The following is a 53,487-nucleotide window of genomic DNA, read 5'->3' as shown; positions in this document are numbered from 1 at the left end:
GCGGATAGAGGCCTTGATGCGGTCCAACGCGAGGCGCATGGAGAAGCCCTTCTCCCCAAGACTTTCAAGGCTCCGATCGTGACCGACGCCGAACAGACCCCCGCCCAGCTTCCCGAAGGCCAGCCTGTCGGCCGCGTCATCGCCATGCCCGCCGACACCAACCCCGAGGGCGACATCTTCGGCGGCTGGCTGCTGGCCCAGATGGACCTGGCCGGTGCCACCCCGGCCTTCGAGCGCGCCAATGGTCGCTGCGCCACCGTGGCCCTGGACGGCATGGTCTTCCACCAGCCGGTCTCGGTCGGCGACGAGGTCTCGACCTACGCCAAGGTGATCCACACGGGTCGCACCTCGATCCGTGTCCATGTCGAGGCGTGGAAGCGCTCGCGCGGCGAGCCCGAGGCCCGTTCGGTCCGCGTGACCGAAGGCGTCTTCACCTATGTCGCCATCGATTCCGACCGCAAGCCGCGCGCCCTGCCGCCGGTTATGGACAGCCAAGCTTAAACCAATCAATGTTCGCTCGGCGCCTCGGGGGAGGCTTGGGGGCTGAGCGACGTTATGTGGTTTGCGATTTTTGCTGGGCTGTTCCTGATCATGCGGGAGTTGGTCCCTCTGCTCAGAGCGCGTAGCAGCGGCGTCGTTTACACCAAGGGTCATGCGCGGCGGCGGGTGGCGCGGGCTGACGATCCCGAACGGTTCGAGGCCCTGTGCCGCACTCGTTTCAAGGCCATGGGACTCGGCGCCATCGTCATCGCCGTTGGCTTGGGCTGGCTGGTCGTGAATCTGGTGCTGATGGCCGCCGATACGGCCATGCCCGCCGCCTGACGGCCAGGCCAAGACCAAGCGCCGCACTCGGAAATTCTTGACGTTGGGCCGCCCGCACCCTACCTGCGGGGCATGGCTATTCGTCGCATCCTGACCATCGATAACGCCGCCGATCTGGCGATCCTCAAGGCCGTCTCCCCGCCCGTGGAGGGCGGCGTGACCGATGAGCTGCGCGCCCTCATGGACGACATGCTGGAGACGATGTACGCGGCGCCGGGCATCGGCCTGGCCGCCGCCCAGATCGGCGAGCTGAAGCGCGTCGTGGTCATGGATCTGGGCGACAAGGTCGTCGAGGGCCAGCCGGACGAACCGGAAACCGAGGAAGACGCCCTGGCGCGCCGCAACCCGCGCTACTTCGTCAACCCGGAAGTGATCTGGGCCTCGGATGAGATGTTCTCCTACGAGGAGGGCTGCCTGTCGGTGCCGGAATATTTCGACGCCGTCGAACGCCCTGCCCGCGTCCGCGTCCGCTACCTCAACTATACCGGCGAGCAGATCGAGGAAGAGATCGAAGGTCTCTACGCCGTCTGCTTCCAGCACGAACTGGATCACCTGAACGGCGTCCTGTTCATCGACCACCTGTCGCGTCTGCGCCGCGAACGGGCCGTCGCCAAGGTCAAGAAGAACGCAAGGCTCGCCGCCTGATGGCCCGCAAGACCACGATCATCGACCCGCGCGGTCGTCGCCGCCTGACCCGCAATCAGAAGGTCGGCGCCGCCAGCCTGGCCACCATCGTCGCCGTCGCCGCGGTCGGCGTGGTGGCGGGTCTGCTGCTGGACCGCCTGCTTGATTTCGACGACGCGCTCGACGCGGGCGGCGAGTGGGACGAGGGCGGCGGCGTCTATACGCGCTGGATGTAATCCGCCCCACGGTCTAAAGGCGTGGCCATGCGCCTAGCCTTCATGGGAACCCCCGACTTCGCCGTGCCGTCGCTGGCCGAGCTGATCGCCTCGGGACACGAGATCGTCGCCGTCTATTCGCAGCCGCCGCGCCCCAAGGGCCGGGGCCAGAAGCTGACGCCGTCGCCGGTTCACGCCTTCGCCGAGGCCATGGGCCTGCCCGTCTTTACGCCCGAGAGCATGAAGTCGCCGGAGGCCATCGACACTTTCCGTGGCCTGGACCTCGACGCCGCCTGCGTCGTCGCCTACGGTCAGATCCTCAAGCCTGAAGTGCTGGAAGCGCCGCGTCTGGGCTGCTTCAATTTGCACGGCTCGCTGTTGCCGCGCTGGCGCGGCGCCGCCCCGATCCAGCGCGCCATCATGGCCGGCGACCGCCAGACCGGCGCCCAGATCATGCGGATGAGCGAGGGCCTCGACGAAGGCGCCATCATCCTGTCCGAGGTCATGGACATTTATCCCGACGACACGGCCGCCAGCCTGACCGAGCGCATGGCGCATCTGGGCGCCGCCCTGTGGCCCCGCGCCCTGGCCGCCATCGAGCGCGGCGGCTTTACCGAGACCGAACAGACGGGCGAAGCGACCTACGCCAGGAAGATCACCCCCGCCGAGGCCCGCATAGACTGGAGCCGTCCCGCCGCCGAGGTGGACGCCCATATCCGCGGCCTGTCGCCCTTCCCGGGCGCCTGGTTCGAGGTTGAGGCCGACGGGGAGTCGGTGCGAATCAAGGCCCTGATGTCGGCTCTGGCTGACGGGCAGGGCGCGCCCGGTCAGATTCTGGACGACGCCCTGACGGTGGCCTGCGGAACCGGCGCGGTGCGCCTGACCCGCGTGCAGCGCCCCGGCAAGGCGGCGCAGTCGGCCGAGGAGATGCTGCGCGGCTTCGCGGTCCCGGCTGGAACCGTGCTCGGGTAATGCCCCGCTACCGCTTCACGGTCGAATACGACGGCTCGGCCTACAACGGCTTTCAGGCCCAGGCCGGCCAGCCGACGGTGCAGGGCGCCATCGAGACGGCGATGACCGCCTTTTCCGGTCAGACCGTGCGTATCGCCGCTGCGGGCCGCACCGACACCGGGGTCCACGCCACGGGCCAGACTTGCCACGTCGATCTGGACAAGGACTGGCCGGCGCGGACGGTGATGAACGCCCTGAACGCCCACCTGATGCACGAGGCGGTGGCGGTGCTGGACTGCGCGCCCGTCAGCGACGACTGGCACGCCCGCTTCACCGCCAATGGGCGAAAATACCTCTATCGCATCCTCAATCGCCCCGGCCGCCCGGCGCTGGACCGGGGCCGCGTCTGGCACGTCAAGAAGCCGCTGGACGCCGAGGCGATGCACGCGGCGGCGCAAGGCTTGGTCGGCTTGCACGACTTCACCACCTTCCGAGACGCCCAGTGCCAGTCAGCCAGCCCGGTCAAGACCCTGGACGTGGCCCGCGTCGCCCGCGTCGGCGAAGAAGTGCATCTGGTGTTCGAGGCGCGCAGCTTCCTGCACCGCCAGGTGCGCTCGATGGCCGGCAGCCTGGCCGAGGTCGGTCTGGGCCGCTGGGCCGTGTCCGACCTGGCGGATGCCTTGGCGGCGAAGGACCGCGCCCGCTGCGGCCCGGTGGCGCCGTCAGACGGGCTTTATCTGACGGGCGTCACCTATGAGGCCGAGGCCTAGTTTCTAGCGCTTGAAGAGGCCGCCCAGGGCGTCGCCGATGCCGCCCGGCAGGTTGTTCAGCAGGCCGCCCAGCAGGTCATCGGCGCCCTCGGCCGAACCGTTTGGCGTCAGACGGTCGACAGCTTCCGGCAGCAGGCCCGCCAGCGTCTCGCTGGCCTGTTCCGGGGAGACGCCCAGCTTCCTGGCGAAGTCGGCGATGGGGCCCGAGCCGAGCACCGAGGCGATCTGCTCGGCCGAGATTCCGGCGTTGGCGCCCTTGCCGATCCAGGAGGCGGCCACGTCGCCCAGGCCGTTCTGACCGAACTTATCGGCCAGACCGGCGACGCCCCCCTGGCCCTTGAGCAGGTCCGACAGGCCGCCCGCGGCGTCGTCGCCGAGGCCGCCCAACACGTTATCCAGAAGTCCCATGGTCATTCTCCGATGTGAAGCCGGCAGTATGGGGGAACCACGCGAAGCGTGTGTGGCGGGATTGCAAACGATCGCAAACCCCGCCGCCGGGACGTGGCCCTAGTTGCGGGCCGAGTTGGAACTGGAGGTCACGGCCTGACCGGCGGCCGACAGGTCGCGGCCCACGCCGGCCACGGTGTTGCAGGCGGCGGTGGTCAGGGCGGCGGCGATGACGCCGAGGATGATGAGCTTGCGCATGGGAATTCCCCGAAAAAAGACGATTGGCGACTTAACGTGAAGCTTGACCACAAGGTTGCATGGCCAATTCATCCTTCAATCTGCTAACGGCGATCTTATGACGCAAGCTCTCGATACCGCCGCCCGCCGTCTGGTCGACACCCTCGTGATGAACGGGATCGACAAGGTCTTCTGTGTGCCGGGCGAGAGCTATCTGGCCGTGCTCGACGCCCTGGCCGACGTGCGCGATAGCATCGAGGTCATCGTCTGTCGCCATGAAGCCGGCGCCGCCAACATGGCCGAGGCCTATGGCAAGCTGACGGGCAAGCCGGGCGTCTGCATGGTCACGCGCGGACCGGGCGCGACCCATGCCTCGATCGGGGTGCATACGGCGCATCAGGACTCCACGCCGATGATCCTCTTTGTCGGCCAGATCGCCCTGACCGACCGCGGCCGGGGCGCCTTCCAGGAGGTCGACTACCGCGAGGTCTTCGGCGGTTTGGCCAAGTGGGCGACCGAGATCGAGAGCCCCGAGCGCACCGTCGAGGTGGTCGAGCGCGCCTTCGCCACGGCCTTGCAAGGTCGCATGGGTCCGGTGGTTGTGGCCCTGCCCGAGAACATCCTGCATGACCACGGCGGCCCCGCCCCCGTGCGTCCTGTGGTCGCCGCCAGGGCCGCGCTGGACCCGGCCTTCGTCGAACAGGTGAAGGCGCGTCTGGCCAAGGCCGAGCGCCCCATGCTGATTCTCGGCGGCTCCGGCTGGACCGACGCCGCCACTGACGCCATTTCCGGCTGGGCCGGGCGTCTGGGCCTGCCCGTCGCCCTGTCCTTCCGCCGCAAGGATCTGATCCGCAACGATCATCCGGGCTATGCGGGCGATCTGGGTCTCGGCCCGAACCCGAAACTGGTCGCACGCGTCAAGGACGCCGACCTGTTGCTGGTGATCGGGGCCCGCATGGGCGAGAATCCGACCCAGGGCTATACCCTGCTGGACCGCGCCAGGACCGCCGAGACCCTGATCCACATCCATCCGGGCGCGGAAGAACTGGGCCGCGTCTGGGCGCCGAGCCTGTCGGCCGCTTCCGACAACTCCCTCGCCGCCTTGGCTTTGTCGACCATTGATCCGGGCCGAAACTGGAGCGAGCAGGGCGCTGCCGCCCATGCCGATTTCATGACCTTCTCCTCGCCCATCGAGGTCAAGAGCGTGGTCAACATGAGCGAGGTCATCGCCCATCTGGCCGAGGTTCTGCCGGAAGACGCCATCCTGACCAATGGCGCGGGAAACTTCGCCGCCTGGCTGCACCGCTTCCACCGCCATCAGGCTCGCCGCACCCAACTGGCCCCGACCTCGGGCGCCATGGGCTACGGCTATCCGGCGGCTCTGGGGGCCAAGGTGGTCGATCCGTCGCGCGAGGTGGTCTGCATCGCCGGTGACGGCGACTTCATGATGAGCGCCAATGAGATGGCCACGGCGGCCCAGTACGGCCTCGGCGTCATCGTGGTGGTCGTGGACAACGGCACTTTCGGCACCATCCGCATGCACCAGGAGCGGGACTACCCGACCCGCATCATCGCCACCGAGCTGAAGAACCCCGACTTCGTCAAATACGCCGAGGCCTTCGACGCCTTCGCCGTGCGCTGTGAGGCGACAGAGGCCTTCCCGGCGGCCCTGGCTGCAGCGCGGGAAGCGGCGGCGGACGGTCGTCCGGCCCTCATCCACCTGATCACCGACGCCGAGCAGATCGCGCCGGGGCGGACGATCACCGACCTGCGCGGGACCTGAAGTCACCCCCTGCGGCGTCCGGCGGCTTGCGCCCGACGCCGTGAGGGGGAACAGTGCCGCCTCGCAGTTTCGAGGGGGTTTCATGCGTCGTTTTCTGATCTCGTCCGCCGCCGTTCTGGCGCTTTGCGCCGTGGCGCCCGCCGCCATGGCCCAGCCCGCGGCGCGCGCCGCCTCGTCGCAGGCGCAAAGCGAGGACGCCCGCCTCGACGCCTTCTTCGAGCAGGCCTTCCAGGCGCGCATTGCGCTGAGCCCGCAGCAGATGACCTCGCTGGGCCTCAAGACCGACTACGGCAAGCTGGACGACGTGTCCGATGCCGCTGCGGCCCGTTCGCTGGCCCTGCAAGAGGCGCAACTGGCGCAGATGAAGGCCGAGTTCGATCCGTCGAAGCTCAGCCCCCAGAGCAAGATGTCCTGGCGTCTGTTCGAGTATGGGGTGCAGCAGGCGCGCCTGTCGAACCAGTGGCGCGACTGGAACTTCCAGTTCGCGGCCAACGGCAACCCGACCACCAGCCTGCCGGTCTTCCTCATCAACAACCATCGCATCAGCAGCGTCTCGGACGCGGAGGCCTATGTCTCGCGCATCAACGAGGCCGAGCGTTACATGGGGCAGGTGGCGACGACGCTGAAGGCCCGCGCCGCCGAGGGCGTGGTCTCGCCGCGCTTTGTGTTCGAGCCCTCGATCGAGAACACCCGTGCGGTCATCACCGGCGCGCCCTTCGACAACGGCGCGGACAACCCGGTCTGGGCCGATTTCCAGAAGAAGGTCGGGGCGCTCGACGCTGATCAGGCGACGAAGGATCGGCTGCTGGCCTCGGCCCGCGCCGCCCTGACCGGCCCCTACAAGCGCGGCTTCGACAATGTCCTGACGGCCCTGGCCGAGGTCCGGCCGCTGGCCGACAGCGACGCGGGCGTCTGGCGGCTGCCGCAGGGCGAGGCCTACTACAACGCCCGCCTGCAGCTCTCGACCACGACCGATCTGACCGCCGACCAGATCCATCAGATCGGTCTGGACGAGGTCGCCCGCATCCAGGCCGAGATGGAGGTCATCAAGGCCAGGGTCGGCTTTGACGGCTCGCTGCAAGACTTCTTCGTCTTCCTGAAGACCGATCCGCGCTTCCAGTATCCGAACACGCCGGAGGGCAAGGAGCAGTATCTGACCGACGCGCGAGCGTTCATCGCCCAGGTCATGGCGGTGGCGCCGCAGTGGTTCTCGACCCTGCCCAAGGCGGCGCTGGAGGTGCGCGCCGTCGAGCCCTTCCGCGAGGCCACGGCCTCGATCGCCTTCTACAACGCCCCGGCGCCCGACGGGTCGCGACCGGGCATCTACTACGTCAACCTGTCGGACATGACCCAGGTGCTGAAGCCCCAGATCGAGGGTATCAGCTATCACGAAGGCGCGCCGGGCCATCACTTCCAGATCGCCTATGCGCAAGAGATCGAGGGCCTGCCGCGCTTCCGTCGCTTCGGCGGCTACGGCGCCTACGCCGAGGGCTGGGGTCTCTACGCCGAGCAGCTGGGCAAGGAGATGGGCTTCTATCAGGACCCCTATTCGGACTTCGGCCGTCTCTCGACCGAGCTGTGGCGCGCGGTGCGTCTGGTGACGGACACCGGCCTGCACGCCAAGCGCTGGAGCCGCGAACAGGCGATGGACTACTTCCGCCAGAACTCCCTGTTGTCGGAACGCGACATCGGCAAGGAGGTCGAGCGCTACATCACCAACCCCGGCCAGGCGACCAGCTACAAGCTCGGCGAGCTGAAGATCGAGGAGCTGCGCCACAAGGCCGAGACGGCGCTGGGGTCGCGCTTCGACATCAAGGACTTCCATGCCGTGGTCCTCGGCTCCGGCTCGGTGCCGCTGGACGTGCTGGCCGATCAGGTCGACGCTTGGATCGCGGCGGGCGGTGGCAAGCCGAGCGCCTGAGGCTCGCGCCATACTCTCGCATTTGGGTCGTTAGAGCGGTAAAGGGCCGCCATGCCCTTTACCGCCACCGTCCTGACCATGTTCCCCGAGGCCTTTCCCGGGCCGCTCGGCGTGTCGCTGATCGGCACCGCCTGGCGCGAGAAGGGGCTGTGGGATCTGCAGACGCTGGACATTCGCGCGTTTTCCGAAGATAAGCGCGGCTTCCTGGACGACACCCCTGCGGGTGGCGGTCCTGGAGCCGTGTTGAAAGCGGACGTGGTGGCCCGGGCTCTAGACAGTCTCGAAGGCCCGCCCCGGCCGCTTTTGTACATGAGCGCACGCGGTCGACCCCTGACGCAGGCGCGAGTGAAGGAATGGGCCAAGGCCGACGGTATCGTCGTGCTTTGCGGTCGTTTCGAGGGGGTGGACCAGCGGGTGCTCGACGCACGCGGGTTCGAGGAGGTTTCCGTCGGAAACGCGGTCCTCGCCGGTGGCGAGGCGGCGGCCATGGTGGCGATCGAGGCGTGCGTACGACTGGTTCCCGGTGTTCTTGGCGCGGCTGAAAGCCTGTCGTCCGAAAGCTTCGAGGACGGTCTTCTGGAACACCCGCAGTACACGCGACCGCGGACGTTCGAGGGGCACGACATTCCTGAGGTGCTGCTGTCGGGCGATCACAAGAAGATCGCGCAATGGCGGGAAGCGCAGCGGGAATTGACGACGCAGGAACGGCGCCCGGACCTCTGGGCGGCGCATCTTGCAAAGACGGCTGCGGAGCCTGGCTCCGCCAAATCAAAGGTAAAGGGCGCAAAAGCCCGAGGAGAATAGAATGAACATCGTCCAGCAACTCGCTGCCGAAGAAAAAGCCCGCCTGCTCGAAGGCAAGACCATCCCCGACTTCCAACCGGGCGACACCCTGCGCGTCAACGTGCGCATCAAGGAAGGCGAGCGCGAACGCATCCAGGCGTTCGAAGGCGTCTGCATCGCCCGTGACGGCGGCGGCATCAACGAGACCTTCACGGTCCGCAAGATTTCCTTCGGTGAAGGCGTGGAGCGTCGCTTCCCGATCCTGTCGCCGAACGTCGACTCCATCGAAGTGAAGCGTCGCGGCGTCGTCCGTCGCGCCAAGCTGTACTACCTGCGCGACCGTCGCGGTAAGTCGGCCCGTATCGCCGAGCGCCAGACGGTTCGTCCGGCCAAGGGCGCAAGCGTTCCGGTCACCGGTTCGGCTGACAAGGGCGACGAAGCTTGATCCAGGCTTCGGCTCTGCGCTGAAAAGATCGAGGCCCCGGCGGAAACGCCGGGGCCTTTCTTTTTGGGGCGCTATCGTGCGCGACGCGGTCGCACGCTGCTTGAGCGCTACCGCGGGCGCAGGGGGTCGTCTGCGTCGTGCTGGCCTTCCAGGCTACGTCGCAGCAGGTGCATCTGCTCATGGCCGGTTTTAACGGCGGCGTAGGCGCGGCGGATGGTTTCGCGGGTCGTGGCGGACAGGGTCTCGTCCGCCAGGGCGTGCTCGAAGCGCGCCTGAAGGTGTTGTTCGTCATTGTCGACAGCGCTGACGACGGCCTGTTCCTCGCGGATCAGGGCGTGCTTGATGTCCGTGAAGGCGCGCTGGGCCTTGGCCAGGATGGAGCGGTCCTCGCTGATCTCTCCGCCCATGCCGTGCACCGCCGCCTGCAACTCGGCCGCCGTCTGCCGGCGCTCGTTGCTGCGCTCGGCGAAGAGGGCGCGATGGCGGTCGTCATCGGTCTGGGCCGCCGCCTCGGCATAGCCGTCGGCGCTGTCGATCAGGCCTCCGGCCAGATCGTTCAGGACCTTGATGTCATGACTGTTGGGAGAGTTCACCGGACACCTCCGTGGCTGACGCAGGTGAAACCCGCGCCAGCGGCGAAGGTTGCCCTTCGCCCTACAGCTTGGTGCGCAGCGACCAGAGTTCGGGGAAGCAGCGGCGCTTCAGCGTCTCGACCAGATAGCCGACGCCGTCGGTGCCGCCCGTGCCCTGACGACGGCCGATGATGCGCTCGACCGTCACCACGTGCTTGTGCCGCCAGGTCAGCAGGGCGTCGTCCAGATCGACCAGCTTCTCGGCCAGTTGATACAGCGGCCACCAGCGCTCGGTGTCGCGGTAAACCTCCAGCCAGGCGGCCTCGACGCCCTCGGACGGCTCATAGGTCTGGCTGACGTCGCGGTTCAGCACCTCGGCGGGGACGGGCAGGCCGGCCAGCGACAGTTGTCGCAGAGCGTCGTCATAGAGGCTGGGGGCCTCCATGGCTGCGACCAGGGACGCATGGGCCTCGGGCCGTTCGACGTGGAAGCGCAGGAAGCGCGGGTCCTTGAGGCCCAGCATGGTTTCCAGGCGGCGGAACTGGTCGCTCTGGAAGCCCGAGCTGGCGCCCAGATCGCCCCGGAACTTCAGATAGTCCGAGGGGGTCATGGTGGCCAGGATGTCCCAGCTCTGGGTCATGACCGCCTGGATGCGGCTGACACGGGCCAGGCTCTTGTAGGCGGGCACCAGGTCGCCGGCGCGGATCAGGCTCTGGGCCAGGGCCATCTCGTGCAGGATCTGCTTGAGCCACAGTTCCTTGGTCTGGTGGATGATGACGAACAGCATCTCGTCATGCTGGTCCGAGCGCGGGTGCTGGGCGCTCAGCAGGTCGTCGAGCGAAAGATAGCCGGCATAGGTGATGCCGGTCGGCTCGTGCTTGGCCGTTTCGATGGCGTAGCCGCGAATGTCGTTATTTGCGTCGGTCATCCGCCACCTATCGCCGGATCAGGCCCGAAGAGCCAGCCCGGAGGCGACGGAAAATCAGTTGGCGGCGCGGGGCTCGTTGACGGCGGCGGCGGCCATCTGGCGGCCGTTGTCGAAGGCGTCGCGCGCGCCTTTGTAGACAAAGCCGTAGGTCGGATAGACGGTGGTGCCCAGGGCGTTGATCGGGTTGTACCAGACCTTGACCCGGCTCCAGTCGCCGGCCGGCGAGACGTCCACCACGGTGACGTTCTCCTCGACCTTGCCGCGGCTGCCGCCCCAGTTGGCGTGGGTGACGCGGATGACGCGGTCGGTCAGGATGTCGGAAACGACGGCGACGTGGCCCTTGTCCATGCGGCCGGTGGGCTGGAAGACCAGGACCGAGCCGGTTTCCGGGGCGCGGCCGGTGCGGAACTTGTCGACGGCCTGACGCCACCAGGTCCAGGCGTCGCCAAAGATGTTGATGCCCGAGAACATGCGGGCGAAGGTCACGCATTGCCAGTAGGCGTCGTCAGCCTTGGCCGGCGCAGGGCCGATCGCAAAGAAACCAAGGGTCGCCGCAACTGCGGCGGCTGTGAGCCGTTTCATCATCTGGCGTGCTCCCGACCAAAACGCGGACCAAGCCTTAGACTATAGTGTCGGAAGGTTGAAGAACCGTTTCCGACTGTTTCTCCGTGTGATCCACAGGCGCGCGTCGCCGCTCCGCCATTGCGCGCAGCGCCTTGCGGGCCGGGCGTTCGATCAGGTGATAGGTGGCGGAGGCCGCGACGATCAGGCCCAGAATGATCCCCAGCCATACGAGAAGGTGAAGGCGCTTGTCCTCGGCGCCGGTCGCCCGGGCGGCCAGATTGACCGCCAGAATCTGCCACGGCGCGCAGACCATATAGACCGAATAGCTGATCTCGCCGAGGTAGACAGCGGGCCTGGACCCCAGCCAGCCAGCGCGATCCTGTGGGATCGAGGCCAGGGCCAGGATCAGCAAACCAGCGGCCATAACAGTGATGGCGTCCCAGGCCAGAACCGAGGCGCTGGCGACCATGACGACGGCGGCGCTGATCGCCAGCAGCCGGGCGCGGGGCAGGGGCGCGCGGCGATAGACCAGGTAGAGGGCGCAGCCATAGGCGAAGCAGGGAACGATTCTCAGCGCGCCCCAGCGGAAGGTGGCCTCGGTCAGAGGGAAGCCCGCGAAGCGCTCAAACGCCGCGTAAAGCCCCATCAGGAAGACCGCCGCGCCCGCCGTCGCCACCCAGGGGCGCTTGCGCAAAGGCCAGGCGGCCAGGGCAAACAGGGGGAAGGCCAGATAGGCGAACCATTCCGCCGAGATCGACCAGGAGGGGTGGTTCCAACCGGCCTCGCCGGCGAAGCCCCAGGCGTGCAGCATCAGCAGGTGGGCGGGCAGGGTCTGCCAGCTCAGGACGCTGCCGTCGATGCTCATCCCCACGGCCACCGCCGCCAGACCGAGCGCCATCACCCCCAGCAGGGTGAAGACATGCAGCGGATAGACCCGTGCGATCCGCGCCCACAGAAAGCCGCGATAGGAGAAGCGCTTCTCGGCGAAGGCGTGCAGATAGACGTGGCTGAGGATGAAGCCCGACAGGACAAAGAAGAGCTCGACGCCCAGGTAGCCCTTGGCCGCCAGGTTCGGCAGGAAGCTGACGTTCAGATTGGGCCAGAAGGTGTAGAGCACGACCCATAGCGCCGCCATGAAGCGCAGGGCGGTCAACGGGCGAAGATCGACGGGCGTCGGGGTCATGCGGCCACCATGAGATAGCGCCGCTTTGGGAAGCGTTAAGCGGCCTGGGTCTCAACAGCAAGACCGGCGCCAGAAGGGGCCTATTCCACCCGACCGCTTTCACCCGCCTTCTCGATCGCCGCAACGGCGGCGGCGCAGCCGGTCAGGGTCTCGCCGCCGATCTCGACCCTGGCGGTCAGGGGATAGGTTCGGTCGCTCATGCCGTCCGAGCAGTCGGTAGCCGTCAGCGTGACGACCAGCGGGGTCTTGGCCTCGGTCTCGGTGGTCCAGGTCGCCACCGTGCCTTGCAGCGCCGGGCCGGGGTTGGCGGCCTTCTGCGCGGGGCGGTCGACGCCGGAATAGGTCAAACCTGCCGGGCTGATCTCAACGGCCCAGAAGGGTTCGGTTCCCAGCACGCGCAGAGGCTGGTCCAGATCGACGCCGGCCAGGGTGCGGGCTTCGACCGGGGCGGCGGGGGCCTTGTCAGCCGCCGGTTGCGAACAGGCCGTCAAGGTTGTCAGCGCGGCGGCGGTTGCGAAAATGAGGGCGAGGCGCATGGCAGGCTCCGTTTCGGGTCGATGCTCAGGAACCGCAGGCGCGATCCCCGGTCAAGGGCAGGCGCCAAACGCGTCGCGCTGGGTTATGCTGCCGGACATGACGAATCGCGTCGCCGCCCCTTCCGTTCCCCTGACCGCCTGCGAGTTCTTCGCGGGGGGCGGTTTGGCGGGTCTGGGCCTGTCACAGGGGTTGGTCGGGTTCGAAACGATCTTCGCCAACGACATCGATCCGATGAAGGCCCGCGCCTTCCGCGCCAACCACGTCGGGACTTTGCTGGCCGAGGGCGACGTCTGGGGTCTGACCCCCGCCGACATCCCCGGAACCCCGGACCTGTGCTGGGCTTCGTCGCCTTGCCAGGACGTCAGTCTGGCGGGCGCGCGCGGCGGTCTGAAGGCCGTGCGCTCGGGCGCCTTCTGGGGCTTCTGGAAGCTGATGCAGGGGCTGGACCTGGAGGGCCGGGCGCCGCGCATCATTGTCATCGAGAATGTCGCTGGTCTGCTGACCTCGGGCGAGGGGGCTGACTTCGAGGCCGTCTGCGCCGCCATGGTCGAGGCCGGCTATCGCGTCGGCGCCCTGGAGATGGACGCGGCCCTGTGGCTGCCCCAGTCGCGGCCGCGCCTTTTCGTCGTCGCCATGCGCGGGGTCGACGGGCCGACAGCGACTGCGCCGAGCGGGCCTTTCCACACGCCGCGTCTGATCGCCGCTCACGCCCGCCTGTCCGAGGCGGTTCAGGCCCAGTGGGCCTGGTGGGCCCTGACCCCGCCGCCGCGCCGCAACCTCGACCTGTCGGCGGTGCTGGAGGCGAAGGTTCCGGTCTTCACCAAGGCCCAGACCAAGGTGCTGCTGGCCATGCTGTCGCCGCTGCATAGGACGCGGCTGGACGCCGTCCTGGCGTCGGGCGAGCGCCGTGTCGGCGCGGCCTTCCGTCGGGTGCGCACCCTGGACGGGGTCAAGCATCAGCGGCTGGAGCTGCGCTTCGACGGGCTGGCGGGCTGTCTGCGCACGCCGTCCGGCGGCTCGTCGCGTCAGTATGTGCTGATCTGCGACAAGGGCCGGGCGAAGATGCGCCGCCTGACCGGGCGCGAGGCGGCGCGGTTGATGGGGGTGTCGGACGACTATCAGTTGCCCGAGAGCGAGAGCGCGGCCTTGAAGCTGATGGGGGATGCGGTCGCTGTGCCGGTGGTCGAGGCCCTGACGCGGCAGTTGTTCGAGCCCGCGCTAGGCGTCCGGGCGGATGGGGCGGTCGCCGCCTAGTATTGCAGATCGTCGTCTTCGGCTTCGTCGCGGCCGGGGTCCAGATGGTTGTCCACCCGGTCGTCCCAGCCCTCGCGATCCGAGCGGAAGGCCAGGCTCATCAGCAGCCAGGCCAGGCCGACGGTGCAGAGCACGCCCAGGCCCATGGCGATCCAGCCGTGGATGGACATCGGTCCGCCGCCGATCAGTCGCCAGTATCCGGCCAGACCAAACACGGCGACGGCGGCGATCGCGACCGCCAGGCCGAGGGCCAGCAGGAACCGTCCTGCCCGACCTTCGACCCGGGGCGTTTTCATCGCGTCAGATCAGCGCTGGACCCACTGGCCCGCGGCGTTCTTGTACCACTGGCCCGAGCTGATGCGCGGTAGCAGCTGGGTTTCGAACATCCGGGCGCCGGCCACTTCAGCCGTGGTGCCGGCGTCGGCGGCGCTGCGGGCATAGGCCTGGCGGCGACCGGCGTTGGTCGCGCTGACGGCGGCCTGGGTGTCCGGGGTCACCGAGGTGCGCACGCCGAGGTAGCCGTCCGCCTGCTCGCCGACGGAACCGGCGGCCTTGGCCTGGTCGACCAGGGCTTTTTGCGAGGCGGTCTGGGCCACGGCGGCTCCAGCGGCTGCGCCGAGGGCGGCGACGGCGGCGACGGCCACGAAGAGTTTGCGATTGATCATGTTCAGCCCCTTTCTTGAACGGTCAGAACAGGTTGGGATTTTCGCGCAGGAGGTTCTGCAGTTCCTGGTCGAGCTTGATGCGGATGTCGGCGTCCAGCTTGGCGTAGATCTGCAGCGGCTCGCTGAACTTGATGTTCACCGTGGGCGCGCAGGCGGCGACGCTGGCGGCGGCGAGGCCGAGCAGGGCGATTTGACGCTTGCTGATCATGAGGCCGGTCTCCGGAAGGCGGCGGTTGAAGTCATGGCGATCTAACGCCTCGGTGCGTGAACGGGTTCTGAACAAAGCGGCGCCGTATCTCAAGGCGTTTTCGGATCAGGAGCGGACCCGTTCGCGGATTTGCCCCACTCCATCAGGTCGGACACGATCTGGTTGGCGTTCCAGGTGGTGTCCAGCGTCAGATCGATGGGGGTGTCCGACGGCAGGTTCAGCTTCTTGTTCAGGAAGTCGCGGCGGATCAGCTCCATCCAGCTCAGGCGCAGTTGCTCGCGCTCGGGCGGGTCGTGCCGTCCGTTGATGTGGAAGCGAACCCCCAGCCGTCCGGCGTCCAGGCTGTTGACCTCTGCGCTCAGGTCGCTGATCGCCAGGTCCTGCATGGCCTGATAGGCCAGATCCTGCATGGTGTTGGGCGGCAGGGCCGCCGCGGCGTCGCCCCCGCCCGCCGCGAGGTCGTCGAAGACCTCGGGCTGGATCGACAGGCGGCCGGGCCGCACGGCGTTCAGCACCCCGCCAGTGATGCGCCAGCCGGTGTCGGGCGCATAGGTGAAGGGCAGGCGGCCCGAGACCACGGAATCCAGCTCGGCCTTCTCCTGCAGATTGGCGCTCTTCAGCAGTTCGTTCAGCTGGACGCGCTCCACCACGATCACCCCGCCCCAGGCCTCGCCCGGCGTCAGGGGGATGTTGAAAGGCTCGATGCTGATACGGCCGCCCGCCGCCTCGATCTTGCCGCCCGCCAGGTTCAGGGCTTTCTCGTCGAGGGCGAAGCGCAGTTCCAGCGCGGTCAGGGGGGTGACCGTCTCCAGCCGGTCCACTGTCAGCACCTGATCCGGGGCGGTGATCAGAGGGGTCAGGCTGGTGAACTCGACGCGACCCTTCAGGCCCTGCACCTTGCCTGCGGGGCTGGTGAAGTCGAGTTCGGGAATGGTGGCGACGCCGGAGCTGGTCGAGGTGGTCGGCGACCAGTCGATGCGTCCCTCGAACCCGGCCGAGCCTTCAACCGGCGACTTCAGATAGTCGGCGGCCAGGGGGCTGAGGTCGCTGGGTTGCAGGCCGTACTGGCTGAAGGCCAGGTTGGGCGCGCTGATGGTCACGCCGCCCGCCTCGGCCTTGCCGTCGTGGCGCAGATCTATGCGGCCGACGGCGTATTCCAGGCGGCTCAGGTCGAACTCGCCGCTCCAGACGTCATTGGCCAGTCGCGCCTCGCCAACCGCCGTCAGAGGCAGGAAGCGTAGTGGATCGGTGGTGTCGGAGACCTGGGCGCGAGACACGCTGGCCGTCATCGACAGGCCAGCGGGCTTGCCGTCCACGACCAGCCGGCCCTGAGCTTCCGAGAAACGCATGGCCAGGAAGGGGGCGGTAGCCTCGACACCCGTCAGGGCTCCCTGCGCCCGCCAGCTGCCGTTGGCCGCCGTGATCAGCGGGGCGTCGGATGGGCAGAAGCGACCAGCCACGTCCGTCACATCGTTCTCGCCCAACTCGAGCTTTTCAACGCTGAGCGGGATGCAGTCGTTAGTCGTATAGGTCAGCCGTCCGCCGTTCGACCCCAACTCGCCCTTGGTCGACAGGGCGATGTTGCGCGCCGGGCCGAAGTCCAGCGCCGCCTGGCCGTCCAGAGCGGCGCGGAAGCCGCCGGATGTCAGGCTCCACGACGGCACGGCGATCCGGGCCTCGGGCAAGCCGCCGCCGCGTTGCGACGTGATGCTCAGGGCGCCGCCGCCCGGCTGTCCGGCCTCAGCCGCGAACAGGGGCGTCCGAGCGGGCGCCAGCGTCAGCAGACCGCCGTTGGCCGGGCGGGCCGTGATCGGGCGCGTCAGGACCAGCTCGGTGCCGGCGCTGCCGGCGGCCAGTCTGATCCCGGGGGCGTCGAGCGCGAAGGCGCCCAGCGCCCGCTTCAACTCGGCCATCTCGGGCAGGTCGTCCTTCATCGGCACGCCCAGGCCCGGCCAGGCGGCGCGGGCGGCCGAAAGGGCGCCGGTTGCGGTCATGCGGGTCACGCCGTCGCGCACCAGATCCAGGTCCAGTCGGCCGCGCGCCTCTTTCAGGCTGAGGTCGCCGGCATTCAGCTGCCCGGCGTTCAAGGCCAGCGGCCCCTGCACCTCGAAGGCCGCGTCGCGCCCGCCCGCCGTCAGGCTGTCGGACGTCAGGACCGCCCGGGTCAGGCGGCTTTCCGCCGCCGTTCCGCTGTCCAGCCGGATCGCGGCGGGTGAGGCCACGCGCCACTCAAGCCCGCGCTGGCCGCGCTTGACCATGAGGTCGGCGCGGCTGAGGGCCAGATCGGCGCCGCGCGCCGTCATCCCTTCGCCAATCAAGTGTTGGGCGCGCACCCGCGTCTGACCCTTGCCGATGATCTGGAAGGTTTCAATCCAGCCCTCGGTCCGGCCGTCGAAGTCAAGCGCCGCCTCGGTCTTGCGCCCCTCGACGCCGCCCGCCTTCAGGGCGTCGGCGCTCAGGCGGGCGGCGATAACGGCGCGCCCGTCGCCGCGACGCTTCTTCAGGTCGGGGTAGGGCAGGTCGCCGGTCAGGCTCAGATGGGCGGCGGTCCCCTCGGCCTCTTTCGTCGCGAAGCGCTCGGCGGCGGCTTCGACCTTCAGCGCCACGCGGTCGCCGACGGTGGTCAGATCGACGGCGGCGCTCAGGCCGCGCGCCTCGATGTCGGCGCTCTTCAGCGAGGCGGCGGGCAGGCGGGCGTTGAGCCGCATCAACTTGCTGTCGTCGATTCGCGCGTCGGCCAACACCTGAACCGGCCCGTATTCGGTGTTGATGCGGGCGCGGCCGCCCTCGACGATGACCAGGGGCGCGCGCTGGTCGGGGCGCGGCGGTCTGGCCATGAACTCCTCGATCAGTGGGTCCAGCGAGCCGAGCGAGAACTTGCCGGCCTTCCAGCTGGCGCGCGCCAGGGGGCGGACCAGGCGGATGCGGCTGGGGGTGACGCCCAGCCCCGTCTTGGACCAGGGCATGCCCAGGGCGTAGTCGACCTCGACCCGTTCGACCTTGAAGTCGGGGTTGCGCGGATCGCCGATGCTGACTTTGCCGACGAAGCCGTCGATCTCCAGCCGTTCCACTTCGACGTCCGCGTCGATGCCCTTGCGGTCCAGCCAGCCGGTCAGCAGTTCGCGGGCAGCGGCGCGCCGGTTCAGATAGAGGGCGGCGACCAGCACGATCAGCAGCAGAAGGCCGATCAGCAGGATGATCAGCGCTGTCCGGACGGCAGAGCGCGGACGACGGCGGGGGTGCGGCTGGGCCTCAAGCCGGGGCTCGGGCTGGGTAGCGGGCGTTTCGTCGGTCAAAGGGCTCGGCGTTCGTCGGCGGATGGAGGGGCAACAACGCCACAGATTGCTCGCGGACAACAGTTGTGACCGCATGAACACTGAGGCGTGGCGCTTCAGTCACTGTTCAGTCAAGCAAGGCGAGAAAAGGGCGCTTCGTCGCCGATGATTCAGGAAAAACAGTGGAATACTTGGGCGCATCCCGGCCAAGTTAACCAAATGTAACCTACGCGCTTCCCAAGATGGGACGGACGGGCTATATCGCTCGCTTCGCGTTTTCGGGGCTGCCGGGGGCGCGATCCATGATTCGAATGGTTTGGCGCTGCGAGGCGTCGTCGATTGCCGGGGACCGATGGCTCAGTTCGATCCGCGCCGCCAGCCCATGCGGCTTGCGCCGCACCTCCTGACGACAGCTGCGGCTGTGGCTATCGCCCTCGTGGCGGGTCAAGCCTATGAACCGGTCCGCGCCGAGGAAGTTCCCGCGCTGACGTCGGAACAGATCGCCTATCTCGAGACCCAGGCCTACGCCGCCGCTGGCGCGCCCGCTGGTCTGACCGCTCCCGAATCCATTCCCGTACAAATCCGCCGCGGCGAAACCTTCGAGCAGGCCGTGCGCCGCACCGGCATCGGCGCCGACGAAGCCAGCGCCGTCGCCGCCACCATCGCCAGCGCCTTCGATCTCAAGGACATGCGCGCGGGTCTGAAGTTTGAAACCGCCGTCTCCAAGCCGCGCGGCGGCCGGGGCGACGCCCGCCTGATCGGCCTGACCATGCGCACCGGCCCGGCCAGCCAGCTGACCGTGTCACGCAGCTTCGACGGCGCCCTGCGCCTGCGCGCCCTCGATGAAAAGGTGACGCACGAAACCGTCGTCGCCAACGACAAGGTCCAGCGTTCGCTGTCGGCCAGCGCCCGTGAACTGGGCGCCACCTCGGCGGTCGTCCGCCGCGCCAGCCAGTTGTTCGCCCACAAGTTCGACATGCAGCGCGACGTGCGCGCCTCGGATGAGTTCACCCTGGTCTTCGACCGTTCGGTGACCGAGGCGGGACGCACGGTGGAGACCGGCGACCTGCTGTACGCCGAGCTCAAGGGTCACGCCTTCTACCGCTATCAGCGCCCCGGCGCGAAGGCGGCGGAATATTTCGACGCCACCGGCAAGAACACGCGCACCGCCATGATGCGCACTCCGCTGACCAGCTTCCGCCGCGTCAGCTCCAACTTCGGCGTCCGCACCCACCCCATCTCGGGCTATCGCAAGATGCACCAGGGCATGGACTTCGCCGCCACCACCGGCACGCCCGTCGTGGCGCCCGCCGACGGCGTGGTCGTCGAGGCCCGTCGCTGGGGCGGTTACGGCAACTGGCTGCGCATCCGCCACGCCAACGGCCTGGAAAGCGGTTACGGTCACCTGTCGCGCTATGGTTCGGGCATCCGCGCCGGTCAGCGCGTGTCGCAAGGCCAGGTCGTCGCCTATGTCGGCTCGACCGGCGCCTCGACCGGCCCGCACCTGCACTACGAAATCTGGCGCAACGGTCAGCGGATCAATCCGTCCGGCATCAAGACGCAGGAAGGCACCGTCCTGGCAGGCGCCGACCTGGCCGCCTTCCGCGCCGAGAAGAGCCGCATCGACCGCATCATCGCCGCTGGGGGCCAGCGTCGTCCCGTGGTGCAGCAGGCGTCGGCCTCGGGTCTGCGCTCAGTCGAAGGTTAATGGCGGGGGCGTCGCGCCCCCTCCCTTATCCCACCAGCATCGGCGTCCGGCCCTGGGTCGGGCACTGGACGCCGTGCACGCGCACGTCGGCCTCGCCCAGCTTCAGTCCCAGCAGGTCGAGCAGGGGCTGCACCACCCCGTCCAGCACCGGGCCCAAGGGGGTCAGCAGCACGCCCAGCGCCCCCACCAGGTCGCCCAGGCCCAGGCCGCCCAGCGGACCCAGTCCGACCTCTGCCTTCAGATCTCTCAGCAGGCTGACGATCAGGCCGTTGACGAAGCCCCGAGCTCGCACCGACTTGGCGGTCTGGCTTGAGATGTCCGAGGCGTTGAACGCAGCCTCCTGCCAGTTCAGGTCGGCGATCTCCAGATCGGCCTGTGCCGTCAGCGTCACCAGCTTCAGCACCGACAGCACAGTGGCGGGGGAGTTGGTCAGCGGCGCCTTGAAGTTCTTCAGCTTCGCCTCGTCGACGGTTGCGATGCGGGCTCGCGCGACCCCGGGGCGCACGGCCACCGTCACGGCTGACGCGCCGACGCAATTGATCCGGCTCAGTTTCGCCTCGGAAGACGCCGCTTCGATGAGGATCGGCAGCTTGACCTGGGCCAGGCCGGACAGGCTCTGCGCCGTGGTCGCCTTGAGATAGATGCGCGCCTGGGCCGTGCGGATGACGGGGTCGCCCTTGCTGGTGATGGTCAGCCAGGGCGACTTGTTCGGTCGCTCGCCTATGGCCAGCAGGATGTCGAGGTCGGCCAGCCCGGCGCGCGCGCCCAGGTCCAGCGCCACCTGACGGTCGCTGTTGGTCGTCTCCAGCGTGGCCATGATCAGATCCAGGACCGAGACGTCGGCGTTCAGCGCCTCGCGTAGTCCCTGTTTGGCGCCTGCTTCGACCCCGATCAGATCCTTCAGCTTCAGCTTGGCGTCGACCGGCAGGCGGGTCAGCTTGCTCAGGGCGGACGTGGCGTCGGCGCTGGCCACGGCCTCCAGCGCCTTGAGCGCCTCGCCGGTGGTGACCTCGTGCTTCAGCAGGGCGTCGTAGTCTCCTGCCGTCAACTCGAGATCTGTCGCCAGCGCGTCCGAGAACTGCAGCAGATTGACCCTGGCCCCGGCCAGGGCGCGGTAGTCCATGACGGTCAGGGAGACATTGCTGCCCAGCAGGCCTGACAGCAGGGCGTTGGCCACGCCGCCGTCCAGACTGGCCAGGCGCGAGCCGATCGAGAACATGGCCTGAGGCTGGCCGCCGGGGATCGCCGCCGTCGCCGTCCGGCGCACAGTCAGGCTGTCTCGCTGCAGAATCCAACGGCCGAAGAAGAGGGGGGCGGGGGCCGTCACCTCGACCTGAGCCGCGTTCGGGTCGGTCGCGCCCGGACTGAAGCGGTCCTTGGGCTTGAGGCGCGGGTCGGCGACATAGCCGCCCTTGACCACCCTGACGGCCTGAAGATCGCTCAGGTTGGCCGAGGCCGTGGCGCGGGCGGCCGCGTCTGCGCGCGCCAGGTCGTGCGCCGCCGCCATGGCCGACAGATCGGCCGTGCCCTGGATCTGGCGCGCCTTCAGCGTGACGGAGCCGACATCCACCGCCAGCGCCGCCAGCAGACACAGAATCCCTCCGAACAGGGCGGTCATGACGCCGACGCCGCCCCGCTCGTCCTGCAATCCCTGCAGGGCGTTCATCTCAGTAGCCGCCCAGCCGAACCACCGCTGTCCTGCGGATGGTTTTGGGCGGCGAGGGAATGAGCCCTGACAGGGCCATCAGCGGGTGGTCGCTGGCGTCATAGGCGATGTTGACCCGGATGACCGAGGGCGTGCTCTCGACGGCCACCGCCGCCTTGCTCGCGTCCAGTCCCAGGTCGCCAACCTGGGCGCCGACCAGGGCGCGGGCCAACTGCTCACGCTCGGCCGGGTCGAGACCGGCGATGGCCGCCCGCGCGCCTTCGGACGCGATCGCCTGGACGGAATGGGCCATCCAGAACCAGCTGCCGTACATGATCATGCCGAACATCAGCATGATCAGCAGGGGGGCTACGACGGCGAACTCGATCGCCGCCACCCCGCGTCGGTCACGCCTGAACCGGGAAAGAAGTCGCCTCATGGTCGAGCCTCACTCTTTTGCGGTGATCAACGTAATGCAATCACCGTTAAGCGGTAATAAACGCATAGGTTGAATTCGCGAGTGCCGCCGAAGCTTCATTTGCCGCCGCCGGTCCAACGTCCACCTGGCGAGCTTTGCAATAGTTCCGAGCGTTTGATGGACGGGCGTAACCCAAACAACATCTGGTGGTGCGGACAGGAAGACATGCGGTTGATCCGGACCGCATTGCTCGCGACGCAATCGAGCGCCTTGAGCCGAGGCGCGTGACAGGCTAGAGAGAACGCTTGGCGAACGTCAGTGTAGGGCGACCTGTGAACTGGAGCGAGCGCGCTTTGGGTTCAGGTTTATAATGTGCTGGAATCGTTGAGAAATGCGGTCGTAGTTCAGAGGTAGAACGTCAGCTTCCCAAGCTGAATGTCAGGGGTTCGATTCCCCTCGGCCGCTCCAACACTTAGCCGATTTTTGGGTGCCCGTTTTGCACCCGGTTTTGCAGTTTACGTTCTTGGACCGTTCTCGAGTCGGCGGATGGTGTCCCGCAGCAGCTCGTCCTTTTTGACGTAGCGGTCGATCATTCGATCCACTCGGGTTTCTGACCAGCCCACCACCATTGCGATTTCTTGCACGGTCAGGCGTCCGTAAAACCGGGTTGCCGCAGTCCCTCTTAGGTCGTGAAAGTGAAGCTTCAGGCCGGACTTCTTCAGGGCTTTGTTCCAGCTAGACCCGAAGCCTGAGCGCCAAGGAAGTCCGTCAGAGTTGGTCAGGATCGTCGTTGCGCGTTTGGGGATGCTGTCGAGCAACTGTCTCAGTTCCTGATAGATTGGTATGATAACGGTTCGACGGTTCCGGCTCTTGCCAGTCGTAAACTCGATGGAATTCAGACCGACGTGAGACCATGCCATCTTCAGTAGGTCGCCCTGCCGTTGGCCGGTCAGTGCAGCAAGGCGAACAGCCCAGCTAATCTCTGGAGAGGCGACGTTGCAGAGCTTCTGAATGTCTTCCTGAGTCCAGATGATCTCCGAACGATTGGCCCTGTAGAGGCTTGGAATGCCTTTGCAGGGGTTAGCCTGAATATGGCCCTCTCCCACGGCATAGGAGAGCAACCGTGAGAGCACTTGAACGGCGTAGTCGGCGGTGCGTGGTGTCGCGCGCCATTGGTCGCGCCATTTTCGAATGTGCACTCGGATTTGAGGCCGGTCGAACTGCCTAAGAGAGAGAGTTCCGAAGTGCTCTTGGATACGGTCGATCCAAGGCGTCCACTGGCGTCGGGTGCTAGCTGCCAGCGTAGTGTAATCCTCACTTCCCCTAAAGCAGGTGCATAGCCAAGCGACTGTATGCTTGGGAGTTTGCCTACGCGTCGCCAGAGCCTCGTTTAGCTCCGCAATGAATTCCGGGGTTCCGGGCTTGCTGAGAAGGCGGGGGGCTCCTCTACCTCTCCATGCATAGTGATAGGTACGGCCCTTGGCGGTGACTACGTACACGCCTTTGAGGTCGATTTTAGCGATGGCGGTTCTCCCATTCTCGCAGTTCGGCTTCCAATGCGTCGGGGCTCTGCCCTTGGCCATCTAGAACGAGTGTCACATGGCCGTCTGGAGCGAGGATCACCGATGTTGGCGATTGGCCCCGCTCAGACAGCGAACGCAGAATTTTATCGACATTGGCGGCGTTCACCACTGGCCTTTTTTTGCGGGGCTGAGCTTGCTGCATGGTCCTGTAAAAATGAAAAAGGCCCACGACGAAAAGTCGGGGCCAAACGTTTATATTAGTAATTAGTCTGTTTACATTAGTAGTAACGAGAAAGAAATCTCGCTCGATTGCCTCGCCGGACAGGTGTTGCTCCATCCAACTTGTCGGTATATACCCGCCGACACGCCTCAATTCAACATGAATTTTGCGGTGAGAGGCGGATTTTTCTATCTTTATACTATTAGGAACCGATCTTGAGGAAATATTACTCAAATTCTTATTGCAGCAATTGCAACGAGAGTTTCGCCAGCATTACTGTCGTCAATCTGGTTAGGCCTAGCCTTCCTTTCGTGGCAGTCGCCCTCACAATGTCGCGGGGGATTGTGCGTTGAGCGCCAGATTCATCCTCAAAGAGTGCAGTGAGCCTAGCGCCCAGATTTGCGAGTTCGCGAAACAGATCGAGGGGCTGATTGCGCCCCACCAGAACCGCAAGAAAGCTAGAAAGCCCGACGATCAGAAGCGGTACGACGCTACGCTTCTGGCGTTCTCTGCGGCGCTGGCCCAACAAGCCTTGATGCCTATCTGGGCTCAGGAGGGAGTTCCCCTGACATTTCGTCACAAAGCCTACGTGGGCTCACCGCTTAGCGTGACAGCACTGGCAGACATTAGGGATAGCGCCGAAAAGGCGGGACTTATCGCGGTCCAAAAGGGCTTCTTCGACAAGGAGCAGGGAGATGGGCAGGTCACGCGGATACATCCCCGCGTCGGCGCTCAGTCCCTCGCCATGAAGTGCGACCTAACCTCTGCAATGCTGGTTCATGCGCCTGAGATCACCACCGTCCTGAACGATCCAGCCACAGATCAGGTCATGCCCGATGAGGTAGCGTCGGAGGATGCCATTGTGCGTCGGTTCAACGATCAGGTTGCACACGCCGATATCAAGCTGACAGCTTCAGCATTGGAACTGGCGAGGCAGCGCGCCTCTGAAGCCGGGCGGACCGAACTCAACGTAAAGGGCTACGATCCCGGCAAGGTCTATCTAACCCGCATCTTCAAAGGAACGTGGGAGCGTGGAGGTCGCCTGTATGGGGGCGCATGGCAGAACCTCCCTCAAGAGGCGCGGCTTGGCCTGACGATCAACGGAGAGGCTGTGGTGGAACTGGACTACGGAGCCATTCAACCTTCCATGCTCTATGCGCAGAAGGGTCTTTCTCTAGATTTCGATCCCTACATCGTCCCCGGCTTCGATATTCCTCGCGAAGTGGGGAAGGTCCAATTCAACCGGCTGATCAATAATAGTGGGAAGAAACCCGTAAAGGGCGGGCTGAAATTCGACAAAGAGACGCAGAAGTATTTTTCAAATAGGGATCAATTTCACCTATATATATATGCAATGAAGGAGATGCATACAGCCATATCCGATTTCTTCAGTTCCGATGCTAGCCTGAAACTTCAATATCTAGACAGCTCTCTCGCCCTATCGGTGATCAATCGATGCTTGGATGAGGGCATTGTCTGCCTACCCGTGCATGACAGCTTCATCGTTCCCGAGCCACATCACGACCGGCTGAGAGAGATAATGCTCTCCGAGTATGAGGCTACTTTTAATCAACAAATTGTTGTTCATTGCAATTGTTGCAATGTGACTGGCAATATATAATATTCCTTCAGCATTTCTACGCATCATAATATATAGATATTTGCTTCGGTTTACGTTCATTACTGGAAGGCGTAAGTATCAGTCGCAGCGATCTACGTTGTGATATTTGGTGGATGGACGCAAAATCTCATTGAAGGCCGATTTAAGGCTCACCCACAGCAATTTCGGCCTCAGCGAAGGGGTGGATACCAGAGACGTTGCAAGGAGGCTGTACGGCTCGGAAAAGGACCTTCTCGGGCATCCCCGGTCGAGAGGCTCGCCACGCGACCTCACAATTTTTGTCGCTCCTATCCCTTTGTCAGGAAGAGGCCGGGGGGCTGAGATTGCTGAGATTCAATACTCTGAGGGCTTCGGGAGGAAAGGTCCGCTTCCCGGCAAATCGAAAATAGGAGCTTGCGAACCGATGGCGATATCTGGGCGGCCCGTAGGTTGAAATATTGCCGCCAATCTTTCTGTAGACAACAAGCAAGATGCTTTAGTTCAATCGCTAAAAACTATTCTACACCATAGTCGACTGGATACACCGTCCTACGGTATCGACCCAACTTATTCCCAACGCGAGAGTTGATCGACAAGTCGATTGTCACCGGGTTTGCAGTTCCGTGGCCGTAATAGATAAAGGCGAACATAAAGCGGAACGGCTCACCCCCTTCGACCGGGATCATCGTCACAGTCCGAGGCAAGTCCGAATCTTCCTCCTCGAAACCATGCTCCCGGATTTCGCCCGTAAATCGGTTCTCGGTCCCCGGTAGGAACATGACGATACGCGCCCCGTCTGGCCGCACTTTATGAAGCGTCGCTATCAGGCCCTGATGACCGTGATCCGCTTGGAAGAAGGCTTCCACTGCGACCTGCCCCAGACCCACCGTGCCTACACGAAGCTCCAATCGGTTCCGCTGCCGCTGGATGCGTCCATAGGCGAGTTGGATAAGTGGCGTGGCTATAGACACCACAATCGCGAGTATTGAAGTCAGCAACGCTGCGAAGGCAATCTTGTCTGACGTCTGCATGTGTTCCCGACCTACGATGCCATTCAGCAAGCTTAGCAGCACTAGCACCGACATCCACCCTAGCGAACGTTCAGAATGCCCGCTTCTAGTGCGCTAGGATGCAATGGCCCGATAGACACTGGCCCTTCCGACTTTCAGACGGCGAGCGATCTCAGCGGGGCCGATACCCTCGGCGTGTAGAGCCTTTACCTGATCAACAGGCACAGACGGTTTGCGTCCCTTGTACCGCCCCTCAGCCTTGGCCTTATCGATACCTTCCCGCTGCCGTTCTCGCCTTAGGTCCAGTTCGAACTCTGCGAAGCTGGCAAGCATGTTCAGCATCAGACGTCCTGACGACGTCGTTGTGTCTATAGCTCCCTGTTGAAGGGCTTTGAACTCGACCTTCTTCGCTGTGAGGCGATCCACCACCTCCCTCAGGTCGATCATTGAGCGAGCAAGGCGGTCTAGACGGGTGACAATCAGCACGTCTCCCTCGCGCACATAGTCGAGAGCTAGGGCTAGCTGCTCGCGCCCCTCCTGACTGCTCCCGCTCCGCTTCTCTTCGAAGACCTTCTCGCAACCAGCGGCTACAAGCTGCTCTCGCTGGATTTCTAGCGACTGGCCTGTGGAGCTAACCCGCGCATAACCGACAATAGCCATAGCCGACGTCCCAATAGGTTCTAGACCATGCAAACTTATGGTGTCCGAAATTGCGGGTCAACCCTAGTGGGACACTAAAGCTGTCTCACGACACGCTCTCAGATGGGTATACGCTAGTGATGCGGCCCTATCACCCGACGAATAATCTCCTGCTAAGCTAGACTCGAGTCCGATTCGATAGGCCAATTTCGACCACTTTTGGAGTAGACCTCACCGTGGAAAAACCCACAAATAGCTGGCCAGATACAGTCAAGGCTCGCAACTTGCTGTTTGTCGGTCAGGCGATCAAACAACTTGCATCCATAGATGCATTCGAGAGCTTCAGAATGATGACGCTAGACACAGTGTCTCGAATTTCTGAGGCAAAAATACTAGTAAGCGATATTCAGAAAGGTCTATCAAAGCACACATTCGCGCCAGTTGCGAAGGAGTTGTGCTGGTCCATAAAATCTGATCCTGTAGTTGATCATAAAAATCACGATCAGATTGCGCATGCGCTGAAATACTTTGAAAGCTTGTCGATCAATGACAACACAGACATGTCTAGAGTTTATTCAAAATTAGACGTTTTGAGCGCAAAAATATCACATGACTACAAGTCAAAATTAGAGACTTTTATTCTCGCGAATTACAACATCGCGTCAAATAGATCGCTCACAATATCCGCCATTTGCCATTACCTCGCATTTCTTGTTAACAACAAGTACAGTAGGCAATACATATACGACACCGCTGACGAAATATTTTTTTTGGAGGATGTAGGTAGAGCTACAAACGTCAAGATTAGAGAATTCTTTAATAAATTTGACCTAAAAGACTACAAATATGAAGTCTATTTTCAAGTTGACGCTCTAGCAGAACCATATCTAAAAGATGTGTATAATTTAACTGTAGTTTCAGCATCTGACGTTCCGGTTGCCGTCATCGCTTCATACGTCATGGGTGGATTAAAAATACACGCGGTAAACAAATTCGCTCGGGTTGATAAAAAAGCGAAAGATATGTTTACTGCCGCTCGACAAACATATGACGAAATGACGTCAATATCGTCTGTCTCGGTTATATCTGCTTGGGATTTCTCGCTACCATTACCAAAAGAGTTTTGCTCTTATTACAAGCGCAATCAAACTGCTAGGGCATACTCAATAAATGTAATTGATGGCGGAAGTTCTGTTAAGATCGCCCGTAGCCACGCGAGAGGTGTTAGGGAATCGAAATCAGATACGAATAATATTCGTAATAATTTTGATTCTAGATCAATAGAACGACTTCATAACTCGATTTCCACTGTCTCTAGTGCACTGGAAACCAACAGTTATGATAGCAGGCTCATATCCATATGGTCCTCATTTGAGTCCCTCCTTAGCCCCCCACCAAGTAAATCTGTCAGAATATTGCACTACATTGATATTGTTTCGCCATGCATTTTAGCAAAATATCCTGAACGCAGCCTAAATTCCCTATACAATGCTCTAATCATATCAAACAGGAGCGTTTTTGTTAAGTTACTTGACGATATATCTAAAGATGTCGGAGCTAACAATAGCTTACAACTTACATCACTTCTGTTTGATGAAAAATACAAAGAAAAATTGGAAGCATTAAAGAAGTCTCTAGCATCGTATCCATTGCTGCTACACAGACTTGAAGTTATTCATGATAAATTTTCCACACCTGAACGGTATGTCGAATCTCTATCCAGCCACAAAGAGCGAGTTGATTGGCAATTGAATAGAATATATAGAGCGCGCAACCAATTGGTGCATGCTGGTAGAGCCCCCGCATACTTAGAGGCCCTAACGGTAAACTCTTTTGAATACTACAGAAACGCCGTCAGGCATATAATTGGGCACGGAACAAGGCTTGGCGGAATTAATGACGTAGATACGGTAGTAGAGTCCGTTGGGTTAAACTACGCTGGACAACTGTCATATGTAACTAATCTTAAATCAGCTAAGAAATTCACCACCATTACACTTCAGAAGGTGTTCTTTGCCTAAGAAGCTTTCAGAGGTTATTGAAAAGAGTGGTGACTTTCGGGTTTATTCTGAACAAAGTAGCTTAATAGCTCGGATGGAGTCCTCCCAAGAGCTTCTGCAAATTCAATAAACTCGACCACGTCTAGCCTTCGTTCGCCTCTCTCTGCCTTTGAAATGTAGGATTGAGGCTTGCCCAAGCGGGAGGCCAACTCTGATTGGGTCAATCCTGCCTCTTTGCGAGCCTGCACTAGGACGGCGAGGAACAGCCCGTAGCGTTCCGAGAATACCGATTTGGTCATATGCGCCGCTCCAACGAACGACGCTTCCCCTAGAACCCATCTTGGAATATCCCAGATCGGGTTATTCATCTGGGGAGCGGCATGACCATCTACGGCGTCGTCAGCACAATCGTTGTCATTGCAGTCATTGCAGCGGGTTTGGGGGTTCTGTTCCCCATGCCTCTGTTTGGTAGGAGGCGGCTCGTCGCCTTGGGGGTGGGCCTAGCCCTTCTGTTCTTTGCTGTGCCATTTGCGCAGGGCCTGAGGACACCTGAGGAGGTCGCCAAAGAAAGTGGGCAGGAACAGGCAAGGGCTGAAGCCAAACATGACACCTACGATCATGTGGAGGCCAAGCCTGAGACCTACATCACCATGCGGGCGGAACCTGACGTTCAGTTCGGTTTGGGGCGTATCAGCGGTCAGCTAACGAATAGCTCCAGCTTCCCTATTGGGAACCTCAAGCTCAAGTGTCAGGTCCAAGCTGAGACAGGGAAGGTGATCAAGCGATATGACGCGGCCATCCTCAAACGCGTGCCGGCTAAATCGACCATTCCGTTCGGACCTGTGGAGGTCGGCTATGTGGACCCTCAGGCGTCTAGCCTAGGCTGTCGGATCGTAGATGCGGATATTCTGCACGATGCGTCAGCCGCTACACAGGATGCAGCAAAGCGATAACGTTCAGGGCCGTCCTCCGGGGCGGCCTTTTCATTTCAAGCTTTCGAGAAATCGTCGTTCTGTTACGCTCCCTCCATGATTGAGCTTCTTGCCGCTCTTGCGCTCCAGACCGTTTCTCAGCCCTGCTTGCAGCCCGGCAACAGAATTAGGGGCGAGCTTCGCTACGTGGAGGCTCAGCATCCTAATGGGCAAGTCATGCGGTCGCCCTTCGTCGCTCTACCTGAGCCTCGCTGTGTGGATGATGCAGCTATGGGGCGCGCTGATGGGAAGTGGGTGCAGATCGCTGGCGATGCTGCGCAAGCCGTCAGCAAGTTGCCCTTGGGCAGCACTGTGATCATCGAAGCGCAAGATTGGATGGCGCCGCATACCGTGTGGCACTTCGGCGATTTCGTCGCGAACCAGACAACACTAGTCGGCTATGAGTTGCCGTAAATCGACTAACGGGGGAAACTAAGTGATTCAAGCTAAGGGCCATAATGGCCAAATGAGTTTTGATGGTCAGAACGTAACAATAAGCCGAAAAGGCGTTCTGGGATTCCTGACGCAGGGGCTTAAGGGCGACAAAATTATCAAACTGTCTTCTATAACTGCCGTCCAGTTCAAGGCGGTTGGAATGATCACTAGTGGCTACCTTCAGCTTTCTCTGATGGGCGGAAACGAGTCTCGGGGCGGGGTATTTGACGCTACCCAAGACGAGAACACCGTCATGTTCGTAAAGAAGCAGGAGAAGGACTTCGAAGGGTTGCGAGATGCAATTCAGGCGGCACTTAATGCTCCGCGCAATGACGTATCGGGTTCATCGTCGTCAATCGACCAACTGGAAAAGCTCGCGAACCTTCTCGACCGAGGCGTGATCACGGACGCGGAATTTCAAGCCCAAAAGGCCAAGCTTCTGGTGTCCTAGCGACGCAGAGGAGCATGGGCTCGCATCCAGCCGGTGCGATAGACGATTTTTGGGGGGGCGTCCTTCGGGGTGGCGCTTCTGTTGAGACGGGGCTCTCAGCACATAGCTTGCAATCAGCCCACAGGCATTCGCTAGGGGGTGGTTGTCGTTTTGCGAGCCTCAACTAACCTATTGGCATCTAATAGGTATTTTTGTGTGCGTTTTGCGGCTAAGGCGTTGAATTCACCTGCAAACATTGAGCTTCCCAAGCTGAATGTCGCGGGTTCGATTCCCGCCGGCCGCTCCAACCAATCAACGCCTTGTATCGTCGCGAGCGCGTTTAGCGGGGCGTGACTGGACGTTGATCGGGCGTTTTTCCCTGTCGGGCCGGGCGCGCTTCGCCGCCTCGGCCGGGGACGTCCGCGCCGTGCTCGACAAGGATCCGGCGCGCGATCGCCGGAACGCCGTAGATCGGCATGGGCGTACCGAAATGCGCCTGCCACAGTTCGGCAAGTTGTGCATCTTCGGCGTTTGGCTGCGGTTCCATCTCGCTCTCCATCGCGTGATGGGACGGCAGGCTAGTCCAGCCCGGGGGCGTCGACTGCAAAACCCTGTAACGCGATGACAGGCCGGCTCTCGCAGGCCGCGCCGTCACCGATGCGTGGTGTGCGAGGGGGCAGGCCTGCGCTTCGGCGTCGACTCCAGTCGGGCGGAACGCTGGGGGGCGTGCAGTTCCGCGGTGAGGTCGTCGCGCCGAAGCGCCTTGTTTGGACGGGGCGTGTCTGCGTCCCGGCCCGGCCCGCCCGATGGCGTCGATCCCGCGGTTGCGGTGGTGGCGATCGGCGGCCAGGGGTTCAGGGCTCCGTTGACGTCAAGCTTTCCTGCGTCGGCGGAGCAAGTTTGCATGAGGCGGTGATTGGATTCCTTGCGGTGGTTTGGTGAAGAAAAACGTTCTGTTTCAGCAAAATTTAGATCAAATGATGGTTGTTTCTATACCAACATCGGTCAATTTGAATATTTTTGTCTTATCTCAAAAGAAGATTTGAGAAGGCATAACTGTATGTGGTGTTCATTTTTCTAAGTATCCCCGGTATGAGGGATGGCTGCTGAAATATTTTGAGGTATGTTGGGCGACTTCGGGGATCTGGCTTCGCTTTCATCAGCGGCGCGCGGCAACCGCCTTCATTGAGAGGCGTGCAGCCTTGGAGGTTTGGCGTGAGCCAGAGTCTGGTCGACCCCTTGAGTGTCCACGCTTCGTCGCGCGACCCGGTCTGGACGCCGGCGGGCGCGCACGTCGACGCTGTCTGCGGCCGGGCCATCGTCCACTGGGTCGAAGGCGAGCGCCGGGCGCGGTTGATCGTGTCAAGCGATCTGGAGGTCGTGTGGATGAACGAGGCGGCGCGGGCGCTGCGCGACGACGGTGAAGCCTTCGTGGGGGAGGACCAGCGCCTGGCGTCGTCTTCACCGATCCTGGCGGGCCTGGTCGCCTCGGCGCGGTCCGACACGGCCTGTTGCGCGGTCCTGCCGGGGGACGGCGGCCGACGCTGGGTCGCCTGGGCGCGTCAAGTCTATGCGGCGCCGACCGCCCTGGTCGGGCTGACGCTGCAACGGGCGCGAGGCGAGACGCGATTCCAGGCCCTGATCGACAACCACGTCCTGACGCCGTCCGAGGGACGGATCATCGAAATGCTGTTGAGCGGGGCCGAGACCGGCCGCATCGCCCAGGCGCTGGACATTTCCATCGAGACCCTTCGCACCCATCTGAAGCACGCCTATCAGAAGATGGGGGTGCGCAGCCGGGGCGAGCTGTTCGCCGAGGCGATCAGCTTCGTCGGCCCCTAGAGGGTATCAGGCGGCGGGCGTGACGGGCAGGGCCGGGGCAGGGGGCGAGGCGGGCGCTGACAGGGCGGAACCCGCGGGCGCAGCTTCCACGAGCAGGGGGCCCAGGGCGAAGGCGGCGGCGGCTGCGCCGGCCGACAGGGCCAGAACCGCGACCACGGCGTAGGCTGTGATCGATCGCGAGCGACGCCGACGGAAGCCGCCGGACTTGACGCCGCGAATGATGACGAAGGGGCCCTTGGTGAAGGCCTCGGAGCCGATGATATTGTGTTGGGACAAGAACGCGCTCCCCGACTGTCCTGAAATGGATCAGATCAGAGAGCGGTCCTGTAAGGCCAAAGGATGGCGAACGCCGATCCCTTGGGCGCTTCAACCTCCGAGTGTGACGTTGACCGGGCGCCCGCCGCGCGTCTGGACGCGCTTCATCAGCACCACGATGTCGTCGCCCGCCTTGACCGGCGAGATCAGGAACCAGCTGCCGTCGGGCAGGCCGGTGAAGCGGAAAGCGTCGGCGGCGCAGGGCTGGGCGCGCTCATAGGAACGGTAGTCGGCGCCCTGTTCGCCAGCCGAGCGGGTGCGGACCACGGCGGCGGGAACGGCGGCGCGCTCGGTCGAGCCGTAGAGGCGCTGCATCCGGGCGCGAGTGTAGCCTGTGTCGGGGATCAGGCCGACGTTGCCGACACAGTGGAAGGTCTTGCCGTCCTGGGCGAAGGCGACGCGGCCCTCGATCGAGGCCTGACCGCTGCGGGTCGACCAGGCGAAGGCGTCGGCGCTGAACTCGGTCGAGCTGGTTCCGCCGCCCATGGGCGTGGTGGCGCAGGCGCTGAGGGCCAGTCCGCCGGCGAGGATGGCGGCCAGGGCGATGGAGGGGCGACGGTTCGACATGGAGGGCTCCCGAAACTCGTTTCAAGCTCTACGGGAAAGACGCCCGAAGGTGAGGCGAGTCAAGGTTGCCCGGCGTCGCGGCGTGGGCCACAAGAGCGCCGGAGACCGGGCGCAGAGACCGGCCGAGAAACGATTTCAGGGACTTCATGACCGTCACCATCGACGATATCCGTGCGGCGCAGGAGCGCATCGCCGGCCAGGTCGACCGCACCCCCGTTCGCTATTCGCGTCGCCTGTCGCAACTGACCGGTGCGGAGATCTGGATCAAGTTCGACAACCTGCACTTCACCGGCAGCTTCAAGGAGCGCGGCGCCCTGAACCGGTTGCTGCAACTGACGCCGGACGAAATGAAGCGCGGCGTCGTCGCCGCCTCGGCCGGAAACCACGCCCAGGCCCTGGCCTATCACGGCGGCCGCCTCGGCGTGCCCGTGACCATCGTCATGCCCGAGGGCACCCCCTTCGTGAAGGTCGACGGCACGCGCGCCCACGGGGCCAATGTCGTCATCCACGGCCTCGACTTCTCGGGCTCGACCGAGGAGGCCAAACGGCTGCAAGCCGAACACGGCTATGTCTTCGTCTCGGCCTTCGACGACGAGGGCATCGTCGCGGGCCAGGGCGTCTGCGGTCTGGAGTTCGTCGAGGATGCGCCCGATCTGGACGCCCTCATCATCCCCATCGGCGGCGGCGGTCTGATCGCCGGCAGCGCCATCGCCGCCAAGGCGATGAAGCCGGACATCAAGATCTTCGGCGTCGAGGCCGCCCGCTACCCTTCCTTCACCGCGCGCCGTCGCGGCGAACCGGCCAAGTGCAGCGGCCAGACCATCGCCGAGGGCATCGCCATCAAGGCCGTGGGCGAAATCCCCTTCGCTCTGGCCGACAGCCTGATCGACGAGGTCTTCGTCTGCGAGGAGGCTGATTTCGAAAAGGGCGTGGCCCTGCTGGCGACGCTGGAGAAGACGGTGGCCGAGGGCGCCGGCGCCGGCGGCCTGGCCGCCATCCTGGCCAACCCGGAACGCTTCAAGGGCATGAAGGTCGGCGTCGAGCTGACTGGCGGTAATATCGACGCCCGCATGCTGGCAGTGGTGCTGAACCGCGAAATGGTCCGCGAGAAGCGACTGATCGTCTATCGCATCCTGGGCGACGACCGCCCGGGCATGCTGTCGGCCATGGCCGCCGTCATCGGCGGGCTGGGCGGCAATATCATCGACGTCGTGCACAACCGGCTGGCGCTGGACGTGCCGGCCAAGGGGGCGGAGTTCGACATCATGGTCGAGACCCGCGACGCCCGTCATGCCGAGGAAATCGGCGAAGCGCTCAAGGAACGTGGCTATGAACTTCGCATGGGCTAAGCCCGCCATCGTCGTGGCTGCGGCTGCGTCTCTGCTGGCCGTCACCGCCTGCAACCGCCAGCCCGCCGTGTCCGGCGCCGATCTGGCCAAGAATGCGGAAGAAGCCGCCGCCTTCATGAAGACCAACGCCTCGGCGGAGGGGGTTCAGACCCTGCCGTCGGGCCTGCAGTACAAGGTGGTCGCCAGCGGCCCCGCGGACGGCGTCCATCCCGACCGCAACGATCTGGCGCTTGTCGACTACGAAGGCAGCCTGACCGACGGCACGGTCTTCGACAGCTCATTCAAGCGCGGCTCGCCCGCCGTCTTCAGCCCGGAACAGGTCGTGCCGGGCTGGACCGAGGCCCTGCAACTGATGAAGCCGGGCGACGAGTGGCTGCTCTATGTCCCGCCGGAACTGGGTTACGGCGAGGCGGGCGGCCCGCCGATGATCCCCGGCAACGCCGTGCTGGTGTTCCGGCTGAAGTTGCGGGACGTAGAGTCGGTGCCCGGCGGCGGTCGCGGCGTGGGGTCCGCTGACGTCTGATGATTGCCTTTCTCCCCTTGAGGGAGAAGGTCTCAGGCGAAGCCTGACAGATGAGGGGTTTCTCCACGTGGGAAACCCCTTTTTGCTAGGTCTGAGGGCGGCGAGACCCCTCATCCGACCCGCTGCGCGGGCCACCTTCTTCCGCAAGGGGAGAAGGACGCCATTCCTGCTTCACGCTATCGTCTTCTTCGCTCGCCAGCCGCATATCGCGCAGCGCCGCGAACCGCTCGGCGTCCAGCCGCGACAGCGCCCAGACCGCCGCCCCGCGCACCACGGGCGCCGGGTCGTCCAGCAGGGCCTCGACCGGGGCGACCAGTTCGGCGTCACCGGAGTTCCCCGCCGCATAGAGGACGTTGCGGATGAACCGATCGCGCCCGATGCGCTTGACCGGGCTCTTGGTGAACAGGGCGCGGAAGCCGGCGTCGTCCAGCGCCAGCAGATCGGCCAGCCTCGGCCCCTTCAGGGCGTCGCGGGCGTGCAGACGGGCCTCCGACGCCCCTTGCGCGAACTTGTTCCACGGACAGGCGCCCAGACAGTCGTCGCAGCCATAGATGCGCGGCCCTGTCGCGATGCGGAACTCGACCGGCCACGGGTCGGCGTATTCAATGGTGAGGTAGGAGAGGCAACGCCGCGCGTCGATCTGGAAGGGCGCGGGAAAGGCGTTGGTCGGGCAGGCGTCCAGACAGGCGGTGCAGCGGCCGCAGTGTTCAGTTTCGGGCACGTCCGCCTCGATCTCGGCGGCGGTCAGGATGACCCCGAGAAACAGCCAGTTGCCGTGGGTCCGGCTCAGCAGATTGGTGTGCTTGCCCTGCCAGCCGAGACCGGCGCGCTGGGCCAGGGGCTTTTCCATCAGGGGGGCGGTGTCGACGAAGACCTTCACCTCTTGCCCCAACCGCGCGGCCATCTGACCGGCCAGGATCTTCAGCCGGCCCTTGATGACCTCATGATAGTCGTCGCCGCGCGCATAGACCGAGATATAGCCCGCCGACCTGTCTTCCAGTTCCGGCAGAGGATCGGCCTCGGGCCCGTAGTTCATGCCGAGCACGATGGCCGTCCTGGCCCCGTCCCACATGGCGGTGGGGTGGGCGCGGCGCTCCAGCGTCGTCTCCATCCAGCCCATGTCGCCGTGCCGTCCGGCCTCGACGAAGTGGGCCAGTTTCTCGCCCGCGCTCCACGGCGCGCTGGCCGAGGCGAAGCGGCACACGCCGAAGCCCAGTTCGGCGGCGCGTTGTCGGATGAAGATGCGGGGATCGGCCGCCATGTGGGCGCTTTGCCCCTCTTCCGGTCAGGAGTCGAGGGGCCTCAGAAGTCGAGGTCGGCGTACCAGGTCGCCGGATGGACGCCGGGGAAACGGTCGCTCAGCAGGGTGCGGAAACAGGGGCGCGACTTCAGCTTGGAATACCAGGTCTTCAACGACGGATAGGAGGCCCAGGTGATCTCGCCGAAGTAGTCCAGCACCGACAGGTGGCCCGCCGCGATCAGGTCGGCCTGGCTGAGCCGCCGCCCGGCCAGCCATTCACGCCCGGCAGCCAGACCTTCCAGCATGGCCAGATGTACGCGCAGGGCGTCGCGGCCCTCGCGCAGCATCCGCGCCTCGGGCGGACCCAGCCGCAGCAGGGGTTTCTCCATCCGCTCGTGCAGCAGGACGGCGTCCACCTCATCGATGAAGCGGCGGTTGAACCAGGTGGCCAGCCGCCGCGCCTCGGCGCGCTCGCCAATGTCGGCGGGCATCAGGACGTCGCCTTTAGAGCGGTCCTCGATCCAGCCGAGGATGGCGTCCGTCTCGCACAGGGTCAGGCTCTTGCCCTTTTCGGCCACGCTCAGGACCGGCGGCATCCCCGAGGGGTTGAGGTCGAAGAGGGGGCAGTCCTCTTCCCACGGTTTGACCGGTTCCTCGCCGAAATCGATGCGCGCCTCGCCCAGCGCCAGACGCGCCGTGCGCGAGCCGGGATGGAAGGCGAAATGATAGAGGATGGCGGGCGCGGACATTTGTCCGATCCATGCACCCGCGCTCGTTAAGGCTCCGTTTACCGCGACGCTCGGTCGCGGGTCAGGACCACGGGCCGGACTGGATGGTCAACGGCGCGACGGCCTGGTCGGAGCGCGCCGTGTGAACTTCCGCCCGGCCGCGAGGGTCGGCGTGGATCAGGATGTCGGCGTGGGGGAGGGCGGCCTGGATGCGCTGTTCGGCCTCGACCACGATGGCGTGGGCCGCCTCCAGCGTCAGTTGCGGGTCCAGATCGACGTGCATCTGCACCATCAACACCTGTCCGGCCATGCGGGTGCGCAATTGGTGCAGGCCCGAGATACGGGGATCGGCCAGAACGGCGGCCGCGATGGCTACGCGGTCTTCTTCGGGCCCCGCATGGTCCAGCAGGTGATCGGCGGAGTCGCGCAGCAGCGAAATCGCCCCCCAGAACAGCCAGACCGCCACGACCAGACCCGCCGCCGCGTCCAGCCCGGGCGCGCCCAGATAGGCGCCGGAGATCACGCCGATCAGCACCACGACATTGGCGGCCAGATCGGCGGCGTAGTGGGCGCGGTCGCCCGCCACGGCCAGAGAGGCCGTCTTCTTTAGCGCCTGGGTCTGCATCCAGACCAGCCACAGGGTGACGGCGATCGAGATGACGACGACGCCGACGGCCCAGCCGCCCGCGCTGACCGGCCGGGGATCGAACATGCGCTGCACCGCCTCCCAGCCGATGAAGACGGCCGAGGCGAAGATCAGGCCGGCCTGCACCAGGCCCGCCAGGGCCTCGGCCTTGCCGTGGCCGTAGCGATGCTCGGGATCGGCGGGCGCCGCCGCCCAGCGCACGGCGAAGAAGGTGGCCAGGGAGGCGATCAGGTCCAGCGCGGAATCCGCCAGGGTCGCCAGGATCGACACCGAGCCAGAGGCCCCCAGGGCGAAGGCCTTCATCACGATCAGGATCGTCGCCGTGCCCACCGACAGGGCGGTGATGCGGCGGGTCGTGGCGTGGGCGTCGTCGAGGGCGGAGGCGGTCATCTCCGCCCTTGTCGCGCAAAACCGCGCATCCGCCAATGGCGGCGTCTTGTCCGGGACGCTAAGGAAGGCGGGTGCCCGGGGCGGACGAACCGTCGCCGGTCGAGACGGAGTTTCCATGGCGGACTGGCTGACGGCGATCCTTCTGGGTCTGGTCGAGGGATTGACCGAGTTCATACCGGTGTCTTCCACCGGCCACCTGCTGCTGCTGGGGCATTTCCTCGGCTTTGAAAGCACCGGAAAGACGTTCGAGATCGTCATCCAGCTGGGCGCTCTGCTGGCCATCATCAGCGTCTATTTCAAGCGGTTGTGGACGCTGGCGACGCGCTGGCCCTTCGATCCGGCCGCGCGGCGCTTTCTGATCGGCCTGCTGGTCGCCTTCCTGCCGGCGGCGGTGATCGGCTTCTTCGCCTATGGCTTCATCAAGACGGTGCTGTTCGAGACGCCGCTGGTCATCTGCATCGCCCTGATCGTCGGCGGTCTCTTGCTGCTGTGGCTGGACCGGGTGGACAAGTTCCCGGTCTATCTGGACGCCGACCGCTATCCGATGCGGATCTATTTCCTGATCGGCCTGTTCCAGTGCCTGGCCATGATCCCCGGCGTGTCGCGCTCGGGCGCCACCATCGCCGGCGGCCTGCTGCTCAAGACAGACAAGCGTTCGGCGGCCGAGTTCAGCTTCTTCCTGGCCCTGCCGACCATGGGGGCGGCGGTGGCCTATGACCTGTTCAAGAACCGCGACGTGCTGGACTTCAGCGACTTGGGCCTGATCGCCGTAGGCTTCATCGCCGCCTTCCTGACGGCCCTGGTCGTGGTGCGCTTCCTGCTCGACTTCGTGTCCAAGCGCGGCTTCGGCCCCTTCGCCTGGTGGCGGATCATCGTCGGCGTGGCCGGCATCGTCGGTCTGGCGGTGACGGGCGCGCTGTAAGCCCTCGGCATTAGCAGGCAAACAAAAACCCCTCGGGACGCGGGTCCCGAGGGGTTTTTCGTGGGCGGACCCGATCAGGCCGCCGCCGGACTTTCGGCGTATTGCCCGCCGACGCGGTAGCGGAACAGATAGCTGGGGGCGATGGCTTCCAGACCGGTGGGCTCGACGCCCAGTTCGGCCAAACCCTCGGCGCCCGGTGAGACGACGTTGTCGCCTTCCAGCAGCAGGACCTGATCCCTGGTCAGGGCCGGCTTCAGGCCGATCGCCGCCGGGATCTGCGCGAAAGAGCCGATCATGCGGGCGATGGGGAAGGGCAAGGGGATCAGGAAGCGCTCGCGCTTGGTCTCGCGCAGGATGAACTTGAGGATGTCCTCGAAGGTCCAGATCGACGGCCCGCCCAGTTCGAAGGTCTTGCCCTCGGCGTCCGGCGAGACGGTGGCGCGGGCGATGGCCTCGGCCACGTCGCCGACATAAACGGGCTGGAACTTCGTCACGCCGCCGCCGATCAGCGGCAGGGCGGGCGAGAAGGTCGCCATGGCGGCGAACTTGTTCAGGAAGGCGTCGTCCGAGCCGAAGATGACCGAGGGGCGGATGACCACGGCGCCGGGGAAGGCGGCGCGCACGGCAGCTTCGGCGGCGCCCTTGGTGCGGGCGTAGGCGGCCTTGCCGTTCACATCGCCGCCCAGGGCCGACATATGGACCAGTCGCTGCACGCCCGCGGTCTTGGCGGCCTCGGCGACGTTGACGGCGCCTTCGACGTGCAGGGCCTCGAACTTGCGGCCGCCGGTTTCGAACAGGATGCCGACCAGGTTGATCACGGCGTCGGCGCCCTTGATCGCCTCGGCCACGGCGGCCTTGTCGGTGATGTCGCAGCGCAGGGTCTGGATCTGGCCGACGTCGCCGGCCATGCGCAGTTCATAGGCCAGGGCGGGCTTGCGCACGGCGACGCGCACGCGCCAGCCGCGCTTGGCCAGGGCTCGCACCACCTGGGTTCCGACAAAGCCCGAGCCGCCGAAAACGGTGACCAGTCCGGGGGCGAAATCAGCCATCTGAGCGCTCCAACGCCAAACCCCGGCCGCAACGGGCGACCGGAGGAGAATTCCATGGGCGGGGCTTAACCGATGCGCCGCCTCGCCGCAACGCACAGGGCTGGGAGAAGGGGCTTAGTCAGCGCGATAGACCACCTGGCCGTCGACCACGGTCAGGACCGCATGGCCCTTGGGGATGTCGGCGACGGGCACGGTCATCAGGTCGATGTTGAAGGCGGTGAAGTCCGCCCGCTTGCCGACCTCGATGGTGCCCAACTCGTCTTCGCGGAAACTGGCGTAGGCGGGCCACAGGGTGAACATCTTCAGCGCGGTCGCCCGGTCCACGGCCTCGTTGGGGCGCCAGTCCGGGCCCTGGAAGCCGTTGAGGTCGCGCCGCGCCACGGCGGCGTAGAACTCGATCAGCGGATCGCCGCGCTCGACGGGGGCGTCGGAACCGCCGACCACGACGACGCCCCTGTCGACCAGGGTGTGCCAGGCATAGGCCCCGTCCAGTCGGGCGTCGCCCAGACGGTCGGCGGCGAAATGCAGGTCGCCGATGGCGTGGCTGGGCTGCATCGAGGCGATGATCGGCAGTTCGTCGAAGTAGTGATAGTCGCTGGGCCGGATGATCTGGGCGTGCTCGATGCGCCAGCGCGGATCGGCCAGCTTCCACTCCGATTTCGGCACGGAGCGCAGGGCCTCCTCGTACCAGGCGGCGACCTCGTGATTGCCCTTGTCGCCGATGGCGTGGGTGGCGATCTGGATGCCGGTGCGCAGGGCCTCCTGATACAGGGGCATGACCTCGTCGTGCGAGGTCCGCATCAGGCCGTGGGTGTCGGGCCGGTCGGAATAGGGCTCGAACAGCATGGCCCCGCGCGAGCCCAGTGCGCCGTCGGCGTAGAACTTGATCGCCCGCGTGATGACCCGCCCGTCGCCCGCGTCGCGCGGCCCGCCCGCCATCAGGGCGCGGGCGTCGCCCATGTCGATGCTGTTATAGACCCGCACCGGCGCCTCGCCGTCCCGCGCCATCTGCTCCATCAGGGGCACGTCCTTCCACGGGGCGCTCATGAAGTGGATGCCGGTCCAGCCATAGCGGGCATAGACGTCGAAGCCTGCGCGATAGGCCGCGCGCGTCATCGCTGCATCGGCTTGCGGCGTCAGGCCCGCGATCAGGTCGCCCGAGGCGTCAACCAGCAGCCCGGTCGGCTGCCCGTCCGGTCCCTTCAGGATGTCGCCGCCGGAGGGCGAGGGCGTGTTGGCGTCGATCCCGGCGGCGGCCATGGCCGCGCTGGACACGGCCACGGCGTGACCGTCGGCGCGGGTCAGCAGGACGATGCGCCCCGGCGCGGCGGCGTCCAGATCGGCGGCGGTCAGGAAGCGCTTCTCGGGCCAGTGGGTCTCGATCCAGCCGCGCCCGACGATGACGCCCTCGGGGTGGGCCCTGGCCCAGTCGGTCAGCCGCGCCATGGCCTCGACGACCGAGGCCGAGCCTTCTAGGTTCAGCGTCATCTCGCGCCAGCCGATGCCGTCCAGATGGGCGTGGCCGTCGGTGAAGCCGGGGAAGAGGGCGGCGCCCTTCAGGTCGATGACCTGCATGTTCGCGGGGCCCGCCACCGCCGTTTCGGGGCCGACTGACATGATCCGTCCGTCGCGGACGATCACCTGCTCAGCGGTCGGCTGGGCGGGGTTGCCCGTGTAGATGGTCCCGCCATGGATCAGCAGGTTCTGGGCGAAGGCGGCGGGCGCGGCGGCGGCCATCAGCGTAGCGGCCAGCGGCAGGGCCTTCATCAGGGAGCGGATCATGGAGCCTCCGAAACGGTCAAGGCCCGGAGGTCGCCTTACGGACGCGCTTGCGTCAAGATGTGCTGACCAAGGCGAGGGATGAGGGACGATGATGACGGCCTGGCTCATGGCGGCGATGGCGCTGGCGGCGGACCCTCAGGCAGAGGTGGCGTCGAAGGCGGCGCGGGCCGAGGCATGTCTGGTCCAGATCGAATCCCTGATCGTCGAGGCGTCGCAAGAAACCGGCCGGGTCGCCGGACCCAGCTGGTTCATCCGCGACTGGTGGATCGCCCGCCTGGCCGAGCCGGGTCAGCCCGGCGCCCTGAGCGAGGTCGCCCGACGACAGGCGGTGGCGGACGTGCCTGCCCGCAAGGAAGCCGACCCCGAGGCCTTCGCCGCGGAACGTCGCAGCTGCATTAATGAAGCCATCGACGCCGGCGCCGTGCCGGGCATGGGAGGCGAGGCATGAAGCTGTTCACCATCGGCTATGAAGGCGCGACGCAAGCCCAGGTCATAGACCGGCTGAAGGCGGCGGGGGTCGAGTTGGTCGCCGACGTGCGCGCCGTGGCCTCGTCGCGCATCGCGGGCTTTTCCAAGACGGTGCTGGGCGAAAGCCTGAAAGCCGAAGGCGTCGACTATCTGCAACTGCGCGCCCTGGGCACGCCCAAGGCCGGGCGCGATGCGGCGAGAAAGGGCGACGTGGCCGCCATGCACGCCATCTTCAACGCCCATATGCGCGAACCCGACGCCGAGGCCGCCTTCCAGCAGCTGCGCCATGTCGCGGGCGAAAAGCGCGTCGCCCTCTTGTGTTTCGAGGCCGAGGCCTGCGGTTGCCACCGCGCCGTCCTCGCTGACCGACTGGCCCGCGAGGACGGCGCCGAGGTGACGAACCTCTAGACCTTAAGGACGACCCACCAGCTGATCCACCGAGCCCGAGGTGACCGGGTGATAGAGCGGCCGGGCCTTGGCGTAGATGCGCGTGGCGATGGGGCGGCCCCAGTCGCCCTCGTTCCACAGGGTCTGGAACAGGGGCAGGACGAACTTGCGACGGCCCTGACTGGTCAGGAAGCGGTCGGCGGTGGCGACAGCGGGCTCATAGCGATGGGCAAGGGCGATCTGCAGCCAGGCGAAGGTCAGCTCGGCGTTGCCTTCGTCAGCCAGGTTAAGCGTCTTCTCCAGATCGGCCAGTTGCGCCGTGGTCAGCCAGTCGGCGCCCGCCGCCAGACCTTCGGGACGCCAGGCCAGGAAGCGCTGGCGCTGCTGGGTGTTCCAGTTCTTCCAGTCGATGGCCGAGGCCGGGCCCTTGTCGGCGAAAAAGGCCTTGGCCTGTTGGTCCACGGCCTCGAAGGCGTGCGACACCGGCGGGACCCAGTTCGACGGCATCCCCGGCTTGTAGATCCAGTTCTCCAGCTGCAGTTGGGCTTCCAGCGCCGCATCGCCCTTGATCAGGTGCTCGCGGATGTCGGCCAGGAAGCCGATGTCGGTCATGGGCTGGAAGGCGTGGCGATCGAAATAGCCGCGCAGCCAGCCGTCGAACGTCTCGCGGCCGACGATGCGTTCGATGGTGCGCAGCATGGCCGCGCCCTTCTCATAGGGCACGCCCGACAGGCCGTCGTCGGGGTCGCGGCCGGTCAGGTCGATGTGCAGTTTCGTATCGTCTGGCGCGGTGGTCGCCAGCTCCGCCGACAGCTCGCCCCAGCCCAGAACCTGCTCCTGCAGCGCGCGGTCGCGACCGTAGAGGGATTCCATGATCCGGTTCTCGAAATAGACCGTGGTCCCTTCGTTCAGCCAGATGTCCGACCAGGTCGCATTGGTCACCAGATTGCCCGACCAGCTATGGGCCAGTTCGTGGGCCACCAGCGAGACCAGCGACTGATCCCCGGCGATGATGGTCGGGGTGGCGAAAGTCAGGCGCGGGTTCTCCATCCCGCCGAAGGGGAAACTGGGCGGCAGGACCAGCAGGTCGTAGCGGCCCCAGCGATAGGGGCCGTAGAGGGCCTCGGCCGCATCCACCATGCGCGGGGTCGATTGCAGTTCGGCGCGGGCAGCTTCCAGCCGGCTCGGCTCGGTCCAGACCCCGGTGCGCTCGTCGAATGGGGCGAAGGCGATGTCGCCAATGGCGATGGCCATCAGATAGGGCGGGATCGGGCGATCCATGTCGAAGCGCCAGGCCTTCTGACCCGCAGCGGCGGGCTCGCCGGTCGGGGTCAGGTGCTCGGCGGACATGACCACGGTCAGGTCGGCAGGGGCGACCACACGGGCCGAATAGGTCTGGCGGATACCGGGGCTGTCCTGGGTCGGCACCCAGGTGCGGGTCAGGATGGCCTGGCCCTGGCTGAACAGATAGGGCTTGGCGCCGCCCGCCGTCTGCTGTGGGCTGAGCCACTGCAGGGCCGCCGCGTCGGGACGGGTGGAGTAGTCGACGACGACCTTCTGGACCTCGGCCCCGGCGAAGGCGGGCAGGTGGACGGTCAGGGCCTGACCCTTGATGGCGTCGACGGCGCCCAGCTCATAGCGCAGCGGACGACCCTGAGCGTCGCGCACGCCGCGGATGTTCAGGTTCTTGGTGTCCAGCACCACCTCGGTCGCCCCGGCGCGGCCCGTCACGTCCAGCGTCGCCGAGCCCGACAGGGTCTTGGCCGTGAAGTCGGCGGTCAGGTCCAGCGCAACGTGACCCACCCGCGCCTCGGCCGGGCGGGCGTTGGAGTGGATGTCGTTGGCGTAGGTGAAGGCGGGCGCAGCCGGGGTCGCGGGGACGAGAGGCGTCATCGGCGTGCTTTCGGGGGCTTGGGCGGGGGCGGTGGCGCAGGCGCCAAGCGCGGCGGTCAGGGCCATGGCGGATACCAGGCCGGCCAGCTTCAGGGTCATCGAACGCTCCGTATTCAGATGCGTGCGAAAAGGCTCCCTCCGCCCCGAAAGATCAAGCCTTGGCTGCGGCGGAGGCCGGGGGCAGATGGTGCGCCTTGAACAGACGGCCCTTCTCGGCGGCCAGCACCAGCAGCAGGGCGACGACGCCCAGGGCGGCGAAGCCGACCGTCATCGGCACGGTGGTGCCGTCGAAATGCTGGCCGATCCAGAAGCCCAGCAGGGCGCCCCCGATGGTCGAGATGAAGCCCTGGGCCGAGGCCGCCGTGCCGGCGATATGGCCCATGGGCTCCATGGCCATGGAGCCGAAATTGCCGGCGATGAAGCCGAAGCAGAACATCTTGCAGGCCTGGAAGGCGGCGAAGACCCACAGGCTGTCGTGACCCATATAGGCCACGATGGCGTGCAGCAGGCTGAAGCCGATGAAGCCTAACAGGGCGGTGTGCGCGATCAGGCGCGAGCCCAGCTTTTCCACCATGCGCGAGTTCAGCACCGAGGCCAGGGCGATGCCGCCGGCCACCATGGCGAAGACGGTGGTGAACAGGCCGGGTGACTTGAACACGTCGAAGAAGATCTGCTGCGACGAGTTGATGAAGGCGAACAGGGCGCCGCTGATCGCGGTCATGGCCAGGGTGTAGCCCATGCCCAGACGGCTGCTCAGGGCCTGACCAAAGGCCCCGGCGATGCGCTTCACATTGATCGGCATGCGGTCTTCGGGATGCAGGGTCTCGGGCAGGCGAAGGGCCGCCCACAGCAGGAAACTGCCGCCGAACAGGGCGAAGAAGCCGAAGATCCAGCGCCAAGGGGCCACCAGCATGATCAGTTGGCCGACCGTCGGGGCCAGGATGGGCACGCCGAGGAAGACGAGGAAGCTCAGCGACATGACCCGCGCCATGGTGCGCCCGGCGTAGCGGTCGCGCACGATCGACACGGCCAGCACCCGCGTCGCCGCCGAGCCCAGACCCATGCCGATGCGCGACAGGATCAGCCATTCGAACGAATGGGCGAAGGCGGCCAGAACGCTGAACCCGACATAGAGGCCGATGCCGACGAACAGCACGGGACGACGGCCATAGCGGTCCGACAGCGGGCCGTAGAAGAGCTGCGCCCCGCCGAAGCCCAGCAGATAGGCGGTGATGACCCACTGGCGCGTGTTCTCATTGGCGATGCCCAGGTCTTCGCCGATGTGGGGCAGGGCCGGCAGCATGGCGTCGATGGCCAGGGCGTTGAGCGCCATCATGACGGCGATCAGGCAGACGAATTCGGCGAACCCCGGCCCCTTGGGGGCGGCGGCTGTAGGGATCGGGGCGCTGGTCATCGGGCCCAATTGCGGGCTGCGACAGGCTGACGCAACCCTCAAGCTGCATCAATTTTGCGTTGCAACAAGAAGTCAGCGCGCCTTTTCACCGCCGGAGCGGACGTCGATGCGCGCCACCACCGACATGCCGGGGGCCAGCCGCGCGGCGGCTTCCTGGCCGGGGTCGATGGAGATGCGGACAGGGACGCGCTGGGCCACCTTGGTGAAGTTGCCGGTGGCGTTGTCGGGCCGGATGACGCTGAACTCCGAGCCGGTGGCGGGCGAGATGCGCTCGACCTTGCCCTTCAACGTCCGGCCGCCCAGGGCATCGACGGAGATCTCGACCGACTGGCCGACGCGGATGTCGCGCATCTGCGTCTCCTTCATGTTGGCGGTGACCCAGACGACGTCGGGCACCAGGGCCATCAACTGCGTGCCGACCGAGACCTGCTGACCCACCCGCACGCTGACCTCGCCCAGACGACCGGCGCGAGGGGCGGCGATGCGGGTGTTGTCCAGATCGATCTGGGCCAGACGGACCTGGGCGCGGGCGCTCTCGACCGCGGCCTCCAGCGAGCCCTTGCTGACGACCGCTGAGGTGACGCCGGTCTGGGCCACGCCTTCGGCAGCGCGGGCAGCGGCCAACTGGGCTTCGGCGGCGCGCAGGGCGTTTTGGGCCGTGTCCACCTGGGCCTGAGCCACCCAGCCGCCGGCGAACAGGGTGCGGACGCGCTGGGCGTCGGCGCGCGCCTTGGTCACGGCCGACTCGGCGCCGGCGATGGAGGCGCGGGTCTGGGCGACCGAGCCGCGCGCCGAGGCCTGGCTCTGGGCCGAGTTGGCCAGGGCGGCTTCGGCGGAATGCAGGGTCGCCTGCGCCTGATCCAGCTTCTGGCGATAGATGCGGTCGTCGATGGTGACCAGCAACTGGCCCTGCCGCACGGTCTGGAAGTCCTGCACCTCGACCGCGGTGACATATCCGCTGACCTGCGGGCTGATGATGGTCACCTGGCCGCGCACATAGGCGTTGTCCGTGGTCTGCGGTCCCCCGTCGAACGGCGGCAGCCGCCAGGCGTGCAGGATCAGACCGACCCCCACCAGGGCGATCAGGACCAGCACCACGCTGATCATGACGCGGCGGCTGCTGGACGGTTGCGGGGCCGCAGCGGGCGGCGGCGCGGCCGGAGCAGCGGGGGCTTGAGCGGGGGCGGGGGCGGCGTCGGTCATGGTCGGGTCCGGGTCATTCGACAGCGGCGGCAGCGGCGGCTTGCGCCGCCTCGCGGTGGGCGGCGCGGCGCGCCTCGATACGGGGGCGGAGGTGGTTGAGGGCGACCCAGAGCGCGCCGACGGCGGCGGCGCCTGCGATCAGCAGGAAGACGTCGTTGTAAGCCAGGACCTGGGCCTGCTGGCTGACCTGCTGTTGCAGCAGCTTCAGCGCCTGGGCCTGTCGCTGGGCCGCGTCGCCGATGGTGTGGGCGTAGGCTCCGCCCAACTGCTGCAGCCGCAGCACTACCTCGGGATCGCCCAGGTCGATGTGCTCGGCCAGTTGGTTGGAATGATACTTCTCGCGGATCGTCTGGATGGTGCCGATCAAGGCCGAGCCCATCAGGCCGCCGATGTTCTGGCCGATGGAAAAGACGACGATGAAGCTGATCAGGTTCTTGCCCCCGCCCTGCAGCACCTTGCCGAAACCGATGATCATGGTCGGGCCGATGAAGAAGGCGGCGGCGAAGGCCAGCAGGGCCTGACTGAAATAGAGATTCACCGGGCGAGTCAGGACGGTCGCGTGGCTGTCCATGAAGGCCCCGACCGCGATCAGGGCCAGGGCGATGGAGATGGGCTTCCACAGCTTCATCGGGTTCAGGGTCAAGGCGCTGGTCAGGGTGCCCGCCGCCGTGGCCAGAAGCATGACCACGAACAGCCCGCTCATCTGATCGTAGCCAAGCCCCATCTGCTGCAGGAAGCCGACCGCGCCGGTGGTCTGTTCCGACAGGACGATCCGCACAAGCAGGATGGCCAGGGTCAGACGCACGATATCGCGCCCGGCCAGCCACTTCAGGTCGATCAGCGGGTTGGTGCGGTTGTATTCGATGACGGCGGCGGCGGTCAGCAGGATCAGGGCGCCGACCAGGGCCCAGCCGATCCACGCCGCCTCGGTCCACCAGACGATGCGGCCCAGCCCCAGCACTGCGGTCAGCAGGGCCACGCCCGGCGCGAACAGGGCGAAGGTGACGAAGTCGAGCTTCTCGAAGGTCTTGACGCGCTGCGACGGCGGCATCTTCAGGGCGAAGACGGCGGGCAGGGCGATCAGCACCAGCCCCAGGTCGAACATATAGACGGCCCGCCACAGGTCATGGTCCAGCAGGTGGCCGACGCCCAGCCGCGCCAGCGGAATGGCCAGGCTGGACAGGCCGACGCCGATGATGATGCCCTTCAGCCGGTGTTGCGCCGGAAAGGCCTGGATGATGTAGAGGATGCCGAGCGTCGACATGCCCGCGGCCGCGATGCCGGCGATGCCGCGCACCACCAGGGTCGAGCCGTAGTCCTCGAGGAACAGGTGGGCCGCCGCCGTCGCCAGGAAGACGATCAGGATGATCTCGGTGAACAGGCGCAGCCCGTACTGCATCCTGAACTTGACCAGCAGCAGGTTCATGCAGGCGTTGGTCATGACGAAGATGACCGGCAGCCAGGTCGCCTCGGCGATGGTCACGCCCAGATCGCCCGCCAGTTGGGGGATGTTGGCCGTCACCGCCGCATTGCCCAGACTGCCGGTCAGGGCGACCAGAATCCCCACCGCGGCGTAGGCCCAGCGCATTGGCGTCGAGTGGTCGGGCGTGGCGGGCGAGCCGGGCAGGGCCGGCCGCTCGTGCGGCTTCAGCGTCGCCAGATACTCGTCCCAGGGCAGGTTCCAGTCGCGGCGGCTCATACGCGCCCGCCCTGCGGACGAACCGCATCCAGCACCAGTTCCAGCGCCCGACGGCTCAACTGATCGCGGTCTGCGGCCCCCACGGTGCGCGACGGCGCCCCCAGCATCAGGGCCAGAACGCGAGTGTCCTCGACGCTCAGATCAGGTCGCACCCGTCCCGCAGCCTGCGATACCGCCAGGGCCTCGGCACCCGCGCGCTTCAGACCGCTGCGGATCGGCGCCAGGGCCTCGTCCTTCAGGTCGCGGATGGCGCTGGCCAAGCCCGCGCTCTGGATCATCAGCTCGACCATCTGGCCCAGGAACCAGAGGAAGACCTCGGGATCGTTCAGCCGTGCCTTCGTCCGTTCGTGCAGGTCGTCGATCTGACCGACGAAGACCGCAAGGGCCAGCTCGGAGCGGTCGGCGAAGTTGCGATACAGGGTCGCCCGCCCCACGCCCGCCTGCTCGGCGATCAGATGCAGTGGCGTTTCCAGCCCGTCCCGCGCAAAGGCCTCGGCGGCGGCCTTCAGCAGGGCCTCTCGTCTTTCGGCGGCGTCTTTTCGCAGGGGACGGGTCATGAAGATCGCCAAGTGGACATTTGTGTCCGCTTAATCAAGCCGGTGGGGACTCATTCTTTGTTTCAGCGTGTGCCGAGCGCACGGCAGCGGAATGCGCCAGAACGGCTAAGGCTGCGTACATCGTGGCTGCTGAGGGCGCGCAGGTCATGCGGCCCTCAGCGCGGGCGCCTTTGGTCGCCTGTTGGTCACCAATCCGTGATTTGATCTTGGTGGAATTTAAAAGAACATCGTTATTTTGAAATGGGGGCGGCTATGAGATTATCACGTCTGGCGACTGCAGCGGTTCTGGGTTTGGCGCTCAGTTCTGGATTGGCGGCTGCCGATCCGGTGCTTGAGCCGCCGACCCATTGGTCCATCACCTACTATTACGCGGACTTGCACAAAACCGAGCCTACAGGGGCGCATTACAGCCTCTGCGATGGCATGCCCTATTGGGATGGCTCTCCGGGTCCTTATGAAGAAACGATTGGTGGGCCTTGCTGAACAGCCAAGAGCGGCGCGTCTCAGGGGGGCGCCGCTATTTGGAAGTTACCGGGGGCGTATCACACGGCGCATCGGCAAATCTCTAAATCACAGATGGTGCCGGTGGCCGGGCTCGAACCGGCACTCCTCTCGGAACAGGATTTTGAATCCAGCGCGTCTACCAATTCCACCACACCGGCACAGGTCTGGGAGGCGCGCAATCTAGCGGCGGAATTCGCCGGGTCAATCAGCTCAATGCGGATTGTGGCTAGCGCAGTCGGCGCGGAGACGCGGGCTCGCCATCAATGTTGAAATTCGCCCTGAACGCGATGAACTGAAGGGGAACGGGGCCTCCCTCCTGGTTGACGACGCGGGCTCTTCTCGTGCCGTTCAGCGCGGCCGGGCCGAATCCCCCGCCGGGCGGATTCTCGGTCTCGACCGCACAGTCGCGCAGGTAACCGTCGGGGCGGGTCAGGCAGGTCAAGATGGCGAAGCCGCGACGATAGGTCTGTTGCTCCGGATAGGTGATCAGCGGCTCGCGCGCCCAGCGCAGATTGGCCGGCAGCCCCTTGTCGTCGAGGGCCGCCAACTCGGCGTCGCGCGGATCGACCAGAGGGCGCCCGCAGGCTGTCAAGGTTTCGTCGATCGCCGCGCCTGAGGACGGCAGGTCGATGACGTAGCGAATGATTTTACCAACCTCACCGCCGCTCGGCACGACGATCTGCATGCGCCCACCCTTGCGAAGGCTGCGCGCCAGGGAGCCGGGGTACTCGCTGATGGCGACGGTCGCGTCATCGCCGACGCTCCAGCGCTGATCGCCGAATTCACCATCACGGAAGGCGATCCTGAGAGGGCGAGACGTCCCGGTCGTCGTCGGCAGGCCGCTGATCAGGACCTGATAGTTTCCACCAGAACACCGCGCGCCGACGCCTAGGCCGTTGTCAAAGACGGTGTAGGCGATGGTCAGGTTCTTTTCGGCGTCGCGATTGACATCCCAGTCGCCAGCGGGGTCCTGAGCCAGAGCGGGCAGGGCGACGGCGAGCGAGGTTGCCAGAACAAGTGCTGTCTTCATGCGGCGACCTCAACGTGGCTGTCGGTTCCGCCGGCCAGAACGCGGCGGGCGCGGATGTACATCTCGACGCGCTGCATGACGATCAGACCCACGGCGAACAACATGAAGGCGTCGGTGACGACGACCGCGTCCAGATGCCAGGCGGCGGCGTTGGTCTGCATGACTTCGCGCAGACCCGCGCGCGCGGCGAACAGGCCGATGATCAGGATCAGTCCCAAAGGCGAGGCCTGGGCCTTCAGCGAGCCGTCCGGCTCCTTCTCGATGGTGATGGTCTTGCCCCGCCACCAGCCGGCGACGCAGCCCAGGGCCAGGGCGACGAGAAAGGCGATCCAGGCCAGGGGAGCGAAGTGCGGATGCTGGGTATTGGCCCACAGGCCAAAGCCGATCGCTGTCGTGACCAGCAGGGGCATGACCCACAAAAGATGCGGTCGCAGGGTCCGTTTGCGCCGGTTGCGCAGCAGGATGACGATCAGGGCCACGCCGATGCCGATCAGCGGGCCCATGGTTTGCGGCGACATGCGGAACTCCCCCTCCGAACGCCGTCAGCCTATCGCGGCCGACGGCGCTCGAAAAGCGGAGATCAGGCCGGGGCGACCGTCTGTTCGATGGCGCCGAAGATGGTGTGGTGCTTGTCGTCCAGCATCTCGATGCGGACGGTGTCGCCGTGTTTCAGGAAAGGCGTCTTCGCTTCGCCGGTCAGGATGGTCTCGACCGTGCGGACCTCGGCGATGCAGGAATAGCCCAGACCGCCCTCGGCCACAGGCTTGCCCGGACCGCCGTCGGCGTCCTTGTTCGACACCGTGCCCGAACCGATGATCGATCCGGCGATCAGCGAGCGGGTCTTGGCCAGATGGGCGATCAGGACGCCGAAGTCGAAGGTCATGTCGACGCCCGCGTCGGCCTGTCCGAAGTCCTTGCCGTTCAGCTGCACCGACAGGGCGCCGGACAGCTTGCCGTCCTTCCAGCGGTCGCCCAGGGCGTCGGGCGTGACGAAGACCGGCGACAGGGCGCTGGCCGGCTTGGACTGGACGAAGCCGAAGCCCTTCGCCAGTTCGCCGGGGATCAGGTTGCGAAGCGAGACGTCATTGACCAGACCGACCAGACGGATCGAGGCCAGGGCCTCGTCGCGGCTGGCGCCCTGGGCTACGTCGCCGGTCACGACCACGATCTCGGCCTCCAGGTCGCAGCCCCAGGCCTCGTCCTTTAGCGGGATGGCGTCGCGCGCGCCCATGAAGTGGTCGGAGCCGCCCTGATACATCAGCGGGTCGGTCCAGAAGGTCGCCGGCATCTCGGCGTTGCGGGCTTTGCGCACCAGTTCGACGTGGTTCACATAGGCCGAGCCGTCGGCCCACTGATAGGCGCGGGGCAGGGGGGCGGCGGCCTCATGTTCGCGGAAGCGGCCGCGCGGCACGGCTTCATGCTCCAGGCTCTCGGCCAGTGCCCGCAACAGGGGCTCGCAGCGGTCCCAGTCATCCAGCGCCGCTTGCAGCGTCGGGGCGATCAGGAAGGCGTCCGTGAACCAGTTCAGGTCCTTGGAGACGACGACGAGGCGGCCGTCACGGCCGTGCTTGAGCGAGGCGAGTTTCATAGGGCGAAGCTAGTCTTGGGCGAGGGGATTGGGAAGCGGTCTCGACGGTCGTAAAGCCGCCGTTCGATCAACTATTCGGGGGCGAAATCACGGCGCGGGCCTCGGCTCCGGTGCGCAGGGCCGGATCGCGCACCTCGACCTCGACGGCGATGGCGCCGGCGGGCTCGTGCGCCCACAGGTAGCGGCGCTCGATCTCGACCGCCCGACCCGACGGGGCCATGCCCTCATAGGTGTCGCCCCAGGGCGTGATGGTCTTCATCTCGACCCACAGCAGGCCGCAGGCGGCGTCCAGTTCCTCGATGGCCATTTCCGACAGTTCGTCGGCGTGCGGGGCAGGGCGGTTCGGGGTCACAGCCATCGGCGGACCTTTCCTTGATAGGCTTGATACTCAGCGCCGAATTTCGCGGTCAGATAGCGCTCTTCGCGGGCGATGACGAAGCGGTCCACGACGATCAGGCAGGGGACCAGCAGGGCCAGGGCGACGGGGCTGTCCATGGCCAGGGCGAAGCCGGCGTAGGTGACGCCGAAGCCGACGTAGATGGGGTTGCGGCTGAACTTGTAGAGGCCGCCGGTCGCCAGGGCCGTGGTCGGCTTCCACGGCTCGGGCGGCGTGCCCAGACGGCGGAAGGTCCCCGCCGCGATCCCGTCCAGCAACAGGCCGCCGATCA

The 53,487-nt window shown here is 65.4% G+C and carries 59 protein-coding genes and 3 tRNA genes (2 of these 62 only partly in view); 26 read left to right on the top strand and 36 right to left on the bottom strand.

Annotation, left to right across the window (positions count from 1 at the left end; translation table 11 throughout):
- The 7 genes from ACIQTU_RS14045 to truA all read left to right on the top strand — a co-directional run.
- On the top strand, positions 1-8 hold the final stretch of the coding sequence (locus ACIQTU_RS14045; protein ID WP_400548326.1) for a patatin-like phospholipase family protein. The gene continues 1,051 nt to the left of window position 1, outside the view; only the last 8 of its 1,059 coding nucleotides appear in the window; its start codon lies beyond the left edge, outside the window; its stop codon occupies positions 6-8.
- 136 nt (positions 9-144) lie between these two features.
- The gene (locus ACIQTU_RS14040; protein WP_400548997.1) at positions 145-501 is read left to right on the top strand and encodes an acyl-CoA thioesterase; all 357 of its coding nucleotides are present in this window, start codon (positions 145-147) and stop codon (positions 499-501) included.
- A 90-nt stretch (positions 502-591) separates the two neighbouring features.
- Complete coding sequence (locus tag ACIQTU_RS14035) at positions 592-822, top strand: hypothetical protein (RefSeq protein WP_400548323.1); 231 nt, start codon at positions 592-594, stop codon at positions 820-822.
- 72 nt (positions 823-894) lie between these two features.
- Positions 895-1,467: a peptide deformylase gene (gene def, locus ACIQTU_RS14030; protein ID WP_400548320.1), complete on the top strand. Its 573-nt coding sequence runs from the start codon at positions 895-897 to the stop codon at positions 1,465-1,467.
- Positions 1,467-1,682 (top strand): hypothetical protein, encoded by a 216-nt coding sequence (locus ACIQTU_RS14025; protein WP_105563730.1) that lies wholly within the window; start codon positions 1,467-1,469, stop codon positions 1,680-1,682. Before def ends, ACIQTU_RS14025 begins: the two co-directional genes overlap by 1 nt.
- 27 nt (positions 1,683-1,709) lie before the next feature.
- The gene (gene fmt, locus ACIQTU_RS14020; RefSeq protein ID WP_400548317.1) at positions 1,710-2,633 is read left to right on the top strand and encodes a methionyl-tRNA formyltransferase; all 924 of its coding nucleotides are present in this window, start codon (positions 1,710-1,712) and stop codon (positions 2,631-2,633) included.
- On the top strand, positions 2,633-3,382 hold the full coding sequence (gene truA / locus ACIQTU_RS14015) for a tRNA pseudouridine(38-40) synthase TruA (RefSeq protein WP_400548314.1): 750 nt from the start codon (positions 2,633-2,635) through the stop codon (positions 3,380-3,382). The genes fmt and truA overlap by 1 nt, the downstream gene beginning before the upstream one ends.
- Before the next feature lie 3 nt (positions 3,383-3,385).
- Here the strand turns inward: truA and ACIQTU_RS14010 are convergent, their stop codons facing one another.
- Both ACIQTU_RS14010 and ACIQTU_RS14005 read right to left on the bottom strand, forming a co-directional pair.
- The gene (locus ACIQTU_RS14010) at positions 3,386-3,790 is read right to left on the bottom strand and encodes a YidB family protein (protein ID WP_400548312.1); all 405 of its coding nucleotides are present in this window, start codon (positions 3,788-3,790) and stop codon (positions 3,386-3,388) included.
- Between the two features lie 99 nt (positions 3,791-3,889).
- Positions 3,890-4,027, bottom strand: coding sequence for an entericidin A/B family lipoprotein (locus tag ACIQTU_RS14005; protein ID WP_400548309.1), 138 nt, complete (start codon positions 4,025-4,027; stop codon positions 3,890-3,892).
- A gap of 97 nt (positions 4,028-4,124) precedes the next feature.
- Between ACIQTU_RS14005 and ACIQTU_RS14000 the strand changes: the two genes are divergently transcribed.
- From ACIQTU_RS14000 to rplS, 4 genes are all read left to right on the top strand, one after another.
- Positions 4,125-5,789, top strand: coding sequence for a thiamine pyrophosphate-binding protein (locus ACIQTU_RS14000; RefSeq protein ID WP_400548307.1), 1,665 nt, complete (start codon positions 4,125-4,127; stop codon positions 5,787-5,789).
- Positions 5,790-5,871: 82 nt separating this feature from the next.
- Positions 5,872-7,710, top strand: a complete 1,839-nt coding sequence (locus ACIQTU_RS13995; protein WP_400548304.1) for a DUF885 domain-containing protein — start codon at positions 5,872-5,874, stop codon at positions 7,708-7,710.
- Between the two features lie 51 nt (positions 7,711-7,761).
- Positions 7,762-8,514 carry a tRNA (guanosine(37)-N1)-methyltransferase TrmD gene (gene trmD, locus ACIQTU_RS13990; protein WP_400548301.1) on the top strand — a complete coding sequence of 251 codons (753 nt, stop codon included), beginning with the start codon at positions 7,762-7,764 and terminating at the stop codon, positions 8,512-8,514.
- Position 8,515: 1 nt separating this feature from the next.
- Positions 8,516-8,938 carry a 50S ribosomal protein L19 gene (gene rplS, locus ACIQTU_RS13985; RefSeq protein WP_400548298.1) on the top strand — a complete coding sequence of 141 codons (423 nt, stop codon included), beginning with the start codon at positions 8,516-8,518 and terminating at the stop codon, positions 8,936-8,938.
- Between the two features lie 107 nt (positions 8,939-9,045).
- On the opposite strand, the gene ACIQTU_RS13980 is transcribed toward rplS, so the two are convergent.
- The 5 genes from ACIQTU_RS13980 to ACIQTU_RS13960 form a co-directional block, all read right to left on the bottom strand.
- Positions 9,046-9,531, bottom strand: coding sequence for a PA2169 family four-helix-bundle protein (locus tag ACIQTU_RS13980; protein WP_400548295.1), 486 nt, complete (start codon positions 9,529-9,531; stop codon positions 9,046-9,048).
- Positions 9,532-9,592: 61 nt separating this feature from the next.
- Positions 9,593-10,438 (bottom strand): tryptophan 2,3-dioxygenase, encoded by an 846-nt coding sequence (locus tag ACIQTU_RS13975; RefSeq protein WP_400548292.1) that lies wholly within the window; start codon positions 10,436-10,438, stop codon positions 9,593-9,595.
- Between the two features lie 54 nt (positions 10,439-10,492).
- On the bottom strand, positions 10,493-11,023 hold the full coding sequence (locus tag ACIQTU_RS13970) for a CHAP domain-containing protein (RefSeq protein WP_400548289.1): 531 nt from the start codon (positions 11,021-11,023) through the stop codon (positions 10,493-10,495).
- 34 nt (positions 11,024-11,057) lie between these two features.
- Complete coding sequence (locus ACIQTU_RS13965) at positions 11,058-12,185, bottom strand: acyltransferase family protein (RefSeq protein ID WP_400548286.1); 1,128 nt, start codon at positions 12,183-12,185, stop codon at positions 11,058-11,060.
- Positions 12,186-12,265: 80 nt separating this feature from the next.
- A complete protein-coding gene (locus ACIQTU_RS13960) occupies positions 12,266-12,721 on the bottom strand; it encodes a COG3650 family protein (RefSeq protein WP_400548283.1) in 456 nt (151 codons plus the stop codon).
- Between the two features lie 97 nt (positions 12,722-12,818).
- Here ACIQTU_RS13960 and ACIQTU_RS13955 point away from each other — a divergent pair, with 97 nt between their 5' ends.
- Positions 12,819-13,976, top strand: coding sequence for a DNA cytosine methyltransferase (locus ACIQTU_RS13955; protein ID WP_400548280.1), 1,158 nt, complete (start codon positions 12,819-12,821; stop codon positions 13,974-13,976).
- Here ACIQTU_RS13955 and ACIQTU_RS13950 read toward each other — a convergent pair.
- The 4 genes from ACIQTU_RS13950 to ACIQTU_RS13935 form a co-directional block, all read right to left on the bottom strand.
- Positions 13,973-14,272, bottom strand: coding sequence for a hypothetical protein (locus ACIQTU_RS13950; RefSeq protein ID WP_400548277.1), 300 nt, complete (start codon positions 14,270-14,272; stop codon positions 13,973-13,975). The genes ACIQTU_RS13955 and ACIQTU_RS13950 overlap by 4 nt on opposite strands.
- Positions 14,273-14,281: 9 nt before the next feature.
- Positions 14,282-14,641 (bottom strand): YdbL family protein, encoded by a 360-nt coding sequence (locus tag ACIQTU_RS13945; protein WP_400548274.1) that lies wholly within the window; start codon positions 14,639-14,641, stop codon positions 14,282-14,284.
- A 22-nt stretch (positions 14,642-14,663) separates the two neighbouring features.
- Complete coding sequence (locus tag ACIQTU_RS13940; RefSeq protein ID WP_400548271.1) at positions 14,664-14,849, bottom strand: YnbE family lipoprotein; 186 nt, start codon at positions 14,847-14,849, stop codon at positions 14,664-14,666.
- Between the two features lie 89 nt (positions 14,850-14,938).
- Positions 14,939-18,145: a YdbH domain-containing protein gene (locus ACIQTU_RS13935; protein ID WP_400548268.1), complete on the bottom strand. Its 3,207-nt coding sequence runs from the start codon at positions 18,143-18,145 to the stop codon at positions 14,939-14,941.
- 400 nt (positions 18,146-18,545) lie between these two features.
- On the opposite strand from ACIQTU_RS13935, the gene ACIQTU_RS13930 reads away from it, so the two are divergent.
- Positions 18,546-19,832, top strand: a complete 1,287-nt coding sequence (locus ACIQTU_RS13930; RefSeq protein WP_400548265.1) for a peptidoglycan DD-metalloendopeptidase family protein — start codon at positions 18,546-18,548, stop codon at positions 19,830-19,832.
- A gap of 25 nt (positions 19,833-19,857) precedes the next feature.
- On the opposite strand, the gene ACIQTU_RS13925 is transcribed toward ACIQTU_RS13930, so the two are convergent.
- Entirely contained in the window at positions 19,858-21,498 is a 1,641-nt protein-coding gene (locus ACIQTU_RS13925) for a TadG family pilus assembly protein (protein WP_400548262.1), read from the bottom strand.
- Position 21,499: 1 nt separating this feature from the next.
- Entirely contained in the window at positions 21,500-21,916 is a 417-nt protein-coding gene (locus tag ACIQTU_RS13920) for a TadE/TadG family type IV pilus assembly protein (RefSeq protein ID WP_400548259.1), read from the bottom strand.
- Positions 21,917-22,288: 372 nt separating this feature from the next.
- Between ACIQTU_RS13920 and ACIQTU_RS13915 the strand changes: the two genes are divergently transcribed.
- Positions 22,289-22,363, top strand: a tRNA-Gly gene (locus ACIQTU_RS13915).
- 47 nt (positions 22,364-22,410) lie between these two features.
- Here ACIQTU_RS13915 and ACIQTU_RS13910 read toward each other — a convergent pair.
- Positions 22,411-23,478, bottom strand: coding sequence for a tyrosine-type recombinase/integrase (locus tag ACIQTU_RS13910; RefSeq protein WP_400548256.1), 1,068 nt, complete (start codon positions 23,476-23,478; stop codon positions 22,411-22,413).
- Between the two features lie 509 nt (positions 23,479-23,987).
- On the opposite strand from ACIQTU_RS13910, the gene ACIQTU_RS13905 reads away from it, so the two are divergent.
- Positions 23,988-25,259, top strand: coding sequence for a hypothetical protein (locus ACIQTU_RS13905; protein ID WP_400548253.1), 1,272 nt, complete (start codon positions 23,988-23,990; stop codon positions 25,257-25,259).
- Positions 25,260-25,753: 494 nt separating this feature from the next.
- On the opposite strand, the gene ACIQTU_RS13900 is transcribed toward ACIQTU_RS13905, so the two are convergent.
- Both ACIQTU_RS13900 and ACIQTU_RS13895 read right to left on the bottom strand, forming a co-directional pair.
- Positions 25,754-26,269 (bottom strand): hypothetical protein, encoded by a 516-nt coding sequence (locus ACIQTU_RS13900; RefSeq protein WP_400548250.1) that lies wholly within the window; start codon positions 26,267-26,269, stop codon positions 25,754-25,756.
- Positions 26,270-26,362: 93 nt separating this feature from the next.
- Positions 26,363-26,908, bottom strand: a complete 546-nt coding sequence (locus tag ACIQTU_RS13895) for a recombinase family protein (RefSeq protein WP_400548247.1) — start codon at positions 26,906-26,908, stop codon at positions 26,363-26,365.
- A 215-nt stretch (positions 26,909-27,123) separates the two neighbouring features.
- On the opposite strand from ACIQTU_RS13895, the gene ACIQTU_RS13890 reads away from it, so the two are divergent.
- A complete protein-coding gene (locus ACIQTU_RS13890; protein WP_400548244.1) occupies positions 27,124-28,908 on the top strand; it encodes a hypothetical protein in 1,785 nt (594 codons plus the stop codon).
- A gap of 14 nt (positions 28,909-28,922) precedes the next feature.
- Here ACIQTU_RS13890 and ACIQTU_RS13885 read toward each other — a convergent pair whose 3' ends face one another.
- Positions 28,923-29,186, bottom strand: a complete 264-nt coding sequence (locus tag ACIQTU_RS13885; protein WP_400548241.1) for a helix-turn-helix domain-containing protein — start codon at positions 29,184-29,186, stop codon at positions 28,923-28,925.
- 81 nt (positions 29,187-29,267) lie between these two features.
- On the opposite strand from ACIQTU_RS13885, the gene ACIQTU_RS13880 reads away from it, so the two are divergent.
- The 4 genes from ACIQTU_RS13880 to ACIQTU_RS13865 all read left to right on the top strand — a co-directional run bounded on the left by ACIQTU_RS13880 (position 29,268) and on the right by ACIQTU_RS13865 (position 31,030).
- Positions 29,268-29,840, top strand: a complete 573-nt coding sequence (locus ACIQTU_RS13880; RefSeq protein WP_400548238.1) for a hypothetical protein — start codon at positions 29,268-29,270, stop codon at positions 29,838-29,840.
- 249 nt (positions 29,841-30,089) lie between these two features.
- Positions 30,090-30,272 (top strand): hypothetical protein, encoded by a 183-nt coding sequence (locus ACIQTU_RS13875; protein ID WP_400548235.1) that lies wholly within the window; start codon positions 30,090-30,092, stop codon positions 30,270-30,272.
- 22 nt (positions 30,273-30,294) lie between these two features.
- On the top strand, positions 30,295-30,744 hold the full coding sequence (locus ACIQTU_RS13870; RefSeq protein WP_400548232.1) for a DUF4429 domain-containing protein: 450 nt from the start codon (positions 30,295-30,297) through the stop codon (positions 30,742-30,744).
- Positions 30,745-30,948: 204 nt separating this feature from the next.
- Positions 30,949-31,030, top strand: a tRNA-Gly gene (locus tag ACIQTU_RS13865).
- 33 nt (positions 31,031-31,063) lie between these two features.
- Here the strand turns inward: ACIQTU_RS13865 and ACIQTU_RS13860 are convergent.
- Positions 31,064-31,270 (bottom strand): hypothetical protein, encoded by a 207-nt coding sequence (locus ACIQTU_RS13860; RefSeq protein WP_400548229.1) that lies wholly within the window; start codon positions 31,268-31,270, stop codon positions 31,064-31,066.
- A gap of 668 nt (positions 31,271-31,938) precedes the next feature.
- On the opposite strand from ACIQTU_RS13860, the gene ACIQTU_RS13855 reads away from it, so the two are divergent.
- Complete coding sequence (locus ACIQTU_RS13855; protein ID WP_400548226.1) at positions 31,939-32,565, top strand: helix-turn-helix transcriptional regulator; 627 nt, start codon at positions 31,939-31,941, stop codon at positions 32,563-32,565.
- Between the two features lie 6 nt (positions 32,566-32,571).
- On the opposite strand, the gene ACIQTU_RS13850 is transcribed toward ACIQTU_RS13855, so the two are convergent.
- A complete protein-coding gene (locus ACIQTU_RS13850) occupies positions 32,572-32,841 on the bottom strand; it encodes a hypothetical protein (RefSeq protein WP_400548223.1) in 270 nt (89 codons plus the stop codon).
- A gap of 90 nt (positions 32,842-32,931) precedes the next feature.
- Complete coding sequence (locus ACIQTU_RS13845) at positions 32,932-33,447, bottom strand: hypothetical protein (protein ID WP_400548221.1); 516 nt, start codon at positions 33,445-33,447, stop codon at positions 32,932-32,934.
- Positions 33,448-33,593: 146 nt separating this feature from the next.
- Between ACIQTU_RS13845 and ACIQTU_RS13840 the strand changes: the two genes are divergently transcribed.
- A complete protein-coding gene (locus ACIQTU_RS13840; RefSeq protein WP_400548218.1) occupies positions 33,594-34,796 on the top strand; it encodes a threonine ammonia-lyase in 1,203 nt (400 codons plus the stop codon).
- The gene (locus tag ACIQTU_RS13835) at positions 34,777-35,319 is read left to right on the top strand and encodes an FKBP-type peptidyl-prolyl cis-trans isomerase (protein WP_400548215.1); all 543 of its coding nucleotides are present in this window, start codon (positions 34,777-34,779) and stop codon (positions 35,317-35,319) included. The genes ACIQTU_RS13840 and ACIQTU_RS13835 overlap by 20 nt, the downstream gene beginning before the upstream one ends.
- Before the next feature lie 85 nt (positions 35,320-35,404).
- Here ACIQTU_RS13835 and queG read toward each other — a convergent pair whose 3' ends face one another.
- From queG to ACIQTU_RS13820, 3 genes are all read right to left on the bottom strand, one after another.
- A complete protein-coding gene (queG, locus tag ACIQTU_RS13830) occupies positions 35,405-36,580 on the bottom strand; it encodes a tRNA epoxyqueuosine(34) reductase QueG (protein ID WP_400548212.1) in 1,176 nt (391 codons plus the stop codon).
- Between the two features lie 41 nt (positions 36,581-36,621).
- Positions 36,622-37,308, bottom strand: a complete 687-nt coding sequence (locus ACIQTU_RS13825; RefSeq protein WP_400548209.1) for a glutathione S-transferase family protein — start codon at positions 37,306-37,308, stop codon at positions 36,622-36,624.
- A 61-nt stretch (positions 37,309-37,369) separates the two neighbouring features.
- On the bottom strand, positions 37,370-38,323 hold the full coding sequence (locus ACIQTU_RS13820) for a cation diffusion facilitator family transporter (RefSeq protein WP_400548206.1): 954 nt from the start codon (positions 38,321-38,323) through the stop codon (positions 37,370-37,372).
- A gap of 115 nt (positions 38,324-38,438) precedes the next feature.
- On the opposite strand from ACIQTU_RS13820, the gene ACIQTU_RS13815 reads away from it, so the two are divergent.
- Entirely contained in the window at positions 38,439-39,245 is an 807-nt protein-coding gene (locus ACIQTU_RS13815; RefSeq protein WP_400548203.1) for an undecaprenyl-diphosphate phosphatase, read from the top strand.
- A 74-nt stretch (positions 39,246-39,319) separates the two neighbouring features.
- On the opposite strand, the gene ACIQTU_RS13810 is transcribed toward ACIQTU_RS13815, so the two are convergent.
- Both ACIQTU_RS13810 and ACIQTU_RS13805 read right to left on the bottom strand, forming a co-directional pair.
- Positions 39,320-40,294 carry a complex I NDUFA9 subunit family protein gene (locus tag ACIQTU_RS13810; RefSeq protein WP_400548200.1) on the bottom strand — a complete coding sequence of 325 codons (975 nt, stop codon included), beginning with the start codon at positions 40,292-40,294 and terminating at the stop codon, positions 39,320-39,322.
- A 114-nt stretch (positions 40,295-40,408) separates the two neighbouring features.
- Positions 40,409-42,076 (bottom strand): amidohydrolase, encoded by a 1,668-nt coding sequence (locus ACIQTU_RS13805; RefSeq protein ID WP_400548197.1) that lies wholly within the window; start codon positions 42,074-42,076, stop codon positions 40,409-40,411.
- An 88-nt stretch (positions 42,077-42,164) separates the two neighbouring features.
- On the opposite strand from ACIQTU_RS13805, the gene ACIQTU_RS13800 reads away from it, so the two are divergent.
- Positions 42,165-42,524: a hypothetical protein gene (locus tag ACIQTU_RS13800; RefSeq protein WP_400548194.1), complete on the top strand. Its 360-nt coding sequence runs from the start codon at positions 42,165-42,167 to the stop codon at positions 42,522-42,524.
- Positions 42,521-42,952: a DUF488 family protein gene (locus ACIQTU_RS13795; protein ID WP_400548191.1), complete on the top strand. Its 432-nt coding sequence runs from the start codon at positions 42,521-42,523 to the stop codon at positions 42,950-42,952. The genes ACIQTU_RS13800 and ACIQTU_RS13795 overlap by 4 nt, the downstream gene beginning before the upstream one ends.
- 3 nt (positions 42,953-42,955) lie before the next feature.
- Here the strand turns inward: ACIQTU_RS13795 and ACIQTU_RS13790 are convergent, their stop codons facing one another.
- The 11 genes from ACIQTU_RS13790 to ACIQTU_RS13740 form a co-directional block, all read right to left on the bottom strand.
- Complete coding sequence (locus ACIQTU_RS13790; protein ID WP_400548188.1) at positions 42,956-44,923, bottom strand: M1 family metallopeptidase; 1,968 nt, start codon at positions 44,921-44,923, stop codon at positions 42,956-42,958.
- A gap of 52 nt (positions 44,924-44,975) precedes the next feature.
- Positions 44,976-46,238, bottom strand: a complete 1,263-nt coding sequence (locus ACIQTU_RS13785) for a multidrug effflux MFS transporter (protein WP_400548185.1) — start codon at positions 46,236-46,238, stop codon at positions 44,976-44,978.
- Between the two features lie 72 nt (positions 46,239-46,310).
- Positions 46,311-47,441, bottom strand: a complete 1,131-nt coding sequence (locus ACIQTU_RS13780) for an HlyD family secretion protein (protein WP_400548182.1) — start codon at positions 47,439-47,441, stop codon at positions 46,311-46,313.
- A 13-nt stretch (positions 47,442-47,454) separates the two neighbouring features.
- Positions 47,455-49,140, bottom strand: coding sequence for an MFS transporter (locus ACIQTU_RS13775; RefSeq protein ID WP_400548179.1), 1,686 nt, complete (start codon positions 49,138-49,140; stop codon positions 47,455-47,457).
- Positions 49,137-49,697 (bottom strand): TetR/AcrR family transcriptional regulator, encoded by a 561-nt coding sequence (locus ACIQTU_RS13770; protein WP_400548176.1) that lies wholly within the window; start codon positions 49,695-49,697, stop codon positions 49,137-49,139. Before ACIQTU_RS13770 ends, ACIQTU_RS13775 begins: the two co-directional genes overlap by 4 nt.
- 577 nt (positions 49,698-50,274) lie before the next feature.
- Positions 50,275-50,359: transfer RNA gene (locus ACIQTU_RS13765), tRNA-Leu, on the bottom strand.
- A gap of 68 nt (positions 50,360-50,427) precedes the next feature.
- Positions 50,428-51,231 carry a hypothetical protein gene (locus ACIQTU_RS13760; RefSeq protein WP_400548173.1) on the bottom strand — a complete coding sequence of 268 codons (804 nt, stop codon included), beginning with the start codon at positions 51,229-51,231 and terminating at the stop codon, positions 50,428-50,430.
- On the bottom strand, positions 51,228-51,749 hold the full coding sequence (locus ACIQTU_RS13755) for a CcdC protein domain-containing protein (protein WP_400548170.1): 522 nt from the start codon (positions 51,747-51,749) through the stop codon (positions 51,228-51,230). Before ACIQTU_RS13755 ends, ACIQTU_RS13760 begins: the two co-directional genes overlap by 4 nt.
- 62 nt (positions 51,750-51,811) lie before the next feature.
- Positions 51,812-52,819, bottom strand: a complete 1,008-nt coding sequence (locus ACIQTU_RS13750; RefSeq protein WP_400548167.1) for a fumarylacetoacetate hydrolase family protein — start codon at positions 52,817-52,819, stop codon at positions 51,812-51,814.
- Positions 52,820-52,886: 67 nt separating this feature from the next.
- Positions 52,887-53,177 (bottom strand): hypothetical protein, encoded by a 291-nt coding sequence (locus ACIQTU_RS13745; protein WP_400548164.1) that lies wholly within the window; start codon positions 53,175-53,177, stop codon positions 52,887-52,889.
- A protein-coding gene (locus ACIQTU_RS13740) for a methyltransferase family protein (protein WP_400548161.1) crosses the window boundary here: on the bottom strand, positions 53,168-53,487 show its 3' portion. The gene runs 166 nt beyond the window's last position; the window shows 320 of its 486 coding nt (coding positions 167-486); the start codon falls outside the window, past its right edge — the gene reads right to left on this strand; its stop codon occupies positions 53,168-53,170. The genes ACIQTU_RS13745 and ACIQTU_RS13740 overlap by 10 nt, the downstream gene beginning before the upstream one ends.

Origin of the sequence: Brevundimonas sp. NPDC090276, from assembly GCF_044772165.1 — a bacterium.
Classification (GTDB): Bacteria; Pseudomonadota; Alphaproteobacteria; order Caulobacterales; family Caulobacteraceae; genus Brevundimonas.
Note: the sequence above shows the minus strand (reverse complement) of the source record. Positions and strands in the feature narration are given on the sequence as shown.

What these genes read in the sequence shown, in the direction of transcription:
- ACIQTU_RS14040 (WP_400548997.1), top strand. Translation starts at nt 145, where the DNA reads ATGCCCGCCGACACCAACCCCGAGGGCGACATCTTCGGCGGCTGGCTG.
- ACIQTU_RS14035 (WP_400548323.1), top strand. Translation starts at nt 592, where the DNA reads ATGCGGGAGTTGGTCCCTCTGCTCAGAGCGCGTAGCAGCGGCGTCGTT.
- def (WP_400548320.1), top strand. Translation starts at nt 895, where the DNA reads ATGGCTATTCGTCGCATCCTGACCATCGATAACGCCGCCGATCTGGCG.
- ACIQTU_RS14025 (WP_105563730.1), top strand. Translation starts at nt 1,467, where the DNA reads ATGGCCCGCAAGACCACGATCATCGACCCGCGCGGTCGTCGCCGCCTG.
- fmt (WP_400548317.1), top strand. Translation starts at nt 1,710, where the DNA reads ATGCGCCTAGCCTTCATGGGAACCCCCGACTTCGCCGTGCCGTCGCTG.
- truA (WP_400548314.1), top strand. Translation starts at nt 2,633, where the DNA reads ATGCCCCGCTACCGCTTCACGGTCGAATACGACGGCTCGGCCTACAAC.
- ACIQTU_RS14010 (WP_400548312.1), bottom strand. Translation starts at nt 3,790, where the DNA reads ATGGGACTTCTGGATAACGTGTTGGGCGGCCTCGGCGACGACGCCGCG.
- ACIQTU_RS14005 (WP_400548309.1), bottom strand. Translation starts at nt 4,027, where the DNA reads ATGCGCAAGCTCATCATCCTCGGCGTCATCGCCGCCGCCCTGACCACC.
- ACIQTU_RS14000 (WP_400548307.1), top strand. Translation starts at nt 4,125, where the DNA reads ATGACGCAAGCTCTCGATACCGCCGCCCGCCGTCTGGTCGACACCCTC.
- ACIQTU_RS13995 (WP_400548304.1), top strand. Translation starts at nt 5,872, where the DNA reads ATGCGTCGTTTTCTGATCTCGTCCGCCGCCGTTCTGGCGCTTTGCGCC.
- trmD (WP_400548301.1), top strand. Translation starts at nt 7,762, where the DNA reads ATGCCCTTTACCGCCACCGTCCTGACCATGTTCCCCGAGGCCTTTCCC.
- rplS (WP_400548298.1), top strand. Translation starts at nt 8,516, where the DNA reads ATGAACATCGTCCAGCAACTCGCTGCCGAAGAAAAAGCCCGCCTGCTC.
- ACIQTU_RS13975 (WP_400548292.1), bottom strand. Translation starts at nt 10,438, where the DNA reads ATGACCGACGCAAATAACGACATTCGCGGCTACGCCATCGAAACGGCC.
- ACIQTU_RS13970 (WP_400548289.1), bottom strand. Translation starts at nt 11,023, where the DNA reads ATGATGAAACGGCTCACAGCCGCCGCAGTTGCGGCGACCCTTGGTTTC.
- ACIQTU_RS13965 (WP_400548286.1), bottom strand. Translation starts at nt 12,185, where the DNA reads ATGACCCCGACGCCCGTCGATCTTCGCCCGTTGACCGCCCTGCGCTTC.
- ACIQTU_RS13960 (WP_400548283.1), bottom strand. Translation starts at nt 12,721, where the DNA reads ATGCGCCTCGCCCTCATTTTCGCAACCGCCGCCGCGCTGACAACCTTG.
- ACIQTU_RS13955 (WP_400548280.1), top strand. Translation starts at nt 12,819, where the DNA reads ATGACGAATCGCGTCGCCGCCCCTTCCGTTCCCCTGACCGCCTGCGAG.
- ACIQTU_RS13950 (WP_400548277.1), bottom strand. Translation starts at nt 14,272, where the DNA reads ATGAAAACGCCCCGGGTCGAAGGTCGGGCAGGACGGTTCCTGCTGGCC.
- ACIQTU_RS13945 (WP_400548274.1), bottom strand. Translation starts at nt 14,641, where the DNA reads ATGATCAATCGCAAACTCTTCGTGGCCGTCGCCGCCGTCGCCGCCCTC.
- ACIQTU_RS13940 (WP_400548271.1), bottom strand. Translation starts at nt 14,849, where the DNA reads ATGATCAGCAAGCGTCAAATCGCCCTGCTCGGCCTCGCCGCCGCCAGC.
- ACIQTU_RS13925 (WP_400548262.1), bottom strand. Translation starts at nt 21,498, where the DNA reads ATGAACGCCCTGCAGGGATTGCAGGACGAGCGGGGCGGCGTCGGCGTC.
- ACIQTU_RS13920 (WP_400548259.1), bottom strand. Translation starts at nt 21,916, where the DNA reads ATGAGGCGACTTCTTTCCCGGTTCAGGCGTGACCGACGCGGGGTGGCG.
- ACIQTU_RS13910 (WP_400548256.1), bottom strand. Translation starts at nt 23,478, where the DNA reads ATGGCCAAGGGCAGAGCCCCGACGCATTGGAAGCCGAACTGCGAGAAT.
- ACIQTU_RS13900 (WP_400548250.1), bottom strand. Translation starts at nt 26,269, where the DNA reads ATGCAGACGTCAGACAAGATTGCCTTCGCAGCGTTGCTGACTTCAATA.
- ACIQTU_RS13895 (WP_400548247.1), bottom strand. Translation starts at nt 26,908, where the DNA reads ATGGCTATTGTCGGTTATGCGCGGGTTAGCTCCACAGGCCAGTCGCTA.
- ACIQTU_RS13885 (WP_400548241.1), bottom strand. Translation starts at nt 29,186, where the DNA reads ATGACCAAATCGGTATTCTCGGAACGCTACGGGCTGTTCCTCGCCGTC.
- ACIQTU_RS13880 (WP_400548238.1), top strand. Translation starts at nt 29,268, where the DNA reads ATGACCATCTACGGCGTCGTCAGCACAATCGTTGTCATTGCAGTCATT.
- ACIQTU_RS13875 (WP_400548235.1), top strand. Translation starts at nt 30,090, where the DNA reads ATGGGGCGCGCTGATGGGAAGTGGGTGCAGATCGCTGGCGATGCTGCG.
- ACIQTU_RS13860 (WP_400548229.1), bottom strand. Translation starts at nt 31,270, where the DNA reads ATGGAACCGCAGCCAAACGCCGAAGATGCACAACTTGCCGAACTGTGG.
- ACIQTU_RS13845 (WP_400548221.1), bottom strand. Translation starts at nt 33,447, where the DNA reads ATGTCGAACCGTCGCCCCTCCATCGCCCTGGCCGCCATCCTCGCCGGC.
- ACIQTU_RS13840 (WP_400548218.1), top strand. Translation starts at nt 33,594, where the DNA reads ATGACCGTCACCATCGACGATATCCGTGCGGCGCAGGAGCGCATCGCC.
- ACIQTU_RS13835 (WP_400548215.1), top strand. Translation starts at nt 34,777, where the DNA reads ATGAACTTCGCATGGGCTAAGCCCGCCATCGTCGTGGCTGCGGCTGCG.
- queG (WP_400548212.1), bottom strand. Translation starts at nt 36,580, where the DNA reads ATGGCGGCCGATCCCCGCATCTTCATCCGACAACGCGCCGCCGAACTG.
- ACIQTU_RS13825 (WP_400548209.1), bottom strand. Translation starts at nt 37,308, where the DNA reads ATGTCCGCGCCCGCCATCCTCTATCATTTCGCCTTCCATCCCGGCTCG.
- ACIQTU_RS13820 (WP_400548206.1), bottom strand. Translation starts at nt 38,323, where the DNA reads ATGACCGCCTCCGCCCTCGACGACGCCCACGCCACGACCCGCCGCATC.
- ACIQTU_RS13815 (WP_400548203.1), top strand. Translation starts at nt 38,439, where the DNA reads ATGGCGGACTGGCTGACGGCGATCCTTCTGGGTCTGGTCGAGGGATTG.
- ACIQTU_RS13810 (WP_400548200.1), bottom strand. Translation starts at nt 40,294, where the DNA reads ATGGCTGATTTCGCCCCCGGACTGGTCACCGTTTTCGGCGGCTCGGGC.
- ACIQTU_RS13805 (WP_400548197.1), bottom strand. Translation starts at nt 42,076, where the DNA reads ATGATCCGCTCCCTGATGAAGGCCCTGCCGCTGGCCGCTACGCTGATG.
- ACIQTU_RS13800 (WP_400548194.1), top strand. Translation starts at nt 42,165, where the DNA reads ATGATGACGGCCTGGCTCATGGCGGCGATGGCGCTGGCGGCGGACCCT.
- ACIQTU_RS13795 (WP_400548191.1), top strand. Translation starts at nt 42,521, where the DNA reads ATGAAGCTGTTCACCATCGGCTATGAAGGCGCGACGCAAGCCCAGGTC.
- ACIQTU_RS13790 (WP_400548188.1), bottom strand. Translation starts at nt 44,923, where the DNA reads ATGACCCTGAAGCTGGCCGGCCTGGTATCCGCCATGGCCCTGACCGCC.
- ACIQTU_RS13785 (WP_400548185.1), bottom strand. Translation starts at nt 46,238, where the DNA reads ATGACCAGCGCCCCGATCCCTACAGCCGCCGCCCCCAAGGGGCCGGGG.
- ACIQTU_RS13780 (WP_400548182.1), bottom strand. Translation starts at nt 47,441, where the DNA reads ATGACCGACGCCGCCCCCGCCCCCGCTCAAGCCCCCGCTGCTCCGGCC.
- ACIQTU_RS13775 (WP_400548179.1), bottom strand. Translation starts at nt 49,140, where the DNA reads ATGAGCCGCCGCGACTGGAACCTGCCCTGGGACGAGTATCTGGCGACG.
- ACIQTU_RS13770 (WP_400548176.1), bottom strand. Translation starts at nt 49,697, where the DNA reads ATGACCCGTCCCCTGCGAAAAGACGCCGCCGAAAGACGAGAGGCCCTG.
- ACIQTU_RS13760 (WP_400548173.1), bottom strand. Translation starts at nt 51,231, where the DNA reads ATGAAGACAGCACTTGTTCTGGCAACCTCGCTCGCCGTCGCCCTGCCC.
- ACIQTU_RS13755 (WP_400548170.1), bottom strand. Translation starts at nt 51,749, where the DNA reads ATGTCGCCGCAAACCATGGGCCCGCTGATCGGCATCGGCGTGGCCCTG.
- ACIQTU_RS13750 (WP_400548167.1), bottom strand. Translation starts at nt 52,819, where the DNA reads ATGAAACTCGCCTCGCTCAAGCACGGCCGTGACGGCCGCCTCGTCGTC.
- ACIQTU_RS13745 (WP_400548164.1), bottom strand. Translation starts at nt 53,177, where the DNA reads ATGGCTGTGACCCCGAACCGCCCTGCCCCGCACGCCGACGAACTGTCG.